The 52,076-nt window shown below is 67.3% G+C and carries 55 protein-coding genes and 1 pseudogene; 54 read left to right on the top strand and 2 right to left on the bottom strand.

The annotated features are described in order from the left end of the window. The 4 genes from nusG to M6444_RS11885 all read left to right on the top strand — a co-directional run. A partial coding sequence (nusG, locus tag M6444_RS11900) for a transcription termination/antitermination protein NusG (protein ID WP_298327329.1) occupies positions 1-718 on the top strand: 718 nt, incomplete at its 5' end. Between the two features lie 82 nt (positions 719-800). Next, a complete protein-coding gene (gene rplK, locus M6444_RS11895) occupies positions 801-1,235 on the top strand; it encodes a 50S ribosomal protein L11 (protein ID WP_298327327.1) in 435 nt (144 codons plus the stop codon). A 194-nt stretch (positions 1,236-1,429) separates the two neighbouring features. Further along, complete coding sequence (gene rplA, locus M6444_RS11890; RefSeq protein WP_298327325.1) at positions 1,430-2,140, top strand: 50S ribosomal protein L1; 711 nt, start codon at positions 1,430-1,432, stop codon at positions 2,138-2,140. A 101-nt stretch (positions 2,141-2,241) separates the two neighbouring features. After that, entirely contained in the window at positions 2,242-3,984 is a 1,743-nt protein-coding gene (locus M6444_RS11885) for an alpha/beta-hydrolase family protein (RefSeq protein ID WP_298327322.1), read from the top strand. Between the two features lie 81 nt (positions 3,985-4,065). Here the strand turns inward: M6444_RS11885 and M6444_RS11880 are convergent, their stop codons facing one another. Next, a complete protein-coding gene (locus M6444_RS11880; RefSeq protein WP_298327319.1) occupies positions 4,066-5,709 on the bottom strand; it encodes a M20/M25/M40 family metallo-hydrolase in 1,644 nt (547 codons plus the stop codon). Positions 5,710-6,065: 356 nt separating this feature from the next. On the opposite strand from M6444_RS11880, the gene rplJ reads away from it, so the two are divergent. From rplJ to M6444_RS11855, 5 genes are all read left to right on the top strand, one after another. Next, positions 6,066-6,692, top strand: coding sequence for a 50S ribosomal protein L10 (gene rplJ, locus M6444_RS11875; RefSeq protein WP_298327316.1), 627 nt, complete (start codon positions 6,066-6,068; stop codon positions 6,690-6,692). 75 nt (positions 6,693-6,767) lie between these two features. Continuing rightward, a complete protein-coding gene (rplL, locus tag M6444_RS11870; RefSeq protein WP_298327314.1) occupies positions 6,768-7,160 on the top strand; it encodes a 50S ribosomal protein L7/L12 in 393 nt (130 codons plus the stop codon). Between the two features lie 516 nt (positions 7,161-7,676). Next, positions 7,677-11,144 (top strand): DNA-directed RNA polymerase subunit beta, encoded by a 3,468-nt coding sequence (rpoB, locus tag M6444_RS11865; RefSeq protein WP_298327312.1) that lies wholly within the window; start codon positions 7,677-7,679, stop codon positions 11,142-11,144. A gap of 184 nt (positions 11,145-11,328) precedes the next feature. Continuing rightward, positions 11,329-15,240, top strand: a complete 3,912-nt coding sequence (locus M6444_RS11860; protein ID WP_298327310.1) for a DNA-directed RNA polymerase subunit beta' — start codon at positions 11,329-11,331, stop codon at positions 15,238-15,240. Positions 15,241-15,475: 235 nt separating this feature from the next. Then, positions 15,476-16,231: a hypothetical protein gene (locus M6444_RS11855; RefSeq protein ID WP_298327308.1), complete on the top strand. Its 756-nt coding sequence runs from the start codon at positions 15,476-15,478 to the stop codon at positions 16,229-16,231. A gap of 43 nt (positions 16,232-16,274) precedes the next feature. On the opposite strand, the gene M6444_RS11850 is transcribed toward M6444_RS11855, so the two are convergent. Then, positions 16,275-16,787 (bottom strand): DUF1992 domain-containing protein, encoded by a 513-nt coding sequence (locus tag M6444_RS11850; RefSeq protein WP_298327306.1) that lies wholly within the window; start codon positions 16,785-16,787, stop codon positions 16,275-16,277. Positions 16,788-17,375: 588 nt separating this feature from the next. On the opposite strand from M6444_RS11850, the gene rpsL reads away from it, so the two are divergent. The 45 genes and pseudogenes from rpsL to M6444_RS11620 form a co-directional block, all read left to right on the top strand. Beyond that, positions 17,376-17,750 (top strand): 30S ribosomal protein S12, encoded by a 375-nt coding sequence (gene rpsL / locus M6444_RS11845; protein ID WP_298327303.1) that lies wholly within the window; start codon positions 17,376-17,378, stop codon positions 17,748-17,750. Beyond that, positions 17,750-18,220 (top strand): 30S ribosomal protein S7, encoded by a 471-nt coding sequence (gene rpsG, locus M6444_RS11840; protein WP_298327300.1) that lies wholly within the window; start codon positions 17,750-17,752, stop codon positions 18,218-18,220. The genes rpsL and rpsG overlap by 1 nt, the downstream gene beginning before the upstream one ends. Positions 18,221-18,262: 42 nt before the next feature. Next, complete coding sequence (fusA, locus tag M6444_RS11835; protein ID WP_298327297.1) at positions 18,263-20,368, top strand: elongation factor G; 2,106 nt, start codon at positions 18,263-18,265, stop codon at positions 20,366-20,368. 123 nt (positions 20,369-20,491) lie between these two features. Then, the gene (tuf, locus tag M6444_RS11830; RefSeq protein ID WP_298327294.1) at positions 20,492-21,688 is read left to right on the top strand and encodes an elongation factor Tu; all 1,197 of its coding nucleotides are present in this window, start codon (positions 20,492-20,494) and stop codon (positions 21,686-21,688) included. Positions 21,689-22,120: 432 nt separating this feature from the next. Next, positions 22,121-22,429 carry a 30S ribosomal protein S10 gene (rpsJ, locus tag M6444_RS11825; RefSeq protein ID WP_298327293.1) on the top strand — a complete coding sequence of 103 codons (309 nt, stop codon included), beginning with the start codon at positions 22,121-22,123 and terminating at the stop codon, positions 22,427-22,429. A 14-nt stretch (positions 22,430-22,443) separates the two neighbouring features. Continuing rightward, complete coding sequence (gene rplC / locus M6444_RS11820; protein WP_298327290.1) at positions 22,444-23,121, top strand: 50S ribosomal protein L3; 678 nt, start codon at positions 22,444-22,446, stop codon at positions 23,119-23,121. Beyond that, positions 23,118-23,774, top strand: coding sequence for a 50S ribosomal protein L4 (rplD, locus tag M6444_RS11815; RefSeq protein ID WP_298327288.1), 657 nt, complete (start codon positions 23,118-23,120; stop codon positions 23,772-23,774). Before rplC ends, rplD begins: the two co-directional genes overlap by 4 nt. Then, positions 23,771-24,073: a 50S ribosomal protein L23 gene (gene rplW / locus M6444_RS11810; protein WP_298327285.1), complete on the top strand. Its 303-nt coding sequence runs from the start codon at positions 23,771-23,773 to the stop codon at positions 24,071-24,073. Before rplD ends, rplW begins: the two co-directional genes overlap by 4 nt. A 37-nt stretch (positions 24,074-24,110) precedes the next feature. After that, positions 24,111-24,947, top strand: coding sequence for a 50S ribosomal protein L2 (gene rplB, locus M6444_RS11805; RefSeq protein ID WP_298327282.1), 837 nt, complete (start codon positions 24,111-24,113; stop codon positions 24,945-24,947). Between the two features lie 17 nt (positions 24,948-24,964). Next, positions 24,965-25,246, top strand: a complete 282-nt coding sequence (rpsS, locus tag M6444_RS11800) for a 30S ribosomal protein S19 (RefSeq protein WP_298327279.1) — start codon at positions 24,965-24,967, stop codon at positions 25,244-25,246. A gap of 32 nt (positions 25,247-25,278) precedes the next feature. After that, entirely contained in the window at positions 25,279-25,683 is a 405-nt protein-coding gene (gene rplV / locus M6444_RS11795) for a 50S ribosomal protein L22 (RefSeq protein WP_298327276.1), read from the top strand. Beyond that, positions 25,683-26,582, top strand: a complete 900-nt coding sequence (gene rpsC / locus M6444_RS11790; RefSeq protein ID WP_363326336.1) for a 30S ribosomal protein S3 — start codon at positions 25,683-25,685, stop codon at positions 26,580-26,582. The genes rplV and rpsC overlap by 1 nt, the downstream gene beginning before the upstream one ends. A 3-nt stretch (positions 26,583-26,585) precedes the next feature. Beyond that, positions 26,586-27,005, top strand: a complete 420-nt coding sequence (gene rplP / locus M6444_RS11785) for a 50S ribosomal protein L16 (protein WP_298327273.1) — start codon at positions 26,586-26,588, stop codon at positions 27,003-27,005. Then, positions 27,005-27,274, top strand: a complete 270-nt coding sequence (rpmC, locus tag M6444_RS11780; RefSeq protein ID WP_298327271.1) for a 50S ribosomal protein L29 — start codon at positions 27,005-27,007, stop codon at positions 27,272-27,274. Before rplP ends, rpmC begins: the two co-directional genes overlap by 1 nt. A 95-nt stretch (positions 27,275-27,369) precedes the next feature. Beyond that, the gene (rpsQ, locus tag M6444_RS11775; protein ID WP_298327341.1) at positions 27,370-27,654 is read left to right on the top strand and encodes a 30S ribosomal protein S17; all 285 of its coding nucleotides are present in this window, start codon (positions 27,370-27,372) and stop codon (positions 27,652-27,654) included. 7 nt (positions 27,655-27,661) lie between these two features. Next, positions 27,662-28,030, top strand: a complete 369-nt coding sequence (gene rplN, locus M6444_RS11770) for a 50S ribosomal protein L14 (RefSeq protein WP_298327269.1) — start codon at positions 27,662-27,664, stop codon at positions 28,028-28,030. 4 nt (positions 28,031-28,034) lie between these two features. Next, the gene (rplX, locus tag M6444_RS11765; protein ID WP_298327266.1) at positions 28,035-28,373 is read left to right on the top strand and encodes a 50S ribosomal protein L24; all 339 of its coding nucleotides are present in this window, start codon (positions 28,035-28,037) and stop codon (positions 28,371-28,373) included. After that, a complete protein-coding gene (gene rplE / locus M6444_RS11760) occupies positions 28,373-28,945 on the top strand; it encodes a 50S ribosomal protein L5 (RefSeq protein ID WP_363326335.1) in 573 nt (190 codons plus the stop codon). The genes rplX and rplE overlap by 1 nt, the downstream gene beginning before the upstream one ends. Positions 28,946-29,037: 92 nt before the next feature. After that, the gene (locus M6444_RS11755; protein ID WP_129665331.1) at positions 29,038-29,223 is read left to right on the top strand and encodes a type Z 30S ribosomal protein S14; all 186 of its coding nucleotides are present in this window, start codon (positions 29,038-29,040) and stop codon (positions 29,221-29,223) included. 77 nt (positions 29,224-29,300) lie between these two features. Further along, on the top strand, positions 29,301-29,717 hold the full coding sequence (rpsH, locus tag M6444_RS11750) for a 30S ribosomal protein S8 (protein ID WP_298327259.1): 417 nt from the start codon (positions 29,301-29,303) through the stop codon (positions 29,715-29,717). Between the two features lie 20 nt (positions 29,718-29,737). Next, positions 29,738-30,277, top strand: coding sequence for a 50S ribosomal protein L6 (gene rplF, locus M6444_RS11745; protein WP_298327257.1), 540 nt, complete (start codon positions 29,738-29,740; stop codon positions 30,275-30,277). A gap of 3 nt (positions 30,278-30,280) precedes the next feature. Next, a complete protein-coding gene (rplR, locus tag M6444_RS11740) occupies positions 30,281-30,664 on the top strand; it encodes a 50S ribosomal protein L18 (RefSeq protein ID WP_298327255.1) in 384 nt (127 codons plus the stop codon). Between the two features lie 78 nt (positions 30,665-30,742). Next, positions 30,743-31,357 (top strand): 30S ribosomal protein S5, encoded by a 615-nt coding sequence (gene rpsE / locus M6444_RS11735; protein WP_298327252.1) that lies wholly within the window; start codon positions 30,743-30,745, stop codon positions 31,355-31,357. Beyond that, positions 31,354-31,590, top strand: coding sequence for a 50S ribosomal protein L30 (gene rpmD / locus M6444_RS11730; protein ID WP_363326334.1), 237 nt, complete (start codon positions 31,354-31,356; stop codon positions 31,588-31,590). The genes rpsE and rpmD overlap by 4 nt, the downstream gene beginning before the upstream one ends. Next, on the top strand, positions 31,587-32,036 hold the full coding sequence (rplO, locus tag M6444_RS11725; protein WP_363326333.1) for a 50S ribosomal protein L15: 450 nt from the start codon (positions 31,587-31,589) through the stop codon (positions 32,034-32,036). The genes rpmD and rplO overlap by 4 nt, the downstream gene beginning before the upstream one ends. 172 nt (positions 32,037-32,208) lie before the next feature. Then, complete coding sequence (gene secY / locus M6444_RS11720; RefSeq protein WP_298327249.1) at positions 32,209-33,516, top strand: preprotein translocase subunit SecY; 1,308 nt, start codon at positions 32,209-32,211, stop codon at positions 33,514-33,516. Between the two features lie 5 nt (positions 33,517-33,521). Continuing rightward, a complete protein-coding gene (locus M6444_RS11715; protein WP_363326337.1) occupies positions 33,522-34,091 on the top strand; it encodes an adenylate kinase in 570 nt (189 codons plus the stop codon). A 31-nt stretch (positions 34,092-34,122) separates the two neighbouring features. Beyond that, positions 34,123-34,941, top strand: a complete 819-nt coding sequence (gene map, locus M6444_RS11710) for a type I methionyl aminopeptidase (RefSeq protein WP_298327244.1) — start codon at positions 34,123-34,125, stop codon at positions 34,939-34,941. 68 nt (positions 34,942-35,009) lie between these two features. After that, on the top strand, positions 35,010-35,468 hold the full coding sequence (locus M6444_RS11705) for a DUF1707 domain-containing protein (RefSeq protein WP_298327242.1): 459 nt from the start codon (positions 35,010-35,012) through the stop codon (positions 35,466-35,468). A gap of 196 nt (positions 35,469-35,664) precedes the next feature. Next, the gene (infA, locus tag M6444_RS11700; protein WP_026877474.1) at positions 35,665-35,886 is read left to right on the top strand and encodes a translation initiation factor IF-1; all 222 of its coding nucleotides are present in this window, start codon (positions 35,665-35,667) and stop codon (positions 35,884-35,886) included. A gap of 76 nt (positions 35,887-35,962) precedes the next feature. After that, a complete protein-coding gene (rpmJ, locus tag M6444_RS11695) occupies positions 35,963-36,076 on the top strand; it encodes a 50S ribosomal protein L36 (RefSeq protein WP_119951654.1) in 114 nt (37 codons plus the stop codon). A gap of 177 nt (positions 36,077-36,253) precedes the next feature. Continuing rightward, complete coding sequence (rpsM, locus tag M6444_RS11690; protein ID WP_298327226.1) at positions 36,254-36,631, top strand: 30S ribosomal protein S13; 378 nt, start codon at positions 36,254-36,256, stop codon at positions 36,629-36,631. Between the two features lie 143 nt (positions 36,632-36,774). Then, the gene (rpsK, locus tag M6444_RS11685) at positions 36,775-37,176 is read left to right on the top strand and encodes a 30S ribosomal protein S11 (RefSeq protein WP_298327224.1); all 402 of its coding nucleotides are present in this window, start codon (positions 36,775-36,777) and stop codon (positions 37,174-37,176) included. A gap of 32 nt (positions 37,177-37,208) precedes the next feature. Continuing rightward, on the top strand, positions 37,209-37,814 hold the full coding sequence (gene rpsD / locus M6444_RS11680; protein ID WP_298327220.1) for a 30S ribosomal protein S4: 606 nt from the start codon (positions 37,209-37,211) through the stop codon (positions 37,812-37,814). 90 nt (positions 37,815-37,904) lie between these two features. Beyond that, entirely contained in the window at positions 37,905-38,918 is a 1,014-nt protein-coding gene (locus tag M6444_RS11675; protein ID WP_298327217.1) for a DNA-directed RNA polymerase subunit alpha, read from the top strand. Between the two features lie 58 nt (positions 38,919-38,976). After that, a complete protein-coding gene (gene rplQ, locus M6444_RS11670) occupies positions 38,977-39,597 on the top strand; it encodes a 50S ribosomal protein L17 (protein WP_298327215.1) in 621 nt (206 codons plus the stop codon). A 14-nt stretch (positions 39,598-39,611) separates the two neighbouring features. Further along, positions 39,612-40,505, top strand: coding sequence for a tRNA pseudouridine(38-40) synthase TruA (gene truA, locus M6444_RS11665; protein WP_298327213.1), 894 nt, complete (start codon positions 39,612-39,614; stop codon positions 40,503-40,505). A gap of 34 nt (positions 40,506-40,539) precedes the next feature. Continuing rightward, the gene (locus M6444_RS11660; RefSeq protein WP_298327211.1) at positions 40,540-40,953 is read left to right on the top strand and encodes a hypothetical protein; all 414 of its coding nucleotides are present in this window, start codon (positions 40,540-40,542) and stop codon (positions 40,951-40,953) included. A gap of 54 nt (positions 40,954-41,007) precedes the next feature. Continuing rightward, positions 41,008-42,684: an ATP-binding cassette domain-containing protein gene (locus M6444_RS23000; protein ID WP_363326332.1), complete on the top strand. Its 1,677-nt coding sequence runs from the start codon at positions 41,008-41,010 to the stop codon at positions 42,682-42,684. 165 nt (positions 42,685-42,849) lie between these two features. Beyond that, complete coding sequence (locus tag M6444_RS11645) at positions 42,850-44,385, top strand: sodium-dependent transporter (RefSeq protein ID WP_298327210.1); 1,536 nt, start codon at positions 42,850-42,852, stop codon at positions 44,383-44,385. Between the two features lie 251 nt (positions 44,386-44,636). Next, the gene (locus M6444_RS11640) at positions 44,637-45,545 is read left to right on the top strand and encodes a GNAT family N-acetyltransferase (protein ID WP_298327208.1); all 909 of its coding nucleotides are present in this window, start codon (positions 44,637-44,639) and stop codon (positions 45,543-45,545) included. A gap of 153 nt (positions 45,546-45,698) precedes the next feature. After that, complete coding sequence (locus tag M6444_RS11635) at positions 45,699-50,081, top strand: S8 family serine peptidase (protein ID WP_298327204.1); 4,383 nt, start codon at positions 45,699-45,701, stop codon at positions 50,079-50,081. Between the two features lie 188 nt (positions 50,082-50,269). Next, positions 50,270-50,713: a 50S ribosomal protein L13 gene (rplM, locus tag M6444_RS11630; protein WP_298327200.1), complete on the top strand. Its 444-nt coding sequence runs from the start codon at positions 50,270-50,272 to the stop codon at positions 50,711-50,713. 35 nt (positions 50,714-50,748) lie between these two features. Further along, positions 50,749-51,219, top strand: a complete 471-nt coding sequence (gene rpsI, locus M6444_RS11625) for a 30S ribosomal protein S9 (RefSeq protein WP_298327331.1) — start codon at positions 50,749-50,751, stop codon at positions 51,217-51,219. Positions 51,220-51,320: 101 nt separating this feature from the next. Then, positions 51,321-52,076: pseudogene (locus tag M6444_RS11620) on the top strand (phosphoglucosamine mutase); the annotation flags it as partial.

Genomic DNA, 52,076 nt, shown 5'->3' with positions numbered 1-52,076 from the left:
GGAGACCGCCGAGACCGCCACGGCCGAGGCCACCGACGCGGACACGGCGGACGCTGACGCCTCCGTCGCGGCCGACGCTGACGAGGAGCCCGACCCGGAGCAGAAGTTGCGCGAAGAGCTCAGCAAGCTGCCCGGGCAGTGGTACGTGGTGCACTCCTACGCGGGCTACGAGAACAAGGTCAAGGCCAACCTCGAGATGCGGCGGCAGACGCTGGACGTCGAGGACTACATCTTCCAGATCGAGGTGCCGACCGAAGAGGTCACCGAGATCAAGAACGGCCAGCGCAAGCAGGTGAACCGCAAGGTCCTGCCCGGCTACATCCTGGTCCGCATGGAGCTCAACGACCAGTCGTGGAGCGCCGTGCGCAACACGCCCGGGGTGACCGGTTTCGTGGGCGCCACGTCGCGTCCCTCGCCGATCACGCTGGACGAGGTGCTGAAGTTCCTCGCGCCGCAGGTCGAGAAGGAGGCGCCGGCGAAGGCGGCCAAGAGCGAGGCCGCCTCGGCGGACACGCAGGCCCCGGCCGCGTCGACGTCCGCGGTCGAGGTCGACTTCGAGGTCGGCGAGTCGGTCACCGTCATGGACGGTCCGTTCGCGACGCTGCCCGCGACGATCAGCGAGGTCGACGCCGGTGGCCAGAAGCTGAAGGTCCTGGTTTCGATCTTCGGCCGCGAGACTCCGGTCGAACTGTCGTTCAACCAGGTCTCCAAGATCTGACGGCCGCTGCCTCGCAGCGGCCGGAAGGCCCCCGCGCCACGGCAGGTGCGTGGGGAGAGCAACGCTGAACTAGGAAACGGAAATGCCACCCAAGAAGAAGAAGCTTGCAGCGATCATCAAGCTGCAGATCCAGGCGGGTGCCGCGAACCCGGCGCCCCCGGTTGGCCCCGCGCTCGGTCAGCACGGTGTCAACATCATGGAGTTCTGCAAGGCGTACAACGCCGCCACGGAGAACCAGCGTGGCAACGTCGTGCCGGTCGAGATCTCCGTGTACGAGGACCGCTCGTTCACGTTCATCACCAAGACCCCGCCGGCCGCGAAGCTCATTCTCAAGGCCGCGGGCGTCGACAAGGGCTCCGGCGAGCCGCACCGGGTCAAGGTCGCCACGATCAGCCGTGACCAGGTCCGGGCGATCGCCGAGCAGAAGATGCCCGACCTGAACGCGAACGACCTCGACGCCGCAGAGAAGATCATTGCGGGCACGGCGCGCCAGATGGGCGTGAGTATCGACGGCTGACGAGGAGTGAAGCCGGAGGTAGGACGATGCGAAGCGAGTCCTGCCGGAGGCGGAGCCCCGGAGGAAGTCGTCACGGGGTCGGACGGTGATCCGTTCGGTCCTTCGCGGTGCGATCACGGTCGCATCTCGCGAGAACAGTGGGAGGGCCGTGCGCCGGCCTGTACCACGACTCCCGAGTAGGTAGAGGAGCAGAAATGAAGCGCAGCAAGGCTTACCGGGCAGCGGCGGAGAAGATCGACGCCGACCGGTTGTATTCGCCGCTCGAGGCGGTGCGGCTGGCCAAAGAGACGTCGGTGACCAAGTACGACGCCACGGTCGAGGTGGCGTTGCGGCTCGGCGTGGACCCCCGTAAGGCCGACCAGATGGTTCGCGGCACCGTGAACCTCCCGCACGGCACGGGTAAGACCGCTCGTGTCCTGGTGTTCGCGGTCGGGCCGAAGGCGGAGGAGGCCAAGGCCGCCGGGGCGGACATCGTCGGTGGCGATGAGCTCGTCGAAGAGGTCCAGGGTGGTCGGCTCGACTTCGACTCCGTGGTGGCGACGCCGGACATGATGGGCAAGGTGGGTCGGCTCGGCCGCGTGCTGGGCCCGCGTGGACTGATGCCCAACCCGAAGACGGGCACGGTGACCATGGATGTCGCCAAGGCGGTGTCCGACATCAAGGGTGGCAAGATCGAGTTCCGGGTCGACCGGCACGCCAACCTGCATTTCGTGATCGGCAAGGTCTCGTTCTCCGAGCAGGCGCTGGTCGAGAACTACGTGGCGGCCATGGACGAGATCAACCGGCTGAAGCCGTCGGCCGCCAAGGGGCGCTACATCCGCAAGGCCACGCTCACCACGACGATGGGCCCGGCCATTCCGCTCGACCCGGCGAACCTGAGTGTCGCGGAGACCGTCGACGCATGAGCCGGAACTGGTGAGGCGTTGAACGCAGCTCGCCGAACGTCGACCGTCGCGGTCCGCAATGTCGGACCGCGACGGTCGTGTTTTCGTGCCGTGGAGGGCCTGTGCCTGTGACGACGCTGCTGCCGGAGGCGGTGCGCCGTAATGGCCGCCGGCTGCCATCAGCCCGCAACGTTCCTGTGCTGGGACGGTTTCTCGGCTGGCTCAGCCCGGATTTCGGGGGGCTCATCGCAGCGACGTGCTTCTTCTGTTGGTCGCTGACCCCGTCGTTGTTGCCGAGGACGTGGATCTATCAGGCGATGGTCAGCGGGTTGACCGCGATCATCGGCTATGCGATCGGTGCACTGCTGAGCTGGATCGTGCGGCTGATCGTTCGTCGAGTGCGCCCGGAGTTGTTGCGACCGTCGCAGCGCACGCGGCTGATCGCGTGGTGGAGTCTGGGCGTGGCCAGCACCGCGGCGGCGGCCTGGTACCTCACGTCGACGGCGGAGTGGCAGACCCAGATCCGGACGCTGATGAACGTCGGCAGCCCTGGCCCCAACCATTACCTGCTCATCCTGCTCGTCGCCGGCGCGATCTTCGTCGTCTTCCTGGCGCTCGGCAGAGTGATCCGGGGGGCGGCGCGCCGGCTGCGCAGGTTCTTCGCCCGATGGGTGCCACCGCTCGTGGCGCTGATCGCCTCGGTGGTGTGCGTCGCCGGCATCGTGTTCTGGTCGTGGACCGGTCTGTTGTATCCGACCTTGCTGGGGGTGGCCAACGACGCTTTCGCGGCAGTCAACCGAGAGACCGAGGCGGGCAACAACGCCCCGGCCAGTTCGACGCACTCCGGTGGGCCGGGCTCGTTGGTGTCGTGGGAGTCCTTGGGCCGCAAGGGCCGCGAGTTCGTGTCGTCCGGGCCGACGGTGGACGAGCTGTCGGCGTTCAACGGCCGCCCGGCGGTGGACCCGGTGCGTGCCTACGTGGGCATGAACTCGGCGGAGACGCCGGCGGGGCTGGCTTCACTCGCGGTGCGCGAGCTGGAACGTGCCGGCGGGTTCGATCGTGAGGTCCTGGTCGTGGTGACGACGACGGGGACCGGCTGGGTCGACGGCGCTGCGGCGGATGCACTGGAGTATCTCTACAACGGCGATTCGGCCATCGTGGCGATGCAGTACTCGTACCTGCCGAGTTGGATCTCGTTCGTGGCCGATCAGGAGCAGGTGCAGATCGCGGGCCGAGCACTGTTCGACGCGGTTCACCAGGCGTGGCTGGAGCGTCCGCCCGACGAGCGCCCCCGCCTGATCGTGTACGGCGAGAGCTTGGGCGCCATCGGCAGCGCGGCGGCCTTCGACAGCTTGGAGGATCTGCAATCCAAGGTGGACGGGGCGCTGTGGGTCGGTTCGCCGACGCGCCATGGGTTGCGTACTGAATTCACCGAAGAGCGAGAACCCGGGTCTCCGGCGCGACTGCCCGTCTACGAGGGCGGGCGCGAAGTGAAGTTCTGGGGCGGTTGGCAGGAGCCGATGGATCTCGACTTCGCCACCGACGAGCCGCCGGTCCTGTTCTTGCAGCATGCTTCCGATCCGGTGACGTTGTGGTCGTGGGAGCTGATGTACAGCCAGCCGGAGTGGATCAGCGAGCCGCACGGCCCGGACGTGCTGCCCAACCTCGACTGGTATCCGTTCGTCACGTTCTGGCAGGTGACCGCCGACATGGCGCTGTCGGCCAACGTGCCGGCCGGGCACGGCCACAACTACGGCGGTGAGTTGGTCGACGCATGGCTGGCCGTGGCGCCGCCGGACGACTGGTCACCGCGACGTGCGGAGCAGCTTCGCCAGATGGTGCACTCGTTCGAGCCGCAGCACTGACCACACACCGCCGGCGTCCTGCGCACGACGTGGCGGGCGGCCCCAACGAGGAGCGCCCGCCGTCATCATGAGCGCGCGAGATCAGTCGGTTGCGCCACCGCGATCGAGTACGGCGCCACCGTCGGTGGAGGAGTCGAACGTGCCCTCAGGACCAGCGGGCTGGTCCGGGAACCCGGGCAGCCGCCCCGGCACGCGAGCGCCGGGCACGCCGTTGACAGACTCGGTCGAGTAGGCGAACGTCAGCTGCGCGAACGCGATCAGGTCGCTGTTGACTTCGAGAGCGTGCAGGTCGAGGTTGTCGATCGTGTCGCAGGCCTCGTGGTAGCACTGGTCGGACTGTTCACCTGCCGTGCCGCCCCAGATCGCCTCCTGCTCCGGTGTCTTGATCTCCTCGGCACCGGTGAACAGTCCAGCGGCCGGAATGCCGTTCTCGATGAACGCCTGGTAGTCACTGCGACCGGAGAACGCGGTGTCGTCGTAGGGTTCCTCGGCCCACGTGTAGTACAACTCGTAGACGTCCTCGATCGCAGCCGACCCCGGCGGCACTGGGACCGGCGCCTCGAACGTCGACTGATCGGCGTCGTAGACCATGAACACATAGTTGGGTGAGCCGACCATGTCGTAGTTCAAGTACAGCGCGATCCGGTCGAGTTCGTCCTGGGGCAATTCGTCCACGTAGGCCGTCGATCCGATGAGGCCGTGCTCCTCGGCGCCCCACCAGGCGAAACGCAGCGTGTTGTGCGGTTTGAGGTTGGCCATCTTGAGCGCTGTCTCGAGGATGGCCGCCGAACCGGACCCGTTGTCGTTGATGCCTGGCCCGGCGGCGACGCTGTCGAGGTGGGCGCCGGCCATGACGACGTTGTCGTCGTTCCTGCCGGGAAGCTCGGCGATGACGTTGACGTCGGTGCGGGTCTCGGACTCGACGACGCGCACATGTGCCGTCGAGCCAGGCTGGGAGAGCGCGACGCCGTCGGCGAAGCTGGCTCCGACGACGGGGATCGTGACGTCGGCGTCCCCGAGCGTCCCGACGATCAGCTCTTCACGAGTCGGATCGTTGCCCTGGTTGAAGATGACGACGGCCTCGGCGCCGGCGGCTTCGGCATTCGTGGCCTTGACCGCGAAGTCGCAAGCCCCGCGTTGAATGAGCGCGATGTCACTCGGCCCGCTGAAGTCGAGGCCGGCGAAGTCCGCCGCCTCGCAACCGCTGGTCGACTCCCGCGGTGGCTCGAGGGCGAGGTCGACCGGGATCACCGCTCCGGTGACGTCGCCGGCGCCGCTGCCGGTGAACGTGCCGGTCTCGTAGTCTTCCTCGACCGGGGTCACCTGTTCGAGCACGGCCGGGAAGACGAATTCGAATTCGAACTCGTCCAGCGTCACCTGGTAGCCGGCGTCCTCCAGCAGTCCCGCCACGTACGCGACGCTGTCGGCGTAGCCCTGCGTGCCTGCAGCGCGGCTGCCCGGATAGTAGGGGTCGTCGTTGTTGTCGGCGATCTTCTGGAACTGCTCCTGGTGAGCGAGTACTCCGTCCAGCGTCACACATTCGAGCAGCTTGCGATACGTCTGATTGTTGCGATTGTCGCAGGCGTTGTCGGACGGACCACCGGCGCCGGGTGCTGCCGATGCCGGCGATGCCGCCAGCGCCGCCAGGATGAGCCCGAACCCCGCCACTGCTGCCGGTACCGTTCGCCGTTTGCGGGTACGCAGCGTCATTGAGCGAACAGTCATGAGGACCTCCTTGTCGCATGTGACGGTTGCGATGTGACCGCCGTCACAAGATCCGGGACGCACTCACGGTATTGCCGATCAAGGCGGGGCGTAAGGAGCAAGGTCGATATTTCGGGCGCACGTTCTTGATTTGGCTGTGGCGCACCTACGCCCGTATCATCGTCGGTGCCAAAGACCGCCGGTCTCACGTTCGGTCCCCGGACGTGGCGAAGGTCCCGCAGATGCGGGCGGCCCGCGCAGGTGAGAGTGGAAAGCAGTGTCGGCTGTCGAGCCGGCACCCTTGACGCCCCGTGCCTGCGCCGGGGCGTTTGTCATTCTGAGGGACTCCGGCGACCACCACCTGGAAAAGGAGTCCCATGGCGAGGCCAGACAAGGCAGCCGCGGTCGCCGAACTCGCCGGCGAGCTCCGCAACAGCAATGCCGTCGTGCTGACCGAGTATCGCGGCCTCTCCGTCAAGCAGTTGACGGAACTGCGTCGGTCACTCGGTGCGAACGCGTCGTACACCGTGGTGAAGAACACGCTGACCAAGCTCGCCGCCAAGGAAGCCGGAGTCACCGGCCTCGACGACTACCTCGTCGGACCTTCGGCCATCGCCTTCGTGAAGGGCGACCCGGTCGAGGCGGCGAAGGGGCTGCGCGATTTCGCCAAGGCGAATCCGGTTCTCGTCGTCAAGGGCGGCTTGTTCGACGGTGAACCCGTGTCGAGTGAGCAGATCACCAAGCTCGCCGACCTGGAGTCCCGCGAGGTGCTGCTGGCCAAGCTCGCCGGCGCGATGAAGGCGTCGATGCAGAACGCGGCTTCGTTGTTCGCCGCTCCGCTGTCGAAGACGGCGCGGGCGGTCGATGCGCTGCGTGCGCAGGTCGAAGCACGTGGTCCCGCTGAGACCTCGAGTGAAGAGGTCGAAGCACGTGGTCCCGCTGAGACGACCGAGTCGGAGCCGGCAGGCGACAGCGACGCGGCACAGGAGAAGGACGAGGGCTGACCCCGGGGGTCGGACGAGACCCCGAGCCCGTACGACAACCGGCATCAGCCGATCACCAGAAAGGAAACCGCCACCATGGCGAAGCTCAACACCGACGAGCTCCTCGACGCGTTCAAGGAGATGTCCCTGCTCGAGCTCTCCGAGTTCGTGAAGAAGTTCGAGGAGACGTTCGACGTCACCGCCGCTGCTCCGGTCGCGGTCGCGGCTGCGGGCGCGCCGGCCGGAGGCGGCGGCGAGGCCGCGGCCGAGGAGGAGAAGGACGAGTTCGACGTCATCCTCGAGTCCGCCGGTGACAAGAAGATTCAGGTCATCAAGGAGGTCCGTGGCTTGACCTCGCTGGGCCTGAAGGAGGCCAAGGACCTCGTCGAGAGCGCGCCGAAGCCGCTTCTCGAGAAGGTCAACAAGGAGGCCGCCGACCAGGCCAAGGAGGCTCTCGAGGGCGCCGGAGCCACGGTCAGCATCAAGTGACCTCTGCGGGCGACGTTCATCGTCGATCGCGACTGGCAGCGCCGTAGCGGCGCGGCTCGGCTCGCCGACGGCGGACTCTGAGCTCTCATACCGGCCGTGCCACCGATCTTCGAGGGTCGGTGGCACGGCCGTTGTGCGTGTCACGACGGGCCGTCGTGATACGCGCGGGCCGGGTGTGTCGCTGTTCACCCGCCAACATCGACTCGCTGGCCGATGACTGATATTCGTGCTGGTGACGAAGTTGTTGATATTTCGCTGACCGGCTTCGGCCGCGTGAAATCGTTCCGTTCGCGTGGGTCGGTGCTTGACGGGACCGCGGCCGGGACGAGATGCTTCGGGGGTACCGAGGTGGGAGATGCAAGGGAGAATCAGGACTGGAGTGGCACGCCACTCGACAGCAGTGTGCCCTTTGGGTTAGACTGCAGCTTTGCGCTGTCGTCTGCTCACGTCTTCATGTGCCGGTGATGGCGCGACCATGCGATTAACTCCATCCGTGTGCCCTCGGAAGGACCCCTGTTGGCCGTCACGCCCACTGCCCCTGAGACCCAGAACAGCTCTCGCCGCCTCTCCTTCGCCAAGCTTAGGGAACCTCTTGAGGTACCCAACCTTCTCGCCCTTCAGATAGACAGCTTCGACTGGCTGCTCGGAAACGAGCGCTGGCAGGCGCGCGTCGCAGCCGCAGAGGCTGAGGGGCGGACCGACATCAACACGACGTCGGGGTTGCAGGAGACTCTCGACGAGATCAGTCCCATCGAGGATTTCTCGGGGACGATGTCCCTGTCGTTCTCGAACCCGCGGTTCGAAGAGCCGAAGAACAGCATCGACGAGTGCAAGATGCGCGACTTCACGTACTCGGCTCCGCTGTTCGTCACTGCTGAGTTCATCAACAACGAGACCGGTGAGATCAAGTCCCAGACCGTGTTCATGGGCGACTTCCCGCTCATGACGCCCAAGGGGACGTTCATCGTCAACGGCACCGAGCGCGTCGTCGTGTCGCAGCTGGTCCGCTCGCCGGGTGTCTACTTCGAGCGCGGTCTCGACAAGACCTCGGACAAGGACATCTTCACCGCCAAGGTCATCCCGTCCAGGGGTGCTTGGCTGGAGTTCGAGATCGACAAGCGCGACACCGTCGGCGTTCGCCTCGACCGTAAGCGCAAGCAGAACGTCACCGTGCTGCTCAAGGCCATGGGCTGGACGAACGAGCAGATTCTCGAAGAGTTCGGTGACTACGAGTCGATGCGCTCCACCCTGGAGAAGGACCACACCACCACCCAGGAAGAGGCGCTGCTCGACATCTACCGCAAGATGCGCCCGGGCGAGCCGCCGACGCGTGAGGCCGCTCAGCAGCTGCTCGAGAACGCCTACTTCAACCCCAAGCGGTACGACCTCGCGAAGGTCGGGCGGTACAAGCTCGGCAAGAAGCTCGGCTTCGAGCTTCCGCTCGACCAGAGCACGCTGACGATCGACGACATCATCGCGACGCTGCGCTACCTGGTGCGGCTGCACGCCGGCGAGACCGAGCTCACCAACGACGGCATCACGGTTCCGGTCGAGGTCGACGACATCGACCACTTCGGTAACCGCCGCATCCGCACCGTCGGCGAGCTCATCCAGAACCAGGTGCGCACCGGGCTGTCGCGTATGGAGCGTGTCGTCCGGGAGCGGATGACCACGCAGGACGTCGAGGCCATCACCCCGCAGACGCTGATCAACATCCGTCCGGTCGTGGCGGCGATCCGCGAGTTCTTCGGCACCTCGCAGCTGTCGCAGTTCATGGACCAGACCAACCCACTGGCCGGGCTGACGCACAAGCGGCGGCTCAACGCGTTGGGTCCGGGCGGTCTGTCCCGTGAGCGCGCCAGCATGGAAGTCCGCGACGTCCACCCGTCGCACTACGGCCGCATGTGTCCGATCGAGACGCCGGAAGGCCCGAACATCGGCCTGATCGGTTCGCTGGCCACCTACGGGCGCATCAACGCCTTCGGCTTCATCGAGGTGCCGTACCGCCGCGTCGAGAACGGACGCGTCACCGACGACATCCACTACCTCAGCGCCGACGAAGAGGACCGCAACGTCATCGCGCAGGCCAATGCCCAGTTGCGCGAGGACGGCACGTTCGCTGAAGAGAAGGTTCTGGTCCGCAAGCGCGGCGGCGAGATCGAGGCCGTGTCGGGCGACCAGGTCGACTACATGGACGTGTCGCCGCAGCAGATGGTCTCGGTGGCCACCGCGATGATCCCGTTCCTCGAGCACGACGACGCCAACCGGGCGCTGATGGGCTCCAACATGCAACGCCAGGCCGTGCCGTTGCTGCGTGCCGAGGCGCCGCTGGTGGGTACCGGCATGGAGTCGCACGCGGCCGAGGACGCCGGCGACGTCGTCATCGCCGAGAAGGACGGCGTGGTCACCGAGATGTCGGCTGACTACATCACCGTCATGGCCGACGACGGCACGTACCAGACCTACCAATTGGCGAAGTTCCGCCGTTCCAACGCGGGCTCGTGCATCAACCAGCGTCCCATCGTCGACGAGGGGCAGCGTGTCGAGGCCGGCCAGGTCATCGCCGACGGCCCGTCCACCGACATGGGCGAGATGGCGCTGGGTAAGAACCTGCTCGTGGCGTTCATGTCGTGGGAGGGGCACAACTACGAGGACGCCATCGTCATCTCGCAGCGCCTGATCCAGGACGATGTCCTGACCTCGATCAAGATCGAGGAGCACGAGGTCGACGCGCGCGACACCAAGCTGGGTCCGGAAGAGATCACCCGCGACATCCCCAACGTCTCGGACGAGGTTCTCGCTGACCTCGACGAGCGCGGCATCATCCGGATCGGCGCGGAGGTCACCAACGGCGACATCCTGGTCGGCAAGGTCACGCCGAAGGGTGAGACCGAGCTGACGCCGGAGGAGCGCCTGCTGCGTGCCATCTTCGGTGAAAAGGCGCGCGAGGTGCGTGACACATCGCTGAAGGTTCCGCACGGTGAGTCGGGCAAGGTCATCGGCGTCCGGGTCTTCGACCGCGACGAAGGCGACGAGCTGCCTCCTGGTGTCAACCAGCTGGTCCGCGTCTACATCGCCCAGATGCGCAAGATCCAGGACGGCGACAAGCTCGCCGGCCGACACGGCAACAAGGGCGTCATCGCCAAGATCCTGCCGGTCGAGGACATGCCGTTCCTCGAGGACGGCACGCCGGTCGACATCGTGCTCAACCCGTTGGGTGTGCCCAGCCGGATGAACCTCGGCCAGGTCATGGAGACCCACCTCGGCTGGGTCGCCAAGACCGGTTGGAAGGTCGAGGGCGACGACGAGGAATGGAAGGCCAGGCTCAAGTCGATCGGTGCCAGTGAGGCGCCGGCCAACACCAACGTGGCCACTCCGGTGTTCGACGGCGCTCAGGAAGACGAGATCGCGGGTCTGCTGGCCTCGACTCTGCCCACGCGCGACGGCGACCGCCTCGTCCAGGGCAACGGCAAGGCGCAGCTGTATGACGGGCGCTCCGGCGAGCCGTTCCCGTCGCCGGTGGCTGTCGGCTACATGTACATGCTCAAGCTCAACCACCATGTCGACGACAAGATCCACGCTCGCTCGACCGGGCCGTACTCCATGGTCACCCAGCAGCCGCTGGGCGGTAAGGCACAGTTCGGTGGTCAGCGCTTCGGCGAGATGGAGGTGTGGGCGCTGCAGGCCTACGGCGCCGCCTACGCCCTGCAGGAGCTGCTGACCATCAAGTCCGACGACGTGCCCGGGCGCGTCAAGGTCTACGAGGCCATCGTCAAGGGCGAGAACATCCCGGAATCGGGGCTTCCCGAGTCGTTCAAGGTGCTCTACAAGGAGATGCAGGCCCTGTGTCTCAACGTCGAGGTGCTCTCCAGCGATGGATCTCAGATCGAGATGCGCGAAACGGACGAGGATGTCTTCCGCGCTGCGGAGGAGCTCGGTATCGACCTGTCCAGGCGTGAGCCGAGCAGTGTCGAGGAAGTGTGACGCGTAGACAACCATGACCGGCCACGGAGCGCACGGACAGTGAAAGTTGGTGGCGGGGTGAGATGCGCAGGTTTCAACGCACCACCGAAGCAGATCACCCCGCCGCCAACTCCGTGGCGTGAGCCGCACTCCGGTCACAGCATCGACGACAAACAGCGAGATACTTAGCGAGAGAAGGACACACGTGCTCGACGTCAACTTCTACGACGAGCTGCGCATCGGCCTCGCGACCGCAGACAACATCCGCGAATGGTCGCACGGCGAGGTCAAGAAGCCGGAAACCATCAATTACCGAACCCTCAAGCCGGAGAAGGACGGGCTCTTCTGCGAGAAGATCTTCGGCCCCACCCGCGACTGGGAATGCTACTGCGGCAAGTACAAGCGGGTCCGGTTCAAGGGCATCATCTGTGAGCGCTGTGGCGTCGAGGTCACGCGCGCCAAGGTGCGTCGCGAGCGCATGGGGCACATCGAGCTCGCCGCGCCGGTCACGCACATCTGGTACTTCAAGGGCGTGCCGTCTCGGCTCGGGTACCTGCTCGACCTCGCGCCGAAGGACCTCGAGAAGGTCATCTACTTCGCCGCCTACATGATCACGTGGGTCGACGAGGAGGCTCGCCACCGCGACCTGTCCTCGCTCGAGGGTCAGATCGACGTCGAGCGCAAGCAGGTCGAACAGCGCCGTGACGCCGACATCGAGGCTCGCGCGAAGAAGCTCGAAGCCGACCTCGCCGAGCTCGAGGCCGAAGGGGCCAAGGGCGACGTGCGCCGCAAGGTCAAGGAGTCGGCCGAGCGCGAGATGAGCCAGCTGCGTAAGCGCGCGGAGGCCGAGATCGACCGGCTCAACGCGGTGTGGGATCGGTTCCGCAACCTCAAGGTCCAGGACCTCGAGGGCGACGAGATGCTCTACCGCGAGATGCGTGACCGGTTCGGTCAGTACTTCCGCGGCGGTATGGGTGCCCAGGCGATCAAGGAGCGCCTCGAGACGTTCGATCTCGAGAGCGAGGCCGAGAAGCTGCGCGAGCTGATCCGTACCGGCAAGGGCCAGAAGAAGACGCGCGCCCTGAAGCGGCTCAAGGTGGTCTCGCCGTTCCTCACCACCCGTAACGACCCTCGCGGCATGGTGCTCGACGCCGTCCCGGTGATTCCGCCGGACCTGCGTCCGATGGTCCAGCTCGACGGTGGCCGCTTCGCCACCAGCGACCTTAACGACCTGTACCGGCGTGTCATCAACCGCAACAACCGGCTCAAGCGCCTGCTCGACCTCGGGGCGCCGGAGATCATCGTCAACAACGAGAAGCGGATGCTCCAAGAGTCCGTGGACGCGTTGTTCGACAACGGCCGTCGCGGCCGTCCGGTCACCGGTCCGGGCAACCGGCCGTTGAAGTCGATCTCGGACATGCTCAAGGGCAAGCAGGGCCGGTTCCGGCAGAACCTGCTGGGTAAGCGAGTCGACTACTCGGGTCGGTCGGTCATCGTCGTGGGTCCGCAGCTCAAGCTGCACCAGTGCGGCCTGCCGAAGGGCATGGCGATCGAGCTGTTCAAGCCGTTCGTCATGAAGCGTCTGGTCGACCTGTCGCACGCGCAGAACATCAAGAGCGCCAAGCGCATGGTCGAGCGGCAGCGTCCGGTCGTGTGGGATGTCCTCGAAGAGGTCATCGCCGAGCACCCGGTGCTGCTGAACCGGGCGCCCACGCTGCACCGGCTGGGTATTCAGGCTTTCGAGCCGCAGCTGATCGAGGGTAAGGCCATCCAGATCCACCCGCTGGTCTGTACGGCGTTCAACGCCGACTTCGACGGCGACCAGATGGCCGTGCACCTGCCGCTGTCGGCCGAGGCACAGGCCGAGGCGCGGATCCTCATGCTGTCCAGCAACAACATCCTCAAGCCGGCCGACGGTCGTCCCGTCACGATGCCGACACAGGACATGGTGCTGGGCATCTACTACCTGACCTCGAACCGCGAGAACCAGCTCGGCGAGGGCCGGGCGTTCTCGTCGACGGCTGAGGCCATCGCCGCGTTCGACCGGGGTGAGCTGTCGCTGCAGGCGCCGATCACCCTCCGGCTCGACGGCGTGGTCCCGCCGGCTGGTTCGTCGCTGCCGGAGGACTGGGAGCAGGGTCAGTCGTTGACCTTGCAGACGACCCTGGGCCGGGCGTTGTTCAACGAGGCGCTGCCGCCGGACTACCCGTTCGTCGACGCAGTCGTGAACAACAAGCGGCTCGGCGCGATCGTCAACGACCTGGCCGAGCGGTACCAGAAGATCCAGGTGGCCTCGACGCTGGATGCGTTGAAGGAGATCGGCTTCTACTGGGCCACCCGGTCCGGTGTGACGGTGTCCGTCGACGACGTCGTGGCGCCGGAGCAGAAGCAGAACATCCTCGAGGAGTTCGAGAGCAAGGCCGAGAAGGTCGAGCGCAACTTCGCGCGAGGCGTGATCTCCGACGGTGAGCGCCGTGAGGAGCTCATCGACATCTGGACCGACGCCACCAACGCCGTCGACGAAGCGATGCGTCGCTCGTTCACGCCCGGCAACAGCGTCGACATGATGGTCAGCTCCGGTGCGCGTGGTAACTGGATGCAGATCCGCCAGCTCGCCGGCATGCGCGGTCTCGTGGCCAACCCGAAGGGCGAGACCATTCCGCGGCCCATCAAGTCGAGCTTCCGCGAGGGGCTGTCGGTGGTGGAGTTCTTCATCTCCACCCACGGTGCCCGGAAGGGTCTGGCCGACACCGCGCTGCGGACGGCCGACTCCGGTTACCTGACTCGACGGCTGGTCGACGTCTCGCAGGACGTGATCATCCGCGAGGTCGACTGTGGCACCGACCGTGGTCTGTTGCTGCCGATCGCAGCGCCGGGTCCCGACGGGAACCTCGTGACCGACGAGCACGTCGAGACCTCGGTCTATGCTCGCTCGCTGGCTGAGGACGTCGTCGCGCCCGACGGGTCGACGGTGGCTTCGGCCGGTGACGATCTCGGCGACGTCGAGATCGGCCGCCTGGTGACGGCCGGCGTGGAGAAGGTCCGCGTGCGCAGCGTCTTGACCTGTGAGAGCAAGACCGGCGTCTGCGCGATGTGCTACGGGCGTTCGCTGGCCACCGGCCAGCTCGTCGACGTCGGCGAGGCCGTCGGCATCATCGCCGCGCAGTCGATCGGTGAGCCCGGTACCCAGCTGACCATGCGGACGTTCCACACCGGCGGTGTCGCCGGCGAGGACATCACGCACGGTCTGCCGCGTGTGGTCGAGCTGTTCGAGGCTCGGGCACCGAAGGGTAAGGCGCCGTTGGCCGAGGTCTCCGGGCGCGTGCGCATCGAAGAGGACGCCAAGGGCGCTCACGCGGTCATCGTCCCCGACGACGGCAGCGAGGAGCAGTCCTTCCCGCTGAGCCGCCGCGTGTTCGACTGGACCAACCGGCGCGCCCCGGGCATCGCCCAGTGGCGTGTGCAGGATGGCGACCATGTCGAGGTCGGCGAGCTGCTGCACTCCGGTACGGCCGACCCGCACGACGTGCTGCGGGTGCAGGGCCAGCGTGCGGTCCAGGTGTTCCTGACCGATCAGGTTCAGGAGGTCTACCGCTCGCAGGGTGTGTCGATCCACGACAAGCACATCGAGATCATCGTGCGGCAGATGCTGCGCCGGATCACGGTGCTCGAAAGCGGTGTCACCGACCTGCTGCCGGGCGAGCTCGTCGAGCGGTCGCGGTTCGAGGACGAGAACCGCCGTGCTGTCGCCGAGGGCGGCCAGCCGGCCTCGGGTCGCCCGCAGCTGATGGGTATCACCAAGGCATCGCTGGCCACGGACTCGTGGCTGTCGGCGGCGTCGTTCCAGGAGACCACTCGGGTCCTCACGGAGGCGGCCATCAACGCCAAGTCCGACCCGCTGATCGGTCTGAAGGAGAACGTCATCCTCGGTAAGCTCATCCCGGCCGGGACCGGCTTGGCCCGGTACCGCAACCTGCGGGTGGAGCCCACCGAAGAGGCCAAGGCGGCCATGTACTCCATGGTCGACTACGGCGCGGACTACTCCGACTACGAGTTCGGGCAGGGTTCCGGCGAAGCGGTCCGGCTCGAAGACTACGACTTCGGCTCCTACAGCTGAGGTCCAGGTCCGCCTAGTTCGACAACAGGGCGGTGCGATCGCGATCGGCGATCGCACCGCCCTTTTCGTCGCCGCGCCCGCGTCGGATCGGATGGTCCGTATCGCCGTCTGCGCGGCTCATACTGATGAAGTGTCCGATCCGCGTCGGGTGTGCCGGCCGAGTCACCGTGACGCCACGGCAGGCTGAGTTGGGAGGTCATCGCTGTACGACGCCGAGCGTTTCGACAGCGCAGGTGTGGCCACGAGCATCGATCACCTGCGTCAGGCTGGCTTGCTCGGCGCCGCCGAGCCGACAGCGTTGTACCGGGAGTGGGTCTGGTGGACGTTGCCGACGGTGTCGGGTCCCCGCGACGTCGTGGCGCGCGCCCAGCAGGAAGGTGTCGAACCGACGACGTTCGAGGCGCTCGAGGCGCTGACCGTGTGGCGCGCGCCGAGCGGACGGCCGTACGTGCGGATCAGTGCCGCCGCCAGCGCCCGGCACCTGAGCCGGGTCACCGAGTTGCTCAACGGCGGTCGGCCGAGCACGACGAATCGGCGTGAACGCAACGCATGGACCTATCGGGGCCCGCTCGGCCTGACGACCGGCGACGTGGGGCTGATCCTACGCACCGGCGGAGCCGTGGTGGCCACTCCGGGCGGAACGATGATGGCGGCCGCCGGGCCCAAGATCGGGCCGGTGCCGAACGCGGTCGACATGTTCACTGCGCGCGCCGGCACCACGTGGGGGGACGTCTTCGTCGTCAACGGCTCGAATGACCAACCGGCGCGCGTTCTGTCCGAGGCGATAGAGTCCGGCCGGGCGCCGAGGGGCTCGGCTGCGCCGAGTCTGCACCGCCTGCTTCGGCACGAGAAGGTGCACTCCGAGCAGTGGGCGCGCTACGGCTTCGTCCGGTTCATCTGGGCCTACCTCGTTCGGCACAACCCGAACGACCCGTGCCGGCACCCTCTGGAGCAGGAGGCGGGCTTGGCTGACGGCGGATACCGATGCTGATCGTCGCCTCGCGCACGAGGCCATCGTCGCCTGGGCGGTCACCTCACCGGCGCGCACCGAACGGTCGCCGCCACCACGACAGGCGTGCCGACGTGACGCCGCGAGACGGCTCGGCTGGTGCAGGTGCGGCCTGCTGCGTGGGCGGCTGAGCGGCCGCACGGTCGGCGCGCCATTGGTCCACGACGGAATCGGCATCGGCCGGTCTGATCGGAATCTGCGGACCCGACGGTGCCCGCAGCCAGTCCATGATGCGCGTGTTCAGTTCGGCCACGGCATCTCGTACCTGTCGTTCCGAGCGTAAGGTGCTGACGGTCTCGCGCAGGCGGTGCTTCTCTTTGCGCAGCTTCAGCGGTGTCGGGAGGACGTCGTCGGACGACAGCCCTTCCTGGGCGAGTTTCTCACGCACCCACCACATCTCGTCGTTGGCCCGGTGCAGATTCGGCAGCGGCTTGCCGGTGCCGGGCAAGTTGTCGAACGCGCCGCGTTCCTCAGCTTCGCGGATCTGCTTGTCGATCCACGATTCGAAGCTGATTCCCGACGGTTTGCGTTCGGCCATCGAAACGGCACCTCCAGGGCGTGGCGTCGCGGCGCTGCCGGCCGGACACGCGGCGTCCCCCAATTCTATTGCGTCGCCTCCGGGCCGGCCGCACCTGCCCGCCCGTTAGCCGTGGCGGTAAACGCGCTGGTCATCGAGGCTGCGACCAGACGACTTCGCCATGGCGTCCACGCATCGGCGGGGACCGCGTCCGGGTCGCCGGCGGCCCGGGCTGTCCGGTATGGGCGGCGTGGCGGTGGGCACCGGATGACGAGAAGCTTCGTCCTGGGTTAAGTTGTAGGGAACCCGCTGGAAATCTGATGCAGCCCGCTTTGACCTGGGTGCCCTCGAGCGGGTAATCTCAATCCTCGTGCCTGGACTGCTCCGGGCAATCCGGTGCGCCCAGCCGACGAGTTGGCCGATTTGCCGGACAGATCCACCGACCACACCGATCGGGCTCGGTCATGTGGAGCGGAATCGGGCCGACACGCCCGACCGCGGGGGTCGCAGCAGCGGCCGCCGTCGCTTCACGCCGTCAACGACCGGTGTGAACCGCAGAATCCAAACGTCGAGGCAGTTCGACACACGTTCGAGGACAACGGAGACGTAGTGCCCACGATCCAGCAGCTGGTCCGTAAGGGCCGCCAGGACAAGGTCGGCAAGAACAAGACCCCGGCGCTCAAGGGCAGCCCGCAGCGGCGTGGTGTGTGCACGCGCGTGTACACCACCACCCCGAAGAAGCCGAACTCGGCTCTGCGGAAGGTCGCCCGCGTGAAACTGACCAGCCAGATCGAGGTCACCGCCTACATCCCGGGCGTGGGCCACAACTTGCAGGAGCACTCGATGGTGCTCGTGCGTGGCGGTCGCGTGAAGGACCTGCCCGGCGTCCGTTACAAGATCGTCCGCGGTTCGCTCGACACGCAGGGCGTGAAGAACCGCAAGCAGGCGCGCAGTCGGTACGGCGCGAAGAAGGAGAAGAGCTGATGCCGCGCAAGGGCCAGGCCCCGAAGCGACCGGTCGTCGTCGACCCGGTCTACGGTTCGCCGCTGGTGACCCAGCTGGTGAACAAGGTGCTCGTCGACGGTAAGAAGTCCGTCGCCGAGAGCATCGTGCACGGTGCTCTGGAGGGCTGCCGTGAAAAGACCGGTACCGACCCGGTCGTGACGCTCAAGCGCGCGCTGGACAACGTCAAGCCCACCCTCGAGGTGCGCAGCCGCCGAGTCGGTGGCGCGACCTACCAGGTGCCGATCGAGGTGCGCGCTGGGCGCAGCACCACGTTGGCGCTGCGGTGGCTGGTCAGCTACTCGCGCGCGCGGCGCGAGAAGACGATGACCGAACGACTGATGAACGAGATCCTCGACGCCTCCAACGGCCTCGGAGCCAGCGTGAAGCGCCGCGAGGACACCCACAAGATGGCCGAGTCGAACCGCGCCTTCGCGCACTACCGCTGGTAGTCCGCGCGCAGGCACCCGACGAACCCAGGAAGCGACGCACGAATGGCGACCGACCTCCGCAAAGTTGATCTGGCCAAGGTCCGCAACATCGGCATCATGGCCCACATCGACGCGGGCAAGACCACGACCACAGAGCGGATCCTCTACTACACGGGTATCAACTACAAGATCGGCGAGACCCACGAGGGTGCCGCCACGATGGACTGGATGGAGCAGGAGCAGGAGCGGGGTATCACCATCACCTCCGCTGCCACGACCTGCGAGTGGAACGACCACACCATCAACATCATCGATACCCCCGGCCACGTCGACTTCACCGTCGAGGTCGAGCGCAACCTGCGTGTCCTGGACGGCGCGGTGGCCGTCTTCGACGGGGTCGCCGGGGTCGAGCCGCAGTCGGAGACCGTGTGGCACCAGGCGGACAAGTACGGCGTTCCGCGGATGTGCTTCGTCAACAAGCTCGACCGTACGGGCGCTGAGTTCCACCGCTGCGTGGACATGATCGTCACGCGTCTCAACGCGACGCCGCTGGTTCTCCAGCTGCCGATCGGCGTCGAGGCGGACTTCCGCGGACTGGTCGACCTCGTCCGGATGAAGGCCCTGATCTGGTCGCCGGACACGCCGCTGGGGGAGATGTACGACACCGTCGACATCCCCGACACGCACATCGAGGCCGCGGCCGAGTGGCGCGACAAGCTGCTCGAGACCCTCGCGGAGAACGACGAAGCGATGATGGAGCTCTACCTGGACGGCAAGGAGCCGTCGGAGGAGGAGCTCAAGGCGGCGATCCGTCGCGCCACCATCGCCAACAGCGTCACCCCGGTGCTGTGCGGTTCGGCGTTCAAGAACAAGGGCGTGCAGCCGATGCTTGACGCCGTCGTCGACTACCTGCCCTCGCCGAAGGACGTCGGCGCAGTGCAGGGTCACGCGATGAACGACGAGGACGAAATCATCGAGCGCGAGCCCGATGAGGACGCCCCGTTGTCGTCGTTGGCGTTCAAGATCATGGCCGACCCGCACCTGGGCAAGCTCACGTTCGTCCGGATGTACTCCGGCACGCTCACCGCCGGCACTCAGGTGCTCAACAGCACCAAGGGCCACAAGGAGCGCATCGGCAAGATCTACCGGATGCACGCGAACAAGCGTGAAGAGATCACGCGCGCGAGCGCCGGGCAGATCGTCGCCGTCATGGGCCTGAAGAACACCACGACGGGTGACACGCTGTCCGACGCCAACCAGCCGGTGATCCTGGAGTCGATGAAGTTCCCGGCCCCGGTCATCCACGTGGCCATCGAGCCGAAGACGAAGGGCGACCAGGACAAGCTGTCCACGGCGATCCAGCGGCTGGTCGAAGAAGACCCGACCTTCCAGGTCCGCACGGACGAGGAGACCGGGCAGACGGTCATCTCCGGGATGGGCGAGCTCCACCTCGAGGTGTTCGTCGACCGGATGAAGCGCGAGTTCAAGGTCGAGGCCAACATCGGTAAGCCGCAGGTGGCCTACCGCGAGACCATTCGCCGCAAGGTCGAGAAGGTCGAGTACACCCACAAGAAGCAGACCGGTGGTTCGGGCCAGTTCGGCCGCGTCATCATCGACATCGAACCCACCGGTGGTGACGGCGATGGCGGATACGAGTTCGTCAACAACGTCACCGGTGGCCGCATCCCGCGGGAGTACATCCCGTCGGTGGACGAGGGCTGCCAGGAGGCCATGGAACACGGTGTGGTCGCCGGATACCCGCTGGTCGACGTCAAGGTCACGCTGCAGGACGGCGCGTATCACGACGTCGACTCGTCGGAGCTGGCATTCAAGATCGCCGGTTCCATGGCGTTCAAAGAGGCTGCGCGGCGCGCGGACCCGGTTCTGCTCGAGCCGGTGTTCGCGGTCGAGGTGACCACCCCGGAGGAGTACATGGGTGACGTCATCGGCGACCTCAACTCCCGCCGTGGCCAGGTGCAGGCCATGGAGGAACGTGCCGGCCAGCGCATCATCAAGGCGCTGGTCCCGCTGTCGGAGATGTTCGGCTACGTCGGTGACCTCCGCAGCAAGACCCAGGGCCGGGCGAGCTACTCGATGCACTTCGACTCCTATGCCGAAGTGCCTCGTAACGTGGCTGAGGAAATCATCAAGAAGGCCCGGGGCGAGTGATCGTCTCCGGGGTACCTTCTCCCGGCCGGCAACACGTAGGCACACCCGACCAAAAGAAAAACCAGCCGAGCGCACCGTTCGCGGGACATCGGCAACGTACGAGTCCTAACAGGAGGACCCACAGTGGCTAAGGCGAAGTTCGAGCGGACCAAGCCGCACGTCAACATCGGTACCATCGGGCACGTCGACCACGGTAAGACGACGCTGACCGCGGCGATCACGAAGGTGCTGCACGACAAGTTCCCGGACCTGAACGACGCGTCGCAGTTCGACGACATCGACAAGGCGCCGGAAGAGAAGCAGCGCGGCATCACGATCAACATCTCGCACGTCGAGTACCAGACCGAGCGGCGCCACTACGCGCACGTCGACGCTCCCGGTCACGCCGACTACGTGAAGAACATGATCACCGGCGCTGCGCAGATGGACGGCGCCATTCTGGTCGTCGCCGCGACCGACGGCCCGATGCCGCAGACCAAGGAGCACGTGCTGCTGGCCCGTCAGGTCGGCGTGCCGTACATCCTGGTCGCGCTGAACAAGGCCGACATGGTCGACGACGAGGAGATCATGGAGCTCGTCGAGATGGAGGTCCGTGAGCTGCTCAGCGAGCAGGACTTCGACGGCGACAACGCTCCGGTGGTCAAGGTCTCCGCGCTCAAGGCGCTCGAGGGCGACCCGGAGTGGGTCAAGTCCGTCGAGGAGCTCATGGACGCTGTCGACGCCAACATCCCGGACCCGGTGCGCGACATCGAGAAGCCGTTCCTCATGCCGATCGAGGACGTCTTCACCATCACCGGGCGCGGCACGGTCGTCACCGGCCGGGTCGAGCGCGGCGTGCTGAAGGCCAACGAAGAGGTCGAGCTCGTCGGTATCCGTCCGGGCCCGGCGCAGAAGACCACGGTCACCGCGGTCGAGATGTTCCGCAAGACGCTGGACGAGGCTCGTGCGGGTGAGAACGTCGGTCTGCTGCTGCGTGGTACGAAGCGCGAAGACGTCGAGCGCGGCATGGTCGCCGTGAAGCCCGGCACCACCACGCCGCACACCAACTTCGAGGCGCAGGTCTACATTCTCGGCAAGGACGAGGGCGGGCGGCACACGCCGTTCTTCAACAACTACCGTCCGCAGTTCTACTTCCGCACGACCGACGTCACCGGCGTCGTGACGCTGCCGGAAGGCACCGAGATGGTCATGCCCGGCGACAACACCACCATGTCGGTCGAGCTGATCCAGCCGGTCGCCATGGAGGAGAACCTCAAGTTCGCCATCCGTGAGGGTGGGCGGACGGTCGGCGCCGGTCACGTCACGAAGATCATCAAGTAGGTTCGTCAGGTGAAGGGCGGCCGGGGCCGCAGTCAGCGGCAACCGACCGCCCTTCACGCACGAGTTGGTTTGGTCAGCACGGCGACGCGAACAGCATCGTCCTGATCAGACCGGCTCGCCCGATTGGCCAGAGGCCGATCCCGTCTGGCATACTGTTCAGGTTGCTCGGTGGTGGGCGACGTCAGGGCTATGCGCCCAGAGTCGGCAAGGTCCGACTCCCTCGGCGTCGAACTCCGTCATGCAGGCTCGGCCACGAGGTGGCCGGGTCGGCTCCTCCAGAAGAACCCCTCGACTCGAAGCGTGTCGTCGAGCCGTGCCTTGTGCCGGATCGCGACACGCCCGACCGCGGGGGTCGGTCGGGCGGGGCGCCTGGCCAGTGTTTCGGTCAGATCGGATCTCAAGCAGTGCGAAGAGTGAGGACGACAAGCAGCCATGGCGGGACAGAAGATCCGCATCCGGCTCAAGGCCTATGACCACGAGGTCATCGACACGTCGGCGCGCAAGATCGTCGACACGGTGACGCGCACCGGCGCGGTGGTCGCAGGCCCGGTGCCGCTGCCTACCGAGAAGAACGTGTACTGCGTCATCCGGTCGCCGCACAAGTACAAGGACAGCCGCGAGCACTTCGAGATGCGCACACACAAGCGGCTGATCGACATCATCGACCCCACGCCGAAGACGGTCGACTCGCTGATGCGCCTCGACTTGCCGGCCGGTGTCGACATCGAGATCAAGCTCTAAGGGACGCGCGAACGATGACTACAGAGACGACAGGCGCGGCTCGACGCGTTGTTCGTGGGCTGCTCGGCGAGAAGCTCGGCATGACCCAGGTATGGGACGAGAACAATCGCGTCGTGCCCGTCACCGTGGTCAAGGCCGGGCCTTGTGTGGTGACCCAGGTGCGCACGCCGGAGAAGGACGGATACGACGCGGTGCAGATCGCGTTCGGTGCGCCGAACCCGCGCAAGGTGACCAAGCCCGCGCAGGGACACTTCGACAAGGCGGGAGTCACCGCGCGCCGGCACATCGCCGAGGTGCGCACAGCTGACGCCTCGGAGTACACGCTCGGTCAGGAGCTGACCGCCGAGGTGTTCGAGGCCGGCGAGCTGGTCGACGTGACGGGTACGACCAAGGGCAAGGGCTTCGCCGGTGCCATGAAGCGCCACGGCTTCGGTGGCTTGCGCGCCTCGCACGGTGTGCACGGCAAGCACCGCTCGCCGGGCGCCATCGGCGGCGCCGCCACGCCGGGCCGGGTGTTCAAGGGTAAGAAGCTGCCCGGGCGGATGGGCGGCGAGCGCGTCACCACGATGAACGTGTCGGTGCACGCCGTTGACGCCGAGAAGGGCGTGCTGCTGCTCAAGGGCGCGGTTCCCGGCCCCGACGGTGGCTTGGTGTTCGTCCGCACGGCGGCGAAGGGAGAGACGAAGAAATGAGTACCGTCTCCGTTCTGGACCCGAAGGGCGCCGCGGACGGCACGGTCGAACTGCCGGCCGAGATCTTCGACGTCCAGGTGAACGTGCCGCTGATCCACCAGGTCGTGGTGGCACAGTTGGCGGCGGCCCGGCAGGGTACCCATGCGACCAAGACCCGCGGCCAGGTCGCGGGTGGCGGTGCGAAGCCTTATCGGCAGAAGGGCACCGGCCGCGCCCGGCAGGGCTCGATCCGTGCGCCGCAGTTCACCGGCGGTGGCATCGTGCACGGCCCGCAGCCGCGTAGTTACGCCCAGCGCACGCCGAAGAAGATGAAGGCCGCCGCGCTGCGCGGGGCGCTGTCGGACCGGGCCCGCCACGGGCGGGTCCACGTGGTCGCGCGCTTCGTCGACGGCGACACGCCTTCGACGAAGACCGCCATGGCCACGCTGCAGAACCTGACCGAGCGCAAGAACGTGCTCGTCGTGGTCGAGCGCGGCGACGAACTGAGCGTGAAGAGCCTGCGCAACGTGCCGCAGGTGCACCTGATCGTCGCCGACCAGCTCAACACGTACGACGTGCTGTGCGCCGACGACGTGGTGTTCACCCAGGACGCTCTGAACGCTTTCGTGGCCGGGCACGCTCGGACGGCCAAGGCTGAGGAGGAGGCCAAGTGAGCACCATCAAGGATCCTCGCGACATCCTGCTCGTCCCGGTCGTGTCCGAGAAGAGTTACGGGCTGCTCGACGAGAACAAGTACACCTTCGTGGTCGCACCCCATGCGAACAAGACCGAGATCAAGATCGCTGTCGAGAAGGTGTTCAACGTCAAGGTCACCGGCGTCAACACGCACAACCGCCAGGGCAAGCGCCGCCGGACCCGCTTCGGTGTGGGCAAGCGGCCGGACACCAAGCGCGCGATTGTGACCGTGGCCGAGGGCCAGCGCATCGACATCTTCTCCGGCCCGGTCGGCTGAGCCAGGGCCGAGGATACGAGTATCGAGGTTACGACGAATGGCAATCCGAAAGTACAAGCCGACGACACCGGGCCGGCGTGGCTCCAGCGTCGCCGACTTCGTCGAGATCACCCGATCCGAGCCGGAGAAGTCGCTCGTGCGGCCGCTGCCCAAGAAGGGCGGGCGGAACAGCTCCGGGCGAATCACGACCAGGCATCAGGGTGGCGGCCACAAGCGCCAGTACCGGGTCATCGACTTCCGCCGTGCGGACAAGGACGGCGTGCCGGCCAAGGTCGCGCACATCGAGTACGACCCCAACCGCACGTCGCGGATCGCGCTGCTGCATTACGCCGACGGCGACAAGCGCTACATCCTCGCGCCGACGCGGCTGCGGCAGGGTGCGCGCATCGAGGCCGGTCCCAGCGCCGACATCAAGCCCGGCAACAATCTGCCGCTGCGCAACATCCCGGTCGGTACGGTCGTGCACGCGATCGAGCTGCGGCCCGGTGGCGGCGCGAAGATCGCGCGTTCGGCCGGTTCCAGCGTCCAGCTGGTGGCCAAGGAAGGCACGTGGGCGCAGTTGCGGATGCCTTCGGGTGAGATCCGCAACGTCGACGCGCGCTGCCGTGCGACGGTGGGCGAGGTCGGCAACTCCGAACACTCGAACATCCACTGGGGCAAGGCCGGCCGGTCGCGCTGGAAGGGCAAGCGGCCCTCGGTGCGCGGTGTGGCGATGAACCCGGTCGACCACCCGCACGGTGGTGGCGAGGGCAAGACGTCGGGCGGTCGGCACCCGGTCAACCCGGCGGGTATGCCTGAGGGCCGCACCCGCAAGAAGAACAAGCCGAGCAACCGTCAGATCGTCCGTCGCCGCAAGACCGGCAAGAAGCGCTGAGTGCAGGAGTCGTAGAGATGCCGCGTAGCCTGAAAAAGGGCCCCTTCATCGACGAGCACCTGGCCAAGAAGGTCGAGGCGCAGAACGATAAGGGCACGAAGAACGTCATCAAGACCTGGTCTCGGCGCTCGATGATCGTGCCGGACATGATCGGTCACACGATCGCGGTGCACGACGGTCGTAAGCACGTCCCGGTGTTCATCACCGAGGCGATGGTCGGGCACAAGCTCGGCGAGTTCGCCCCCACGCGAACGTTCAAGGGCCACGAGAAGGACGACCGCCGCGCTCGGCGCCGGTGACGTCCACCACGAGTCAACTACAGGAGTCAACGATGGAAGCCAGGGCTCAAGCGCGGTTCGTCCGTGTCACGCCCACGAAGGCGCGCCGTGTGGTGGACCTCATCCGTGGCATGGACGTCGACGAGGCGTCGGCGCTGTTGAGGTTCGCCCCGCAGGCCGCTGCGGTACCGGTGCGCAAGGTGCTCGAGAGCGCGGCCGCCAATGCCGACGACCTCACCGGCACGCCGCGTGAGGCGCTCACTGTCGCCGAGGCGTACGTGGACGAGGGGCCGACGATGAAGCGGTTCCGTCCGCGGGCGCACGGCCGGGCGAGCCGGATCAACAAGCGGACGTGTCACATCACGGTCGTCGTCGACCGGAAGCCGTCGGCGAGCGACGACACACCGGCCGGTGCGGGCAAGCGTGCCTCGGCCGGTTCGAGAGGAGGGACCCGCTAGTGGGTCAGAAGATCAACCCGCACGGGTTCCGGCTCGGCGTTTCCACCGACCACAAGAGCCGGTGGTTCGCCGACAGCACCACGAAGGGTCAGCGCTACCGCGACTACATCGCTGAAGACGTCGCGATCCGGAAGCTGATGACCGACGGCATGGAGCGCGCGGGTATCTCGCACGTGGACATCGAGCGGACCCGCGACCGGGTGCGTGTCGACATCCACACCGCCCGGCCGGGCATCGTCATCGGCCGCCGCGGCGTCGGCGCGGACCGGCTGCGCTCGGAGCTCGAGAAGCTGACGGGCAAGCAGGTCCAGATGAACGTCCTCGAGGTGAAGCAGCCCGAGATCAACGCTCAGCTGGTCGCCCAGGGCGTGGCCGAGCAGCTCTCGGCTCGCGTGGCGTTCCGTCGCGCGATGCGTAAGGCGCTGCAGACCACCATGCGGGCCGGTGCCAAGGGTGTGCGGATTCAGTGCTCGGGCCGCCTGGGCGGTGCGGAGATGAGCCGCTCGGAGTTCTACCGCGAGGGCCGCGTGCCGCTGCACACGTTGCGTGCCGATGTCGACTACGGCTTCTACGAGGCCCGGACGACCTTCGGCCGCATCGGCGTGAAGGTCTGGATCTACAAGGGCGACGTCAGCGGTTCGCGTTCGGAGCGGGCGGCCGAGCAGGCTGCTCAGGCTCGCGCGCAGCAGGGACGTCGTCGTCCGGAGCGCCGCCGGCCGACCCGCGGCGGTGGCGGCGGCGAGCGCAGTGAGGCCGCAGCGGCGGCACCTGAGGCTCCTGCCGAGGTCACCGAAGCGGCGCAGGCTGCCGAGGCACCTGTGGCCGAAGCGACCCAGCCTGCGCAGCCCGCGCCTGAGGCGCCCGCCACGACCGAGACCGGCAGCGGGCAGGAGGGTTGAGTCATGCTGATCCCCCGCAAGATCAAGTACCGCAAGCAGCACCACCCCAAGCGGCGTGGGCTGGCCAAGGGCGGCACGTCGCTCGCCTTCGGTGAGTACGGTATCCAGGCTGTCGAAGGTCACTACGTGACCAACCGGCAGATCGAGGCCGCTCGTATCGCCATCACCAGGCACATCCGTCGTGGCGGCAAGGTGTGGATCAACATCTACCCGGACCGCCCGCTGACGAAGAAGCCGGCCGAGACCCGCATGGGTTCCGGTAAGGGTTCGCCGGAGTGGTGGGTGGCGAACGTGAAGCCGGGCCGAGTGATGTTCGAGCTGTCCTACCCGAACGAGGACGTGGCTCGGGAAGCTCTCACGCGTGCGATCCACAAGCTGCCGATGAAGGCTCGCATCGTCGCACGCGAGGCAGGTGAAGGGTAATGGCGATCGGTTCGAAGAATCTCGACGCGGCGTCGTTGCGCGAACGCTCGGACGCCGAGCTCCTCGAGGAGCTGCGCGAGGCCAAGGAGACCCTGTTCAACCTCCGGTTCCAGGGCGCCACCGGCCAGCTGGAGAGTCACGGCCGGCTCAAGGCCGTCCGGCGCGACATCGCGCGCATCTACACGGTGATGCGCGAGCGCGAGCTCGGCATCGTCAGCGTGGTCGAAGGATCGACCGACGGAAAGTCCTCGGCCGGTGATGCCTCGTGAGCCCGACGAGCAAGGAAGACAACGTGAACGAGAACTCGGACACACCGGTGCTGGACACCGCGGCCGCGGCTGCGGAAGCGGCGGCGACCGGCGAGATCGCGCCGTCGGCGGCGCAGAGCGCCACGCCGGGCCGTGGGTACCGCAAGGTCCGTCAGGGCCGCGTGGTCAGCGACAAGATGGACAAGACCGTGGTCGTGTCCGTCGAGGACCGCTTCAAGCACCGGATGTACGGCAAGGTCATCCGGCGTGCCAGCAAGCTGAAGGCGCACGACGAGCAGAATGCCGCCGGGGTGGGTGACCGGGTCTTGTTGATGGAGACCCGGCCGCTGTCGGCGACGAAGCGCTGGCGCGTCGTGGAGATCATCGAGAAGGCGAAGTAGGAGCGAGATGATTCAGCAGGAGTCGCGACTTCGCGTCGCCGACAACACGGGTGCCAAGGAGATCTTGTGCATCCGTGTCCTCGGCGGCTCCGGCCGGCGCTACGCCGGTATCGGCGACGTCATCGTGGCGACCGTCAAGGACGCCATCCCCGGCGGGGGCGTGAAGAAGGGTGAAGTCGTCAAGGCCGTGGTCGTGCGGACCGTGAAGGAGCGCCGCCGGCCGGACGGCTCCTACATCCGCTTCGACGAGAACGCGGCAGTGATCATCAGGGACGGCGGTGACCCACGCGGTACGCGCATCTTCGGGCCCGTCGGCCGTGAACTGCGGGACAAGCGCTTCATGCGCATCATCTCGCTCGCGCCGGAGGTGTTGTGAGCCAATGCGCATCAAGAAAGGTGACAAGGTCGTCGTCACCGCGGGCAAGGACAAGGGTGTCGTCGGCAAGGTGATCGCGGCCTACCCCAAGGACGAGCGGGTGCTCGTCGAGGGTGTCAACCGCATCACCAAGCACACCAAGCCGACGCAGACCGCCCGGGGAACGCAGCAGTCCGGCGGGATCGTGCACCAGGAGGCGCCGGTTCACGTCTCCAACGTGGCGCTCGCGGTCGAGGTCGACGTCGACGGCAAGAAGAAGACGGTCGGTAGCCGTGTCGGGTACCGATTCGACGACAACGGCAACAAGGTCCGGTACGCCAAGCGCACCGGTGAGGAAATCTGATGACAATGACGGATGCGCCCGCCCGCGCTGTTCCACGGCTCAAGCAGCGCTACCGCGACGAGATCATCGCAGGGCTGCGCGAGCAGTTCGACATCGCGAACATCATGCAGGTGCCCACGGTGGCGAAGGTTGTCGTCAACATGGGTGTCGGCGAAGCTGCTCGCGACGCGAAGCTGATCGAGGGCGCGGTGAACGACCTGGCCACGATCACCGGGCAGAAGCCGGCGGTCACCAAGGCGCGCAAGTCCATCGCGCAGTTCAAGCTGCGTGAAGGGATGCCGATCGGGGCCCACGTCACCCTGCGGGGCGACCGGATGTGGGAGTTCCTCGACCGGCTGGTCACGATCGCGCTCCCGCGGATCAGGGACTTCCGTGGCTTGTCGCCGCGCCAGTTCGACGGTCGTGGCAACTACACGTTCGGTCTCAACGAGCAGTCGGTGTTCTACGAGATCGACCAGGACCGAATCGATCGGGTGCGCGGCATGGACATCACCGTGGTCACCACCGCGACCGACGACGACCAGGGGAGGGAGCTGTTGCGGCGGCTCGGCTTCCCATTCAAGGAGCAGTGACGAGGTGAGCGAGCAGAGTGGTCGGCGAGGAACGAGCCGCCCGCGGAGCAAGCGAACCGAGGAACGCGACCCGATGACACAGGAGCAGTGACGTGGCGAAGAAGGCGCTGATCAACAAGGCGCAGCGCAAGCCGAAGTTCGCGGTGCGTGCCTACACACGTTGCCAGAAGTGTGGACGCCCGCACTCGGTGTACCGCAAGTTCGGTCTGTGCCGGGTCTGCCTGCGCGAAATGGCTCATCGCGGTGAGCTGCCGGGCGTGACGAAGTCCAGCTGGTAGACCATCCCATCTCATCGCCGTAGGTCCTCTCGTGAGCGAACGGGAGGAAACCCCGGCGGGAAAGTGGTTACGAATCCATGACCATGACCGATCCGATCGCAGACATGCTGACCCGTCTGCGTAATGCGAACTCGGCGCACCACGAGACCGTGGCGATGCCGTACAGCAAGATCAAGGCACACATCGCTGAGATCCTCAAGCAAGAGGGCTACATCGCCGGGTACTCCGTAGAGGAGCCGACCGAGCCGGGCAAGGGCGCGGTGGGTAAGTCGCTCGTACTGGAGTTGAAGTACGGCCCGTCGCGGGAGCGCTCCATCGCCGGCGTCCGGCGCGTGAGCAAGCCGGGGCTGCGGGTCTATGCCAAGGCCAACAACATGCCGAAGGTGCTCGGTGGCCTGGGCGTCGCGATCATTTCGACGTCGCAGGGGCTGCTGACCGCACGTGCGGCCTCCAAGCAGGGTGTGGGCGGGGAAGTCCTCGCTTACGTCTGGTAACGGGAAGGAGCAGAGAAGACATGTCGCGTATCGGCAAGCTCCCGATTCCCGTTCCTGCGGGGGTCGACGTCGCCGTCGACGGCAGCGACGTGACGGTGAAGGGCCCGAAGGGCACGCTGAGCCGTACGTTGCCGGAGATGATCGAACTGCATCGTTCCGACGACGGCGCCATCGAGGTTCGCCGCCCGGACGACGAGCAGGAGAGCCGGGCCATGCACGGACTCAGCCGCACGCTGGTGTCGAACATGGTCACCGGGGTCACCGAGGGCTACGAGAAGAAGCTCGAGATCGTGGGTGTCGGGTACCGCGTCACGGCCAAGGGCAAGGACCTCGAGTTTGCGCTCGGGTTCAGCCACCCGATCCTGTTCGAGGCGCCCGAGGGCATCACGTTCGCCGTCGAGTCTCCGACGAAGTTCGCTGTTCAGGGCATCGACAAGCAACAGGTCGGCCATGTCTCGGCCAAGATCCGTGGTCTTCGCCCACCGGAGCCGTACAAAGGCAAGGGCGTGCGCTACGAGGGCGAGCGGGTCCGGCGCAAGGTCGGAAAGGCTGGGAAGTAAACCATGGGCATCGCGATCAATCGCCAGGTCCATCGCGGCGAGAAGACCGCCGCGCGCAACCGGCGGCATCTGCGGGTGCGCAAGAAGATCAGCGGCACGACCACTCGGCCGCGGCTGGTCGTCACTCGCTCGCTGCGGCACATGGTGGCCCAGGTCGTCGACGACACCACCGGACGCACGCTGGCGTCGGCGTCCAGCATGGAAAGCGACCTGCGGGCGTCGAGCGACGACAAGACCGCCAAGGCGCGCCGGGTGGGCGAACTCGTGGCCGAGCGCGCCAAGGAGGCCGGTGTCGAAGCTGTGGTGTTCGACCGAGCCGGCAACCAGTACCACGGCCGGGTGGCCGCGGTGGCTGACGGCGCACGTGACCACGGACTGAAACTGTGACATTCGCGCCGGCACATTCGCGCCCTCGACGGGGGTACGTGTCTCGGGCGCTACGTTTGCGAGAGGATAGAGGACATCATGGCTGAACCCCAGCGCCGCGGTGGTGGCGCCGGTGGCGAGCGCCGCGATCGCCGTGACCGTCGCGACCGCGACAGCCGTCGCGGCGGCGACGCGGACAAGACCAATTACATCGAGACCGTGGTCGGCATCAACCGGGTGGCCAAGGTCCACCAGGGCGGTCGTCGCTTCAGCTTCACAGCCCTGGTGGTCGTGGGCGACGGGGACGGAACCGTCGGTGTCGGTTACGGCAAGGCCAAGGAGGTGCCCTCGGCTATCGCCAAGGGCGTCGAGGAAGCCAAGAAGCAGTTCTTCCGGGTGCCGCGCATCCAGGGGACCATCCCGCACCCGGTGCAGGGTGAGAAGGCTGCCGGCATCGTCCTCCTGCGTCCGGCCTCACCGGGTACCGGTGTGATCGCCGGCGGGCCGGTGCGTGCCGTGCTCGAGGCCGCGGGCATCCACGATGTCCTCAGCAAGTCGCTCGGTTCGACGAACGCGATCAACATCGTGCACGCGACGATCACGGCGCTCAAGAGCCTCGAGCCGCCCGAGAAGGTGGCGGCCCGGCGTGGTCTCGCACTCGAGGATGTTGCGCCTGCGGCGATGCTGCGGGCGAGGGCGGAGGCCGGTGCGTGAGCGAAGCCAAGAAGCTGAGGATCCGTCAGGTCCGCAGCCGGATCGGCGGAACATCGTCGCAGCGTGACACGTTGCGCTCACTGGGTCTCCGGCGTATCGGCCACGAGGTCGTCAAGGACGATCGGCCCGAGATCCGCGGCATGGTGCGGACGGTGGCTCACCTCGTCTCGGTCGAAGCGATCTCTGCCGCCGAGGCCAGCAACGACACAGTGCAGGAGAGTGACCAGCGATGAGCAACTCGCCGTTGAAGCCGCATCACCTGCGGCCGGCTCCCGGCGCCAAGACCGCGAAGACGCGGGTGGGCCGAGGCGAGGCGTCGAAGGGTAAGACGGCCGGGCGCGGTACCAAGGGCACCAAGGCTCGGTACCAGGTTCCCGCCAACTTCGAGGGCGGGCAGCTTCCGCTGCACATGCGCCTGCCGAAGCTCAAGGGGTTCAAGAACCCGTTCCGGGTCGAGTACCAGGTGGTGAACCTCGACAAGCTCGCCGCGTTGTACCCCGACGGCGGCGAGGTCACGGTCGAGGACCTCGTGGCGAAGGGCGCTGTGCGCAGTGGCCAGCAGGTCAAGATCCTCGGCACCGGTGATGTCTCGGTTGCGCTTCAGGTGAACGCCCATGCGTTCTCGGAGAGCGCGGAAGAGAAGATCACGGCAGCCGGCGGCACGGCCACTCGGCTGTAGTTTCGACCGATGCCGGTGCGCAACGACGATCTTGCCGATGCGCTTGCGGTCCGTCTCGGACGGCGAGCGCCTCGGGGAGGTCGGTGTGCCGGTGGTGTTAACGTCTGTGAGTTGACTTACCGACCACTGTGCCGGCACACCTCGCGACGCCGGTATCGCAGGAGGCCCTGAAGTGCTCAGAGTGTTCGCGCAGGCTTTTCGTACCCCTGACCTGCGCCAGAAATTACTGTTCACGCTGGGCATCATCGCGATCTTCCGGCTCGGTTCGGTCGTGCCCACGCCCGGTGTCGACGTCGCCGCGGTCCGCAACTGCGTGGACCTGGCCGGGAACGAGGGCATCTACGGGATGCTCAATCTGTTCTCCGGTGGAGCGATGCTCCAGCTGGCGGTGTTCGCCCTCGGCATCATCCCGTACATCACCGCCGCCATCATCTTCCAGCTGCTCACGGTCGTCATTCCGCGCATCGAGGCGTTGCGCAAGGAGGGCCAGTCCGGGCAGGCGCAGATCACGCAGTACACGCGGTACCTCACCATCGGCCTGGCGCTGCTGCAGTCGACCACGATCATCACGCTCGCCCGGCGGGGTCAGTTCTTCCCGAACTGCCCCGAGGAGGTCCTGGCTGACGACTCGCTGGGCACGGTGGCGATCATGATCGTCACGATGACCGCCGGTACCGGCGTCGTGATGTGGCTCGGTGAGCTCATCACCGACCGCGGCGTCGGCAACGGCATGTCGTTGCTGATCTTCACCCAGATCGTGGCCAGTGTGCCGGGCATGTTCTGGAGCATCCAGCAGAGCCGTGGCTGGGCGATCTTCGGCATCGTGGTGGTCGTCGGACTGATCGTCATCGCGTTGATCGTGTTCGTCGAGCAGTCTCAGCGCCGTATCCCGGTGCAGTACGCCAAGCGGATGGTCGGGCGGAAGATGTACGGCGGGTCGTCGACGTACATCCCGTTGAAGATCAACCAAGCCAACGTCATCCCGGTGATCTTCGCTTCGTCCCTGCTGTACATCCCGTTGCTGGCGGCACAGTTCAACCAGACGACGAGCTGGGGACTGTGGATCCAGGACAACTTCACCAGGGGTTCGCACCCGCTGTACATCGCGTTCTACTTCTTCCTGATCGTCGGGTTCACCTTCTTCTACGTGTCCATCACGTTCAACCCGAAGGACATCTCCGACAACATGAAGCGGTACGGCGGCTTCGTTCCCGGTATCCGTGCCGGTCGAGCGACGGAGGAGTACCTGTCCTACGTCCTCAACCGCATCACCTCGGCCGGTGCGATCTATCTCGCCTTGGTGGCACTGTTGCCGCTGCTGGCGTTCAACGCCATCAACCCTGCCGGTGACGGCGGGCAGGCGTTCAACAACATGTTCGGCGGCACGAGCATCCTGATCATGGTCGGCGTCGGACTCCAGACGGTGCAGCAGATCGAGAGCCAGCTGCAGCAGCGCAACTACGAGGGGTTCCTCCGGTGACGCGAATTCTGATCATGGGCCCGCCAGGTGCGGGCAAGGGGACCCAGGCGGAGTTGCTCGCCAAGCGGCTGGGCATCCCGGCCATCTCGACCGGAGACATCTTCCGCGCCAACATCTCCGCTGGAACACCGCTGGGCGTCGAGGTCAAGCGCTACCTCGACGCCGGAGAGTACGTGCCGGACTCCATCACCAATGAGATGGTGCGTGGCCGGCTGGCCGAGCCGGACGCCGCCGACGGCTTTCTGCTCGACGGTTATCCGCGCACCCTGGCCCAGGTCGAGTTCCTCGACGGTGTTCTCGCCGAGTCGGGCACCCAGCTCGACCGGGTCATCGAGTTGACCGTCGACGTCGACGAAGTCGTGCAGCGGTTGCACAAGCGGGCGATGGAAGCCGGCCGCAGCGACGACAGCGAAGAGGTGATCCGGCGCCGCCAAGAGGTCTACCTGGAAGAGACGGCGCCGCTGATCGCGGTCTACTCCGAACGCGGGCTGGTCGCCAAGGTCGACGGTATGGGCACCGTCGACGAGGTGGCTGCGCGCGTAGCCGATGCCGTCTCTGAGCCGTTCCAGCGCTGACCGGCTGTGTCAAGCCGGTCCGTGTTGAATCATGATCGAGATCAAGACACCGGCTGAGGTCGCGAAGATGCGGCGGGCCGGAATCGTGGTGGCCGAGATCCACGCGGTGCTGCGCGAGCAGATCCAGCCGGGCGTCACGCCGCGAGACCTCGACGAGATCGCCCGCCGCGAGTTGCGCGAGCGCGGCGCGACGTCGAACTTCCTGGGTTACGGGGGGTTCCCAGCCACGGTGTGCGTGTCGGTGAACGACGTCGTCGTGCATGGCATCCCTGACGACGTCGCGTTCCGCGACGGTGACATCGTCTCGCTCGACTTCGGCGCCGTCGTCGACGGTTGGCACGGTGACGCCGCGGTGACAGTGCCGGTGGGCACGGTGACCGATGACGTCGCGGAGCTGCTGAGCGTGTGCGAAGACGCGTTGTGGGCGGGGATCGCGGCGATGCGCAGCGGCCGGCGCGTCCGCGACATCGGGGCCGCTGTGGAGAAGACCGTGCGCTCCAGGGGCGACTACGGGCTGGTCGAAGAATACGGCGGACACGGCATCGGGACCGCCATGCACCAGGACCCGCATGTGTTGAACTACCGCACGCGGGCGCGTGGGCCCAAGCTGGTGCCGGGCCTGTGCCTGGCCATCGAGCCGATGATCACCTTGGGCTCGCCGGCCACTCACACCCTCGCCGACCAGTGGACGGTCAAGACCGACGACGGTTCGTGGGCGGCGCATTTCGAGCACAGTGTCGCGGTCACCCCCGAGGGCCCGCTCGTGCTGACGGCACTCGACGCCGGCGTCGAGCGGCTGAGCGCGCTGGGTGTGTCGACACCCGGTGCGTCCCTGTCCGATCTCTGGTGAGCGGATCGGGGACGATTGGGGGGTTACCCTGATGGCCCTGGTGACCTCGTCGGCGGATACTTGGCGATATGGCTGACCGGCACGAGATGCGAGCTGCCGATTCCGACCGTGAGCGCGTCACCGAGATTCTCCGCGACGCGCACGGTGAGGGGCGGTTGCGCCAGGACGAGCTGCTCGCGCGGATCGAGCTCGCCTACAACGCTCGCACGTACAGCGAGCTTGATCAGCTCATCGCCGATCTTCCCGTTCAGCCTCGTCAGGCCACGGCGCCGGCCCGTCCGGTATCGGTCACGCCACCGGCCAACCGCGGCGGCACGATGCGCCGGCTGGTGCGCGGCACGCTCAACGCGGCGTGGTGGTTCTACGGCGTAGCCGTGGCGATCAACTTGACGGTCTGGTTGCTGGTCAGCATGGGCGACGGCTTCCCCGAATACTTCTGGCCCGCCTGGGTGGCAGGCCCCTGGGGCGTGGTGCTCGCCACCGCGGAGTTGACCTACCGTAGGCGTACGAGCCGTACGCAGCGCTGATTGGCATCAACCGCGCCCTCTAGCGTAGAATCTGTCGTCGGCCCACTGTGGTCTGTCTCGTCGTGCCCTGCGGCTGGTCCTCGACCATGCGGTCAGGACGGGGGGCGCGTGACAGTTCGTCGTCTGTACCGAATGCTGACGTCGAGGGCAGTGTGCTGATGCGCCAGGCGACGAAGACCGAAGAAGTGCGGAGGATATGCCGAAGAAGGACGGGGTCATCGAGATCGAGGGCACCGTGACTGAGGCTCTCCCGAACGCGATGTTCCGGGTCGAGCTCTCGAACGGTCACAAGGTGCTCGCCCATATTTCAGGCAAGATGCGACAGCACTACATCCGGATCCTGCCCGAGGACCGTGTGGTGGTGGAGCTCAGCCCGTACGACTTGACCCGTGGTCGCATCGTCTACCGCTACAAGTAACCACCGACGAAATCGGACATGGCCGTGTCGTGAGCGTCTGCCACGTTCCCGGCACACGTCCACGAAAGAGTCCCCGATGAAGGTCAAGCCGAGCGTCAAGCCCATCTGCGACAAGTGCAAAGTGATCCGCCGGCACGGCCGGGTCATGGTCATCTGCGACAACCTGCGGCACAAGCAGCGTCAAGGCTGACCGGCACCTGCTCGCCCGACCACAACTGAACATCTCTGCAACGCACCAGCAACCCCGCGACATCGGTACTGCCGAGCGTGGGGGCCACCCCCGGGACGGAGGCCGGGGCTCGACGGCGCAACGGCCGGCCGAGACGCGGTGCGTCCGACACCTCCGTCGTCACAGTGAGGACATCAGATGGCACGCCTCGTCGGCGTCGACCTCCCGCGCGACAAGCGCCTGGAGGTCGCCCTGACCTACATCTTCGGCATCGGGCGAACCCGAGCGCTGGAGACACTGAAGAACACCGGCGTCAGTCCTGACACACGCGTCAAGGACATCAGCGACGACGACCTGGTCAAGCTTCGTGACTGGATCGAGGCCAACTACCGCATCGAGGGTGACCTGCGCCGTGAGGTGCAAGGTGACATCCGCCGCAAGATCGAGATCGGTAGTTACCAAGGCATCCGGCACCGCCGCGGTCTACCTGTCCGCGGTCAGCGCACGCACACGAACGCACGCACCCGCAAGGGCCGCAAGAAGACCGTCGCCGGCAAGAAGAAGGCCGGCAAGTGACCCTTCGGCGTCGGGCGTCTCTCGACGCCGGCCAGGGTTCGGTCGGGCATCTGCGAGGAACGAGCAGCGGGCGGGGGCGGCGTCCGGAGACGCCCGGAACCCCCCAGCGCTGACACAGACTTATTCGGACAGGAGAACCACACATGCCACCAGCGAAAGGCCGTCCGGCCGCCAAGGTGCGCCGCAGGGAGAAGAAGAACGTCGCCCACGGCGTCGCGCACATCAAGAGCACGTTCAACAACACCATCGTCTCGATCACGGACCCGCAGGGGAACGTGATCGCGTGGGCGAGCGCCGGCCAGGTCGGTTTCAAGGGCTCGCGCAAGTCCACGCCGTTCGCCGCGCAGATGGCCGCCGAGGCGGCCGCACGTCGTGCTCAGGAGCACGGCATGCGCAAGGTCGACGTGTTCGTCAAAGGCCCGGGCTCGGGCCGCGAGACCGCGATCCGCTCGCTTCAGGCCGTCGGCCTCGAGGTCGGCACGATCTCGGATGTGACCCCGCAGGCACACAACGGGTGCCGTCCGCCGAAGCGCCGTCGCGTCTGACGTCCACGAGACCTGAGGAGACCTGAACCACCATGGCCCGTTACACCGGCCCACTCACCAAGAAGTCCCGGCGCCTCGGCGTCGACCTGATCGGCGAGGACAAGGCCTACGAGCGCCGTCCGTACCCGCCCGGCCAGCACGGCCGCGGCCGGCAGAAGGAGAGCGAGTACCGCCTTCAGCTGCACGAGAAGCAGAAGGCGCGCTACACCTACGGCGTTCTCGAGAAGCAGTTCCGCCGCTATTACGAAGAAGCCCACCGCAGGCCGGGCCGCACCGGTGACGTCCTGCTCCAGCTGCTGGAGTCCAGGCTCGACAACGTCGTCTACCGGGCAGGGCTGGCTCGTACCCGCCGGCACGCCCGTCAGCTGGTCGTGCACGGTCACTTCCTGGTCAACGGCGTCAAGGTCAACGTGCCGTCGTACCAGGTGGCGACGCATGACGTCATCGACGTCAAGGACAAGTCCAAGGAGACGACGCCGTTCATCATCGCGCGCGAGACCCACGGCGACCGCCCGGTTCCGGCGTGGCTCGAAGTGATCCCGAACGCGATGCGCGTGCTCGTCCACCAGCTCCCCACCCGGCAGCAGATCGACACGCCGGTCCAAGAGCAGCTCATCGTCGAGTACTACTCGAAGTAACTCCCGGGCCGTGACCGGCAAGCACACCGGTCACGGCCGAATCCCTGATCGCGACAGTCATATAGCGGGCGTCGCGGAGAGGAAGTCCACGTGCTCATCACTCAGCGTCCCAACCTCAGCGAAGAGTCGATCAGCGACTACCGCGCCCGGTTCACCATCGAGCCGCTCGAGCCGGGCTTCGGCTACACGCTCGGCAACTCGCTGCGCCGAACCCTGCTCTCGTCGATTCCGGGGGCGGCCATCACGTCGATCCGGATCGACGGGGTCCTGCACGAGTTCACCACGATCCCCGGGGTGAAGGAGGACGTCACCGACGTCATCCTCAACCTGAAGGGTCTGGTCGTGTCCTCCGAACACGACGAGCCAGTGGTGATGTACCTGCGCAAACAGGGCCCGGGTGCGGTCACCGCGGCGGACATCGCGCCGCCGGCCGGGGTCGAGGTGCACAACCCCGACCTGCACATCGCCACGCTCAACGGCAAGGGCAAGCTCGAGATGGAGCTGACGGTCGAGCGTGGTCGAGGCTACGTCTCGGCGGTGCAGAACAAGCAGACCGATGCCGAGATCGGGCGGATTCCGGTCGACTCGATCTACTCGCCGGTGCTCAAGGTGACGTACAAGGTCGAGGCCACTCGCGTCGAGGGCCGTACCGACTTCGACAAGCTCATCGTCGATGTCGAGACCAAGCCGTCGATCCGGCCGCGTGATGCTCTCGCTTCGGCGGGTAGCACGCTGGTCGAGCTGTTCGGCCTGGCCCGTGAGCTCAACGTCGAGGCTGAGGGCATCGAGATCGGCCCGTCGCCCGTCGACGCGCAGCTCGCGGCGGACCTCGCGCTGCCGATCGAGGACCTGCAGCTCACCGTCCGGTCATACAACTGCCTCAAGCGTGAGGGCATCCACACCGTGGGCGAGCTCATCTCGCGCAGCGAGGCGGACCTGCTCGACATCCGTAACTTCGGGCAGAAGTCGATAGACGAGGTCAAGGCGAAGCTGGTGACGATGGGCCTCGGCCTGAAGGACAGTGCGCCCGGTTTCGACCCGGCCGCGGCCGTCGACAGCTACGGCGATGACGACCAGTCGTTCACCGAGGACGAGCAGTACTGAGCGCGACATCAGTACAGCGGATTGAACTGACACCCACCCATACAGGAGAACGATCACCATGCCCACCCCGACGAAGGGTGCTCGCCTCGGCGGCTCGCCGTCGCATCAGCGCGCGATGCTGGCCAATCTGGCGACCGCGCTGTTCGAGCACGGTCGAATCACCACGACCGAGGCCAAAGCTCGCCGCCTCAGGCCGGTGGCCGAACGGCTGATCACCAAGGCCAAGAAGGGCGACCTGCATGCCCGGCGCCAGGTGCTCAGCACGATCCGTGACAAGGACATCGTCCACGCGCTGTTCGCCGAGATCGGTCCTCGCTATGAGAACCGCAACGGTGGCTACACCCGGATCGTGAAGATCGGGCCGCGCAAGGGCGACAACGCACCGATGGCGATCATCGAGCTGGTCGAACCGCTGGCCGAGCAGGTCGTGACCGAAGCGACCAGCGCGACCCGTCGTGCGGCTGGGCAGAGCGCTGCTGCGGCCTCGACGGCTGCTGGCGCGGCGGAGGCCACGGAGTCCAAGCCGGAGCCCACCGAGGCCGAAGCTGCGGTCGACGAAGCTGAAGGTGCTGCCGACGAGCCGGCCGACGCCAGTGCCGCCGAGAGCGAAAGCGCTGAGGCCGCGGAGGCCGAAGCCGGCGACGCCGACGCCGAGGACGACTCGTCCGGCAAAGCCTGACCTGGCCTACCCGCATGCAGCCCGCCGTTTCCCAGCCTGGGACCGGCGGGCTGTTGCGTCTGCGCCTCGACGTCGCCTACGACGGCACCGACTTCTCCGGCTGGGCCGCGCAGCCGGGCCGCAGGACGGTTCAGGGCGAGCTCCAAGCCGCTCTGGAACGGGTGCTGCGCATCGAAGCGCCGCGGCTCACGGTGGCCGGGCGGACCGATGCCGGTGTACATGCTCGTGCTCAGGTCTGCCACGTGGACGTGCCGGAGTCGGTGTGGCTCGCGGTGCCGGGCCGGTCGGCGTGGCCCCCGGAGCAGGCGCTGGTGCGCCGCCTCGCCGGTGTGTTGGCGCCGGACGTCGTGGTCTGGCGGGTCACGGTGGCACCACCGGACTTCGACGCACGCTTCGCCGCGACCTGGCGGCGGTACTGCTACCGCGTGGCCGACACGGTGCATCGTCCGGATCCGTCGATGCGCGCGTACGTGCTCTGGCATCACCGTCCACTCGAGCTCGAAGCGATGAACGCCGCGGCCGCGGGTCTGCTGGGCGAGCACGATTTCGCCGCCTTCTGCCGCCCCCGTGAGGGAGCGAGCACCGTGCGGCGGCTTCGGACGCTGCGGTGGGAGCGGGGCGCTGACGGGATCGCCGCCGCGACGGTGGAGGCCGATGCCTTCTGCCACAACCAGGTGCGCGCGATGGTCGGGGCGCTGCTGGCGGTCGGTGACGGCCGGCGCCCGGTGGATTGGCCGGCGAAGGTCCTGGCTGCCCGGCAGCGTGACTCCGCTGTCGTCGTGGCCCCGGCGCATGGGCTCACGCTGGAGGGTGTCGGCTATCCGCCGGACGACGAGTTGGCCCAGCGGGTACGCATGGCGCGCAACCGCCGGGGGCTCCCCTCGGGGCCCAGTGGGGGAGATCCCTGATGGCAATCCCGCCACGACGACGTAGCCTGGATGTGTGTTCACCGACGCGATCGAAATCGCCGTAGCCGTAGTCGGCCTCGGCCTGGTGGCCTTGTCCGTACGCCAGGGCCGGGCGAAGGGCTGGGCCGCGTCACTGCAGATGGCCGCCGGCGGGTTCCTGCTCATGGGCGCCTCGGCCATCGGCATCGTGGGGTTCGTCGTCGGGCTGGTCTTCTCGCCGCTGGCCTGGATCGGTGTGGGCATGCTGGCCCTGGCCGGGATCCTCTTCGCCACCGGGCAGAAGCTCGAGGCGCCGTCCGGCGCGAAAGCCAAGCGCACTGACGAAGTCGGCGCTGCGAGCGGATCTGCCGGCGAGGTGTCGGCCGGTAAGGGCAAGAGCAAGGCGTCGTCCGGCGACAGCGAGTTCGACGACATCGAGGCCATCCTGCGCAAGCACGGCATCGAGTAGGACGCGCGTCGAAACTCCGTCGCGCCGAGCGTCGTGCTCGGCGAAACTGTGCGGGTGGGCCATATCGATTTGAACGGCGTCGGCTTCACCCTGCCCGACGGCAGAGTGCTGCTCGACGACATCTCGTTTCGCGTTGGTGACGGCGCCAAAGTGGCGTTGATCGGCGCGAACGGTTCGGGCAAGACGACGCTGTTGAAGATCATCGCCGGTGAACTGGGCTCGCACGCCGGTGCGGTGACGCGTGATGGCGGGCTCGGCGTGATGCGACAGTTCGTGGCTCGTGAGGCCGCCGACGTGCGCGACCTGCTGCTGTCGGTGGCTCCGCCGCGTGTACGTGCGGCCGCGCAGGCCGTCGACGACGCCGAACTGGTGATGATGGACCGCGATGACGAACCGGCTCAGCTGGCCTACGCCGCGGCACTGGTGGAGTGGGCGGACGCCGGTGGCTACGACGCCGAGGTGTTGTGGGACGTGTGCACCACCGCCGCCCTGGGCGTGCCGTTCGAGCGGTGTCGGTGGCGCGACGTCGCCACACTGTCCGGCGGCGAGCAGAAGCGTCTCGTGCTCGAAGCGCTGCTGCGCGGCCCGGACGAGGTGCTGCTGCTCGACGAGCCGGACAACTTCCTCGACGTGCCCGCCAAGCGCTGGCTCGAGGAGAGGCTGCGCGAATCGCCGAAGACGGTGCTCTACGTCAGCCACGACCGTGAGCTTCTCGCCCGCACCGCCACGCGAATCGTCACCGTCGAGCTGGGCAGCGCCGGGAACACGGCGTGGGTCCATCCGGGCGGGTTCGCCGGCTACCACGAGGCCCGCCGCGAGCGGTTCGCCCGGTTCGAGGAGATGCGGCGCCGCTGGGACGAGGAGCACGCCAAACTCAAGGACCTCGTCCAGATGTACAAGCAGAAGGCGGCCTACAACTCCGACATGGCCGGGCGCTACCAGGCGGCCCAGACTCGGCTACGCAAGTTCGAGGACGCCGGGCCGCCGCAGGCCATCCCACGCGAGCAGGACGTGCGGATGCGCCTGCGCGGTGGGCGCACCGGCAAGCGCGCCGTCGTCTGCGAGAACCTGGAACTGACGGGTCTGATGCGCCCGTTCGACCTGGAGGTCTGGTATGGCGAGCGCATCGCGGTGCTCGGCTCCAACGGTTCGGGCAAGTCGCACTTCCTGCGGCTGTTGGCCGCCGGTGGCAGCGACCCAGAACCCGAACACCGCCCGGTCGGCGACGTGACGATCGAACCCGTGGCGCACACCGGCACGGCGCGGCTGGGCGCCCGCGTGCGTCCGGGCTGGTTCGCCCAGACACACGATCACCCCGAGCTGATGGGCCGGACACTGCTGTCGATCCTGCACCGCGGCGACGGTCAGCGGGCAGGGCTGCCCAGAGAGGAAGCCAGCCGGGTACTCGACCGGTACGAACTCGCCCGGGCCGGCGACCAGACGTTCGAGTCGTTGTCCGGCGGGCAGCAGGCCCGGTTGCAGATTCTGCTGCTCGAACTGTCCGGTGCCACGTTGCTGCTGCTCGACGAGCCCACCGACAACCTCGACCTGGTCTCCGCCGAGGCCCTCCAGGACGGTCTCGCAGCGTTCGAGGGCACCGTCCTCGCCGTGACCCACGACCGGTGGTTCGCGCGCGACTTCGACCGCTACGTCGTCTTCGGCGCCGACGGATCGGTGTACGAGTCACCGGAACCGGTGTGGGACGAAGGCCGCGTGACCCGAACGCGCTGAACCAGGCCCGCACGTGCTCGGGGCCGCCGGAGAACGCCTGGAGAACGCATTCCGGGGTCTTGCCCTCTGCCGCTCGAAGGAGCATGATGCCGGGCATCATCCGGCGAGCGACCGGCGGATGACTCGCGCAGAGCGACCGATGTCACACCGATGTGGGAGCGGGCCATGGCGAACGAGTCTCCTGGTACAGGGCGCGAAGTATTCGGCAGTAGGTTCACCTTCGTCGCGGCCGGCATCGGTATGGCCGTGGGGACCGGAAATCTGTGGCGGTTTCCCCGGGTCGTCGGCGAATGGGGCGGCGGCGCATTTCTCATCGCCATCGTGATCGCGAACCTCGTGTGGGCGATTCCGCTGCTCATGGCGGAATCATTCATGGGCTCGAAAACCAGGCTCGGAACCATCGGTGCCTTCCGCGACATCATGGGTCGCCGGTTCGCCTGGATGGGCGGCTTCATGGGATTCGTGGCTGTCGGGATCCTGTTCTATTACTCCGTCGTCTGCGGTTGGGCGATCCGGTATTTCATCTACGCCATCACCGGGCGATTCGACGGAACCACCGACACCGAAGGGCTGTGGAACGGCCTCACCTCGACGCCGTGGCAGACGATCCTGTTTCATGCGATCGCGATCAGCCTGGTCGGCGTGATCGTCTACCGGGGCCTCAAGGGCGGCTTCGAGGTGATCCTCAAGTACACGATCCCGGTGCTGTTCGCCATCCTGGCCATCCTCGCGGTCCGCGCCATGATGCTGTCCGGCGCGTCGGAGGGGTTGCGCTATCTGTTCGTGCCCGAGTGGGGGTTGCTCACCGACGCTCAGGTGTGGCTGGAGGCGTTCACCCAGATGGCGTTCTCGACCGGAGCCGGTTGGGGCCTTTATCTGACGCTGTCGGTGTATCTGCGTAAGCGCGAGGATTTCGCCCTCAACGCTGCAACGGTGTGTTCGGCGAACCTGCTGGCCTCGCTGCTGGCCGGCATCGCCGTCATGGCGACGATCTTCGCGCTGCGTACGCCGGAGTTCGCCACCGCTGCCGCCCAAGCGGGCAACGAGGGCCTGGCGTTCGTGTACTTCGCCGAGCTCTTCGGCGAGATGCCCGGCGGCACGTGGTTCTTCGCACCGCTGTTCTTCCTCGCCCTCACCCTGGCCGGGCTGTCGAGCCTGCTCGCCATGGCCGAGTTGGCTACCCGGAACGTCCAGGACATGGGGATGCCGCGGCGGCGGGCCGTACCGTGGGTCGTCGGCGTCGCGTTCCTGGCCGGCATCCCGTCCGCGGTCAGCTTGGACTTCTTCGCCAACCAGGACTTCGTCTGGGGCGTCGGGCTGCTCATCAGTGGCCTCCTGGCCGCCGTGGCGATGATGAAGTACGGCGTCGAGCGTGCCCGGGCCGAGCTGGACGCCGACAGCGACTTCGGCGTCGGCGCCTGGTGGCCGGGGCTGATCCGGCTGTTCCCGGTGATCTTCGTCGCCCTGTTCGGCTGGTGGATCTACCGCGCGATCGACGAGTTCGCCCCGGACACGTGGTGGGACCCGTTCGAGCCGTACAGCTTGATGACGATGCTGGTGCAGTGGGGCGCGGTGTTCGTCGCGATGTACGCGCTCAACGGCGTGTTCGCGCGCAGGATCGTCGCCGGCCCCCTGACGCCCGCGGTGTCGGCGCCGGCGCCGGAAGCACCGCCTGGGCGTCGCGACCCGGAGAGGAAGTGAGGCAGCACCATGGACGTCGTCTTCTGGACCCTGGTCTTTCTCGGCGGAGACATACTCATCCTGGTCCTGCTGCTGTTCTGGGCCGTCAAGAAGGACCGCGAGAAAGCCACCCCCGCCCGGTGAAATGATCATGTTCACTTGCCGAATCCCTGCCCCACCACCCATGCACGGGTGGTGATGCAGCAGAACGCCTCGTGGTGCAAGCCACGAGCGTCGGCGCCGCGCATCCCGCGATGAGAGAATCGTCGGCCATGACCGATGTGCGCACAGCCGTGGCCGACTCGCCGTCCACCGCAGCCGACTTCGTCGTCGACACTCCCGCCGGTGAGCTGCGGGCCAGCGCCCTCGACGGGTGGTCGTCGGACGACGCCGCCGCGGCGATGACGAGGTCGTTCGAGGACTACCTCGTGCCGATGACGGTCGACGGCGCCGGATTCGCCCAGCGCTTCGGCGCGGAGGACATCGACCGGTTCCTCAGCCGGATCTACCTCGACGGTGACCGCGTGGCCGGCATCGCGCTGGTGTGCCGGCGCGGGTGGACCGCTCGGCTCGGCGGGTTCGGGGTGGCGCCGGATCACCGGGGACGCGGCGTGGCGCGCAGCCTGATGCACGACGTGGCGCGCCGGGTCGCAGCTGCCGGTTCCGAGCGCCTCGTGCTCGAGGTCATCTCGACGAACACCGCGGCGGTGCGCCTCTACGAGTCGCTGGGGTTCGAGCCCGTGCGCCAGCTGGTGGGCTACCGGTGGGACGGTCCTGTTGACACCGCTGCCGCGCCCGGCGTGGCGGAGGTCGATCCGGTGCGGGTGGCACGGGCGCTGGCGCAGTCCGGCCCGGTCGACCCACCGTGGCAACTCGCCCCCGAGACGGTGGCGGCCGCCGCGCCGCCACGCCGCGCCTTCAGCCTGGACGATCGCGCGTTCGCCCTGGTCAAGACCACTGCCGAGGCCGTGACGCTGACCGCTTTGGTGGTTCATCCAGACGTTCGGCGCCGCGGTTACGGCACCCGGCTGATCGCCGGGCTGCAGGCCCGGTTCGCCGGCCGGCCGTGGTCGATTCCACCGCTCGTGCCTGCCGACACCGCGGCGCCGTTCTTCCAATCCACCGGCTGGGCGAAACACGAGCTGGAGCAGACGGAGATGAGCTGCGACCTGACGCACTGAGCCCCGTCCGGCTGTCGGGTTCGTGCCATTGGCCATGACTCGCCGCTGTCACGTCTTGAGCCGTGATCACGACTTTCTCTACGTTCGAGCCCAATCCAGCCGGAACCGTGGCGAACGCCGCGGTTCGCGCCCGCGGTGGCCAGGAGGTCGCGAATGCAGCTCGGACGGAAACACTCCTACCGGTTCATGGCGGCCGCCATGCTCGGCGGGACGGCGCTGGTCGCCGCCCTGTTGTCGCCGACGGCGTCGGCCGCAGACGTGGAGAGCCCAGTACCGGCGCCGTCGGACAAGATCGAGCCGGAACTGCTCGACGAGCTCACGGCCGAGGCGACCACGGACTTCTGGATCCGGCTGAGCGCTCGGGCGGACACGTCCGCAGCACGGGACATCGACGACTGGGCCGCTCGAGGCCAGGCCGTGGTCGACGAACTCACCCGGACCGCGCAGGAATCGCAGCAGGCGGTGATCGAGGTGCTCGAGGCCCAAGGTGTCGAGTACCAGTCGTTCTGGGTCAACAACTCGATCCTCGTCGACTCCGGCACGATCGGGCTGGCCGAACAGGTCGCCGACCTGACCGCCGTCGCCGAGATCCGGGCTCCGCAGAGCTACGAGAAACCCGACCCGGTCGAGGCCGACCGAGACACCACCGCGGCCGCCAGCGACGGCGTGGAGTGGGGCATCGCCAACATCAACGCCGACGACGTCTGGGAGCTGGTGAAGACCCGCGGCGAGGGGATCGTCGTGGCGAACATCGACAGCGGCGTCCAGTTCGATCACCCGGCGCTGGTGGAGTCGTACCGCGGCAACAACGGCGACGGAACATTCACGCACGACTACAACTGGTTCGACGCGACCGGCACCAGTGAGCAGCCGTTCGAGGCCGCGACGAACTCGCACGGCACGCACACGATGGGCACCATGGCCGGCGACGGCGGCGAGGGCAACCGCATCGGCGTGGCGCCAGGCGTCACGTGGATCGCCGCCAACGGCTGCGCGGTGTGTTCCGAAGCGCACCTGGCCGCGTCGGCGCAGTGGATGCTCGCCCCGACGGACCTGGCCGGGCTGAATCCGGACCCGGCGCGCCGTCCGCACATCATCAACAACTCCTGGGGGTCGAGGGTCCCGTCCAATGACCCGCTCATCGAAGGCATCCTGATCGCCTGGGCCGATGCCGGCATCTTCGGCGTCTGGGCCAACGGCAACAGCGGACCGGCGTGCGAGACGAGCGGGTCGCCGGGCAGCCGCACGATCAACTACTCCGTCGGCAACCACGACAGCTCCAACACCATCAACAGCCGATCAAGCCGAGGCCCCGGCCAGGACGGCACGATCAAGCCGGACATCTCCGCCCCCGGCACCGATGTGCGCTCGACGGTGCAAGGCGGCTACGACGTGCTCTCGGGGACGTCCATGGCCGCGCCGCACGTCAGCGGGGCCGTGGCGCTGCTGTGGTCGGCCGACCCGACCCTGGTCGGCGACATCGACGCGACCCGCGACCTGCTCGACACCAGCGCCATCGACACGCCCGACGACCAATGTGGCGGCACGCCGGAGAACAACAACGTCTACGGCGAAGGCCGCCTGGACGCGCTGGCGCTGGTGGAAGGCCGTACCGGGCCGGCCACCGGGGTTCTGGCCGGCACGGTGACCGACGCGGCCACGGGCGAGCCGGTCGCACACGCCACGGTGACCGCCACCGGCGTGATCGAGCGGTCGGTCGTCACCGACGCCGACGGCGCGTACTCGCTGATCCTCACCGCCGGGGACTACGACGTCACGGTCACCGCGTTCGGCTACGAAGACGCGGCGTCGGCGGCCGCGGTCGGGGAGGGTTCGACCGCGGCCCTCGACGTCGCGCTGAGCCCGTTCGACTCCGTCGTCGTCAGTGGCACCGTCCGGGACGGCTCCGGCCAGGGCTGGCCGATGTATGCGCGGGTGAGTGTCGAAGGCGCACCCACGCCGGTTTACACCGACCCCTTCACCGGCCACTACGAGCTGAAGCTGCCGGCGAACACCGCCCACACCGTGCGCGTCATCGCGCAGTACCCGGGCTACGAGGACGTCGAACAGGTCGTCGAAACCGCCGGCGAATCGATGACCCACGACGTCGAGGTGCCGGTGGACGCCGAGTCGTGTAACGCTGCCGGATACGACTGGGGCGTCAGCGGCATTCGCTCACACTTCGACGACACCACCGCGCCGGAGGGCTGGAGCGTCATCGACAACAACGACAGCGGAGCGGTGTGGCGTTTCGACGACCCGGCCGGACGCGGCAACCAGACGGGTGGCTCGGGCGGATTCGCGGCATTCAATGCCGACGCCCTGCCCAACTTCGTCGAGTACGACACCACGCTGGTGACGCCGGTGGCCGACCTGACCGGCGTGTCCGACCCGGTGCTGACGTTCCTGACCGATTACCGCGCCACGACGAATGCGACCGGCGAGATCGACGTGAGCCTCGACGGCGGTGAAACCTGGACCAATGTCTGGCGCAGGACCAACGGTGGCCTGCGCGGGCTGCGCGTCACCATCGATCTGCCACAAGCGGCCGACCAGGCGCAGGTCCAGGCGCGATTCCACTACTCGACGATCAACGTCGGGTTCTGGCAGATCGACGACCTGGTGCTCGGCGTCGAGCACTGCGACCCGCAGGACGGCGGACTCGTCGCCGGGCACGTCGTCGACGGCAACACCGACGCCTACCTGAACGGCGCCACGATCGCCGGTGGCGCGGCCGAGGTGAAGACGGCAGCCACGCCGAGCGATCCCGGCCTGGATGACGGCTTCTACTGGACCGTCACCGACGGGGCCGGGCCCACGGAGTTCACCGCGACTCGCGCCGCCTACGAGCCGGCCACGCAGCTGGTGGAGGTCGCCACCGGGAGCACGGTTCGAGCGGACTTCACCTTGCAGGCCGGTCATCTGGTGATCGAGCCGAGCACGGTGAGCACCACGCAGGAGCTCGGAACGCAGGAGAACCACCAGGTCACCCTGACCAACGACGGCGCCGCGCCGGTGGACGTCACCTTGCGCGAGACCGGCGGGACGTCGTCGGTGCTGGCTGCTCAGGCAGGCGCGCCGGTGCATCGGATCGAGACGGCGGTCTCACCCGGCTGGAGCGGTTCGACCGACGCGACGACCGAGGCGACCGAGGAGAACTCGACGCCGTACGCCGCGCCATGGAGTTACGTGCCGAACTACCCGATACCGATCAAGGACAACGGCGTCGTCCGCGGCGACGACGGGACGGTGTACTCCATCGCCGGCGTCACCTCCGGCGGGCGTACCGAGAACGGCGTGTTCGCCTACGACCCCGAGGGCACGAACTGGCAGCCGCGAGCGGCGCTGGCCCACGAACGCGCTCAGCCGGCGGCGGCCTGGATCGACGGCCGGATCTACGTGGTCGGCGGGTGGGCCGTCAACGGCCTGCCGGTCCCGGAGTTGGAGATCTACAGCGCGGAAGCCGACCGGTGGAGTACCGGCGCCTCGGTGCCCGAAGCCTACGCCGCAGCTGGGGTGGGCGTGGTCGACGGCGTCATGTACGTGGTCGGCGGGTGTGACCGCAACATCTGCGGAACCGACGCGGTGTACGCCTACCGGCCCGGTGCGGACGCATGGGAAGCGGTGGCCGCCTATCCGGAGAACGTCTCCTACGCCTCGTGTGGCGGTATCGGCGCCAAGTTGTACTGCGCAGGTGGCGTGACCCAGACGGTTGACGGCGAGGTGCAGGTGCTCACCAGCACCTATGTCTACGATCCGGCCAACGACGCATGGGCGCCGCTGGCGTCGATGCCCTTCGGGTTGTGGGGTTCGGGCTACGCGGCGGCGAACGGGGTGCTGCTGGTCTCCGGCGGCGCCACGGAGACCATGGTCACCAACGAGGGCTTCGCCTACGACCCTGCGGCCGACCGGTGGACCCCCATCCCGAACGCCAACGAAACCGTCGTGCGCGGCGGGAGCGCGTGCGGCTTCTACAAGGTCGGCGGCGACTCCGGCCGGGGCGGCTCGCCCCGCGCGGAGGTCCTCCCCGGCTACGGCTCGTGCGGCGCGTCGAACGATCTGGCGTGGCTGTCCGCCGACGTCGAGGAGTTCCGTCTGGCCGCGGGTGAGAGCATCGACGTGACTCTCACCCTGGACGCCGCCGCCGAGGGCGTCGACCAGCCAGGTGAGTACAACGGCCGGATCACCGTCGAGAACGGATCGCCGTACGGCGCGGCGATCGACGTCGCCATGACGGTGGAGCCGCCGCGCGGCTGGGGCGAGCTGACCGGGACGATCGTAGGGGAGCGCTGTGACGGGTCGGCGGAGCCGGTCGCCGGGGCGGTCGTGGCGGTCGACGGACGCGAAGCCAGCTTCACCCTGCGTACCGACCGCAACGGCGTGTACTCGATATGGCTGGATCGCCGGAACAACCCGGTCGAGCTGGTCGTGGCCGCCGACGGCTGGCGCCCGGAGTTCCGCCGCTCGCGCGTCCAGCCTGGGCGCTCGACGGTCGAGGACTTCGGCTTGTCCACGCTGTTCGGCTGTCGATCGTGACCAGGTATGCTGAGGGGCAGACACCGGCCCGATGTGCCTGCCCCAACCAGCGTTTTGACCCGTTGCTGTTTGGGCGGGTATCCTGTCGAGTCGTTGTGCGTACTGGCGTCTCATCGAGATGATCTTCTCGGTACCCGGTATGCGCCGACCAGTTCCATCCTCCATCGACGAAGCGAAGGCAGCGACTCGTGCGCACGTATAGCCCCAAGCCCGGCGACGTCCAGCGTCAGTGGCACGTCATCGACGCCACCGACGTGGTCCTCGGCCGGCTCGCCAGCCAGACCGCCACCCTGCTGCGCGGCAAGCACAAGCCGGTCTATGCGCCGCACGTCGACACCGGTGACTTCGTCATCGTCGTGAACGCCGACAAGGTCGCGCTCACGGGGATGAAGCGTGAACAGAAGATCGACTACCGCCACTCCGGGCGGCCGGGTGGGCTGCGCGCCACCACATACGACGACCTCCTCGAGAGGAACCCGCGCCGGGTCATCGAGAAGGCGGTCAAGGGCATGCTCCCGCACAACAGCCTCGGGCGGCAGATGTTGTCGAAGCTGAAGGTGTACGCAGGCCCCGAGCATCCGCACCAGGCTCAGCAGCCGGTGCCCTACCAGATCGGCCAGGTCGCGCAGTGACCCAGGCGGCCAGTGAGCCAACCGTGAGTGAGGACATGACCGAGACCCCTGTCGAGACCGACGAGATCACCGTCGAGAGCTACACCTCCGAGTCCGCCCCGTCGCGCTTCTCGGCCATCGAGCCGGCTTCCGCGACGGGCCGTCGCAAGCGGGCCATCGCCCGCGTGCGGATCGTTCCGGGCTCCGGCCAGTGGAGCATCAACGGGCGGGCGCTGGACGTGTACTTCCCGAACAAGGTGCACCAGCAGCTGGTCAGCTCGCCGTTCGTCGAGCTCGAGCTCACCGACCGCTACGACGTCATCGCTCTGGTCGCCGGTGGCGGCCCCAGCGGTCAGGCCGGTGCCATGCGCCTGGGGATCGCTCGTGCGCTCAACGCCGCCGATCCCGAGAACAACCGTCCGGCGCTGAAGAAGGCCGGCTTCCTCACCCGCGACGCTCGCATCATCGAGCGGAAGAAGGCGGGTCTGAAGAAAGCGCGTAAGGCTCCTCAGTACAGCAAGCGCTGATCACGCGCTCAGCAGCGCGGGTCACACGAGTCCGGCCCCGGGGGTACTCTGCTCCGGGGCCGTTCGTGTCCCGACCTATTGGCCTGTTTCAAGGAGCACATGTGGCCCGTCTCTTCGGCACTGACGGCGTTCGGGGGTTGGCGAACTCCGATCTGACCGCCGAACTGGCGCTCGACCTGTCCGTGGCTGCCGCTCACGTGCTGGGCGAGATCGGCGGATTCGCGCACCGGCGACCCGTAGCGGTGGTCGGGCGAGATCCCCGCGCTTCGGGTGAGTTTCTGGAGTCCGCGGTGGTCGCGGGGTTGGCCAGTGCCGGTGCGGACGTGTACCGGGTCGGCATCCTCCCGACGCCGGCGGTGGCGTATCTCACCGGCGTGCTCGACGCGGACCTCGGTGTGGTCCTGTCGGCCAGCCACAACCCGATGCCCGACAACGGCATCAAGTTCTTCGCCAAAGGCGGGCAGAAGCTCGACGATTCCATCGAGGACGCCATCGAGGCGCGGATGCGCGAGCCGTGGAACCGCCCGACCGGCGCGGACGTGGGCCGGGTCACCGACCACCCCGAAGGTCTCGAGACGTACGTTTCGCACATCGTCGGCACTGCCCCGGCCCGGTTGGACGGGCTGAAGGTGGTCGTCGACTGCGCGCACGGCGCGGCGTACCGGGCCGCGCCCGAGGCCCTGCGACGACTCGGTGCCGACGTGGTGGCGGTGTGTGCCGAGCCGGACGGGCTGAACATCAACCGGGACTGTGGATCGACGCACCTGGACGTGGTGGCCGCCGAGGTCGTCGCGGCCGGGGCCGATGTGGGGATCGCCCACGACGGCGACGCGGACCGGTGCTTGGCCGTCGACGCC

The organism is Haloactinopolyspora sp., assembly GCF_027324685.1.
In the GTDB taxonomy this organism is placed as follows: Bacteria; Actinomycetota; Actinomycetes; order Jiangellales; family Jiangellaceae; genus Haloactinopolyspora.
This window is presented reverse-complemented; position numbering and strand designations above follow the sequence as displayed.

Bases quoted from the DNA above. Each gene is read 5' to 3' on its own strand.
- M6444_RS11640 (WP_298327208.1), top strand. From the start codon at position 44,637: ATGACCGATGTGCGCACAGCCGTGGCCGACTCGCCGTCCACCGCAGCC.
- fusA (WP_298327297.1), top strand. From the start codon at position 18,263: ATGGCGACCGACCTCCGCAAAGTTGATCTGGCCAAGGTCCGCAACATC.
- rpsE (WP_298327252.1), top strand. From the start codon at position 30,743: ATGGCTGAACCCCAGCGCCGCGGTGGTGGCGCCGGTGGCGAGCGCCGC.
- rpmC (WP_298327271.1), top strand. From the start codon at position 27,005: ATGGCGATCGGTTCGAAGAATCTCGACGCGGCGTCGTTGCGCGAACGC.
- rpmJ (WP_119951654.1), top strand. From the start codon at position 35,963: ATGAAGGTCAAGCCGAGCGTCAAGCCCATCTGCGACAAGTGCAAAGTG.
- rplE (WP_363326335.1), top strand. From the start codon at position 28,373: ATGACAATGACGGATGCGCCCGCCCGCGCTGTTCCACGGCTCAAGCAG.
- map (WP_298327244.1), top strand. From the start codon at position 34,123: ATGATCGAGATCAAGACACCGGCTGAGGTCGCGAAGATGCGGCGGGCC.
- rplK (WP_298327327.1), top strand. From the start codon at position 801: ATGCCACCCAAGAAGAAGAAGCTTGCAGCGATCATCAAGCTGCAGATC.
- rplX (WP_298327266.1), top strand. From the start codon at position 28,035: ATGCGCATCAAGAAAGGTGACAAGGTCGTCGTCACCGCGGGCAAGGAC.
- rpsJ (WP_298327293.1), top strand. From the start codon at position 22,121: ATGGCGGGACAGAAGATCCGCATCCGGCTCAAGGCCTATGACCACGAG.
- rplO (WP_363326333.1), top strand. From the start codon at position 31,587: ATGAGCAACTCGCCGTTGAAGCCGCATCACCTGCGGCCGGCTCCCGGC.
- truA (WP_298327213.1), top strand. From the start codon at position 39,612: ATGCAGCCCGCCGTTTCCCAGCCTGGGACCGGCGGGCTGTTGCGTCTG.
- M6444_RS11635 (WP_298327204.1), top strand. From the start codon at position 45,699: ATGCAGCTCGGACGGAAACACTCCTACCGGTTCATGGCGGCCGCCATG.
- rplA (WP_298327325.1), top strand. From the start codon at position 1,430: ATGAAGCGCAGCAAGGCTTACCGGGCAGCGGCGGAGAAGATCGACGCC.
- infA (WP_026877474.1), top strand. From the start codon at position 35,665: ATGCCGAAGAAGGACGGGGTCATCGAGATCGAGGGCACCGTGACTGAG.
- rplB (WP_298327282.1), top strand. From the start codon at position 24,111: ATGGCAATCCGAAAGTACAAGCCGACGACACCGGGCCGGCGTGGCTCC.
- rpsD (WP_298327220.1), top strand. From the start codon at position 37,209: ATGGCCCGTTACACCGGCCCACTCACCAAGAAGTCCCGGCGCCTCGGC.
- rplF (WP_298327257.1), top strand. From the start codon at position 29,738: ATGTCGCGTATCGGCAAGCTCCCGATTCCCGTTCCTGCGGGGGTCGAC.
- M6444_RS11850 (WP_298327306.1), bottom strand. From the start codon at position 16,787: ATGGCCGAACGCAAACCGTCGGGAATCAGCTTCGAATCGTGGATCGAC.
- rplL (WP_298327314.1), top strand. From the start codon at position 6,768: ATGGCGAAGCTCAACACCGACGAGCTCCTCGACGCGTTCAAGGAGATG.
- rpsI (WP_298327331.1), top strand. From the start codon at position 50,749: ATGACCGAGACCCCTGTCGAGACCGACGAGATCACCGTCGAGAGCTAC.
- M6444_RS11705 (WP_298327242.1), top strand. From the start codon at position 35,010: ATGGCTGACCGGCACGAGATGCGAGCTGCCGATTCCGACCGTGAGCGC.
- rpsH (WP_298327259.1), top strand. From the start codon at position 29,301: ATGACCATGACCGATCCGATCGCAGACATGCTGACCCGTCTGCGTAAT.
- rplJ (WP_298327316.1), top strand. From the start codon at position 6,066: ATGGCGAGGCCAGACAAGGCAGCCGCGGTCGCCGAACTCGCCGGCGAG.
- rplN (WP_298327269.1), top strand. From the start codon at position 27,662: ATGATTCAGCAGGAGTCGCGACTTCGCGTCGCCGACAACACGGGTGCC.
- rplD (WP_298327288.1), top strand. From the start codon at position 23,118: ATGAGTACCGTCTCCGTTCTGGACCCGAAGGGCGCCGCGGACGGCACG.
- rplC (WP_298327290.1), top strand. From the start codon at position 22,444: ATGACTACAGAGACGACAGGCGCGGCTCGACGCGTTGTTCGTGGGCTG.
- M6444_RS11645 (WP_298327210.1), top strand. From the start codon at position 42,850: ATGGCGAACGAGTCTCCTGGTACAGGGCGCGAAGTATTCGGCAGTAGG.
- rpsM (WP_298327226.1), top strand. From the start codon at position 36,254: ATGGCACGCCTCGTCGGCGTCGACCTCCCGCGCGACAAGCGCCTGGAG.
- rpsG (WP_298327300.1), top strand. From the start codon at position 17,750: ATGCCGCGCAAGGGCCAGGCCCCGAAGCGACCGGTCGTCGTCGACCCG.
- rplR (WP_298327255.1), top strand. From the start codon at position 30,281: ATGGGCATCGCGATCAATCGCCAGGTCCATCGCGGCGAGAAGACCGCC.
- rplQ (WP_298327215.1), top strand. From the start codon at position 38,977: ATGCCCACCCCGACGAAGGGTGCTCGCCTCGGCGGCTCGCCGTCGCAT.
- rpsK (WP_298327224.1), top strand. From the start codon at position 36,775: ATGCCACCAGCGAAAGGCCGTCCGGCCGCCAAGGTGCGCCGCAGGGAG.
- M6444_RS11880 (WP_298327319.1), bottom strand. From the start codon at position 5,709: ATGACTGTTCGCTCAATGACGCTGCGTACCCGCAAACGGCGAACGGTA.
- rpsS (WP_298327279.1), top strand. From the start codon at position 24,965: ATGCCGCGTAGCCTGAAAAAGGGCCCCTTCATCGACGAGCACCTGGCC.
- rplV (WP_298327276.1), top strand. From the start codon at position 25,279: ATGGAAGCCAGGGCTCAAGCGCGGTTCGTCCGTGTCACGCCCACGAAG.
- rplP (WP_298327273.1), top strand. From the start codon at position 26,586: ATGCTGATCCCCCGCAAGATCAAGTACCGCAAGCAGCACCACCCCAAG.